This is a genomic window from Vibrio sp. Y58_MX_L22, from assembly GCF_024181865.1.
In the GTDB taxonomy this organism is placed as follows: domain Bacteria; phylum Pseudomonadota; class Gammaproteobacteria; order Enterobacterales; family Vibrionaceae; genus Vibrio; species Vibrio alginolyticus.
Genome location: NZ_JAMZAN010000003.1, coordinates 519,044 through 576,714, shown reverse-complemented (window position 1 = coordinate 576,714; position 57,671 = coordinate 519,044). Strand labels below are relative to the sequence as shown.

The window sequence follows — 57,671 nt, the reverse complement described above, 5'->3', positions numbered from 1 at the left end:
TAGCGGATCACTTTGATTCACTGGCTGAAATTATCATCAATACTGCGGGTGCGGCGGATTTAGTTGGGGCAACACCAATGGATCGACCAGAGTGGTGTACGGTTGATCCATTCACGGGTTCAGTATATTTAACATTGACGAACAATACGCGCCGTACAGATGAAACCAATCCTGCGAATCCACGTTTGAATAATAAGTTTGGTCATGTTATTCGTTGGGATGAAGGTGCTTCAGCAACTGACTTTAATTGGGATATCTTTGTGTTTGGTTCGCCAGCAAATGGTGATGCAGATACCAACCGTTCTGGCTTGAATGAGTTAAACCAGTTTGCGAGTCCAGACGGATTAGCGTTTGATGGCCGTGGTATTTTGTGGATTCAGACTGATAACGGCGCAGATGAAGTTACATCTTACACCAATGATCAAATGTTGGCTGTTGTGCCATCTAAGCTAACAGATGAGAATGGTGATCAAGCTGTGATTGGTGCGGATAATCAAGCTGAATTGAAACGCTTCTTTGTCGGACCAAATGGTTGTGAAGTAACAGGCTTTACCATCAGCCCTGATTACAAATCATTGTTTGTGAATATTCAGCACCCAGGCAACTGGCCATACAGTGAAGATGCAGCCGAAGAAACGCCTGCTGGTGTTTCTGTGCGCCCACGAGCGGCGACAGTGGTTATTCGCCGTGAAGACGGTGGAGAGATTGCAGTTTAATCTCTAAATGAATAAACACCTTAAAATTCAAGCCCTGCAATTGCAGGGCTTGATGGTTTAGGCGAATGCCTAGTTGCACTTTGTACCTAAACAACAGGCTTAGCTTTTCAATGAACCGCCTGAAGTACGAATCACGTCTTGATACCAGAAAAAGCTTTTCTTACGTTTACGTTCTAGCGTTCCTTGCCCATCATCATGACGATCGACATAGATAAAGCCGTAACGTTTGCTCATCTCAGCGGTTGAGTTCGCGACCAAATCGATTGGTCCCCAACTGGTGAAGCCCATCAGCTCAACGCCATCCAAAATTGCTTCATGTGCTTGTACAAGATGGTCGTTCAAGTAAGCGATGCGGTAATCATCTTGAATCTCACCGTTTTCATCGATTTCATCACGTGCACCTAAGCCGTTTTCTACGACGAACAGTGGCTTTTGGTAGCGATCGTGAAGGAAGTTCAGCAGAACGCGAAGGCCTTTTGGATCGATCAACCAACCCCACTGGCTCTTTTCAAGGTATGGGTTTGGTACGCTATCGACAATGTTACCCACTTCCTTCTGTTTCGGATCCGCACTTGCACAGCCACTTGCGTAGTAGCTGAATGAGATGAAATCGACACTTGCCGATGCAATTTCTTCTAAGTCGCCTGCTTCCATCTGAATTTCGATGCCGTTTTCACGGAAGTAACGCTTCATGTAGCCAGGGTACTGACCACGTGTTTGTACATCACCGAAGAACAACCACTTGTTGTTTTCATGCATTGCAGCAAGCACGTCATCAGGGTTACAGGTGTATGGGTAGTTGATTGCGCCAAGCAGCATGTTACCAATTTTGCCGTTAGGTACGATTTGCTGACACAGTTTTACCGCTTTTGCGTTTGCGACTAGCTGGTGGTGAATCGCTTGGTAAATCTCTTGTTCACTGGCGCCTTCTTGCAAACCAACACCAGTAAATGGTGCGTGTAGAGACATATTGATTTCGTTGAAGGTTAACCACAGCTTCACTTTGTCTTTGTAGCGTTCCAGCACTGTGCGAGCATAACGTTCGAAGAATTCGATGACGCGACGATCGCCCCAACCGCCATAGTTTTCAACCAGTGCGTAAGGCATTTCGTAGTGAGATAAGGTCACGAAAGGTTGGATGTTGTGCTCGGCAAGTTCGTCAAAAATTTTATCGTAGAACGCCAAACCTTCTTCGTTAGGTTCTAGTTCGTCCCCGTTCGGGAAGATGCGGCTCCAAGCTAAAGAGAGACGCAGACAGTTAAAGCCCATCTCTTTGAACAGCGCGATGTCTTCTGGGTAGCGATTGTAGAAGTCGATCGCCACGTCTTTGATACCCGGTGTACGCTCTTCACGGGTTTGATGCGGACTCAAAATACCGTTTGGCAGCATGTCTGATGTCGATAACCCTTTACCCCCAAGGTTGTACGCCCCTTCTACTTGGTTTGCAGCAATGGCACCACCCCAAAGAAAATGTTCAGGAAACTTAATCATGCTTCTCACTCTTTATATTTAGGAAATATTTGTGGATTTATTGCTTGAGAATAGTGTAGGAGACACCTCGATACTTGTATCGAGATCGTATTTTTATCAGTTCATCACCAAACGTCAGTAATGATAAACATTGATATATAGGATGGTTGTTAACAATGCCAACCTAAGTGAATTTAGATTGGCATTCATATTCAAAACGTAAATGCTAAATTCGCCGCCGCGCCAAACTGGTTATCGCCAGCGTAAGAGCCAGCGAGGTCTAAACTGATCACATCAAAAGGACTGATGCCAATGCCACCTGTCACTGAGTTATCGAGATTATTTTCTAGGTCAATTTCATAACCAGCGCGAAGTTGTGCCCACCCCCAAGCATTCCCCTCGATACCGACACGAATAAACTGAGTGTCATCGTCGAGCTCTTTAAAGCGCTTTTGTTTGGTGAGATCGGCGTCTAAGCTCAGAGCTACATAGTTCCCGACATAACCGATGCCAACTGTCGCTTGTGGTGTGAGTTCGTAGGTATAGTTGCCCAGTTTTGTTTCAATATCTTGCTCGAAGACGTCTTTTAATGAAAGGCCTGCTCTAAATGCGTTGTGATACCAAGCGACCCCAAGATCCATATTGAAAGTATTCTTTGATACTTCACTTTTGTCGTAATCCTCGATATCAAAGTCGTCTAGTGTTGTACGTTGTGTGTAGGTTTTAAGTTGTTGGTATTTTGGTGTAATACCAAATGCGAATTGTTGTTCGCCTATAGTGTAAGCACGAGATAGAGCAATACCATATTCCACATTACCGAAAGCAGCTAGGTTAACGGCAGAATTGAGGTATCGATCTGCGGTGTTTGTTGAATCTGAGATATCGGGTGCAGCAAGTATCTCCACATAACCAGTGCTAAACAGGTTTACAGACATGTAGCGCGTCGGAATAGCAATTGCGAGGCTTAGCCCTCCGTTAATGACAACTGGGACGCTCTTATCCAACTGATCGAGGAGGCGATTAAGCTCGGCCTCGTTCGCTGGAGTAGGAATGCCCTGAATACTATCATAAAGGTCTTGGGCGTCATCTACGGCTGACAACGCTTCATCCTCGTCGTGGATATTGACCCCGACAGCCGGAATGAGCAGACCGATATCATCATTTTCTCGATAGAGGGCCCCCAAGGCTGGGTTATGTAGGGGCGCGGTCAAATAGTCAGCAGAAACGACGCCTGTATTTCCCATACCATGACTTCGAGCGTCGGCAGCGTAAGGTGCAGAAAAAGCGTGAGGTGATAATACAAAAAGCGCTCCTGCTGCAGCTAAAGTTATTTTTATCATAACGCATCCATTCTTATTTTAAATAATCACTTATCATTAAATTAGACGGTGGGAGCTAAAACTGGTGTCAACCACCAAAAATTGTTCTGATGAATGGTATGTGGCGATTCATCAAGTTAAGCGTAGGTTAGGCAACTCGCTTTATAAAGTTGAACAGGGTTTATATTGCTCTCTTATTGAGAGAAAAGGATTGAGATATGGGAGAAGTTGGGTCAGCTTCGGTGAGGAGCGAGTTTAAATACTAAGATGAAGGACATTCCTTCAGTAGTGTTGAGCTGTGCGCTGACTTTCCCTTGCATATCACGCATATTGTTGGCCGTAATCGCTAAACCCAGCCCCAATCCTTCACCAATTTTCTTTGAGGTTTGGAAGGGTTCGAACATGGATTCAAGCATCTCATTCGACACGCCGCAGCCATTATCACTGACGATCAGTTCGACCTGATTGTCGGTTGGGTTGACGATCAAGCTGAGCTGCGGGTTGGTGGTATGGTTCATTGCGTCTAGCGCATTCGAGACAAGATTGCCGAGCACCTGAAGCAGTCGTTGTTCTTCACCCATGATATTAGGTAAGTCATGAGGAACACGAACACGCACATCCACTTTGTCTAATTGGGTTTGATAAACGCGTAGGGTTTCTTCGAGTGCGGAGGTAAGAGAAATTGCTTGTAGGCTTTCTGGTTTGTTATAGGCGAACGTCTTTAACTGGCTGGTCATGCTTGCCATGCGATCAATCAGCTTCTGCACCAATACGTTGTTGGCTTTCATCATCTCGGTTTCGCCACGTTCTGCTAACAGTTCATTTGTTGTGAGCAGGGTACGCAAGCCTGTCAGTGGCTGATTGAGCTCATGAGTAATCGCGCTCGACATGCGACCTAAGGCGGCCATTTTGCTCGATTCAATCAACTGGCTTTGCGCCTCTTTTAGTGCTTGAGTTCGCTCTTCTACTCGCTGCGCCAGTTCTTGGTTGACCTGTTGCAGTGATTGCTCGGCTTTTTTCCGCTTGCTGATGTCGATGATCGTCGCAAGGAAATACTGCTCGCCATGCCAAGGGAAACTGGTCAGTGAGAACAAGACAGGGAAGACGCTACCGTCACTGCGTCTGGCAATGGTTTCGACCGTGCTGATCTCTGCGAGCTCTTTATGTTTAGGTAAATCCTTAAGCAACTTGAGTGTGGTGGAATTGGGATTGCCTGCATCGAATAACTCCCAAGCAAAAGCATGTCGATTGACGCTTTCTGGCAAACAGAACAAGCGCTTTGCCATTGGGTTGAGATCGAACAGTTGCCCTTGTTCATCAATCAATAGCAAACCAACGTGAGTTTTATTGATCATCTGTTTCAAGCGGCGTTGGGACTCTTCCAACAGGGCTTGAATTCGCTGTTGATTGATGTGCTTTTGGCGACGTTGTAGACCAATGATGACGAGTAATACAACTAACAAGAGCAGCGCCGCTACGCTCCAACCAATCACGTTGATGGTTTGTTGAATCGGCTTAGAAGGGGTGAGGTAGCTGACGTACCAATTCAAATCATCCAATTTAACGGTGTGCGCAAAATAGCGTTGCTGATTGAGCGTCCACACACTGATATTGGTGTTGTCGTATAAGCGCTGCGTTTCTAACTGAACGGTGTTGCTTGGTTCGTTAAACCAGTCTGCGTTATAGAGCGAGCTGCTCGATAGGAAAAAGCGTTGCTGACGGTTCTGCAACGTAATGATGTCTTGGCTAGTAATGGTCTGTTCGGTCAATAGGCTAAGGTTGATTTGCACCACCACAATGCCAGCGATATCCAGACCATCGTAGATAGGGGCTGCAAGATAATACAATGGGCTCGAACCTTTGGTTTTGTTCACCAAGGAAACACCGCCGCCTTGGTTGTGAATTTGTTCCACAATGGCTTTTCGGTCAGACAGGCTAAAGCGCTCTTCGATCAAACTTGAGACCAATACTTCGCCAGAGTTAGACAGGATTAGCCAACCTTCCGTATTGGCGGCTTTATCTAGCTGAGTCAGTTGGGTTTGCAATGGCTCGTAATAAGTCCGGTTTCCTTTTACAAACGCGATGGTTTCCGGATTATTGGTGACAAGGTAAGGCAAGTGATAGAAGCGTTTGAGTGCACGGCGAACTTCACCGATATAGTCGAGCAGTTTTTGTTGAGCTTCGGTTTGAGTTTGTACGCTCAACCATTGACGAGCAACCTCTCTGCTGGCGCTATAACAAGACAACATCAGCACTGCTGCAATTACGACCACAAGCCACGTTTTGCCATTCCTTTTGCGCTGCATACTGACTCCGTTCAGCTAGTGCGTTCTCACCGAGAGTCATTAAAGAGTGCGCCTAACTGGTTGGATGTTAAAGACTTGTAAGCAAGAAGTGAGATCTAGCTCCTTTTCTCCTCAGTGGTTTTTGCTACCGTTAGCAAAGAGCGATTTCTATTCCACCTACGGTAGTAACTCATGGCTTTTGACGACACCCCTAAAATTGCACTTATCGAAGACGATGACATTGTTCGTCAGGCTACCAGTCAGTGGCTGCAACTGGCGGGGTTCGACGTGACCGCATTCAGTTTAGGAGAAGAGGGGAAAGCGGCCATTCTTAGCCAAGAATTTGATGCGATTGTCAGTGATGTTCGCCTGCCGGACACCGACGGCTTGTCGATACTAGAAAGCCTGATTGCTAATCACATCCCAACGCCAGTTATCTTGATCACCGGACATGGTGACGTCGATATGGCAGTAGGGGCGTTACAAAACGGTGCGTTCGATTTTATTGAGAAACCTTTCCAACCTGAGCGTTTATCCCAACGATTAACCGAAGCGGTCGAGAGCTATCGCGCACAAACGTCTACTCAAGATCGCCAAGAGTACCTATCTAGCGTTAGCGGCTTAGAAGAGGTGTTGATTGGGCGAAGCCGAGTGATGCAACAGCTTAGAGAACAAGTAGCCAAGTTAGCACGCATTGATACTAACGTGATCATTTACGGCGAAACAGGTTGTGGTAAAGAGCTGGTGGCGACCAGTTTGCATAATGAAAGCCAACGCAGATCCTATCATTTTGTGCCAATCAACTGTGGCGCTATTCCTGAGAACCTGTTTGAAAGTGAGCTGTTTGGGCATGAAGCAGGGGCATTTACCGGAGCGGGTAAAAAGCGCATTGGTAAGTTGGAATACGCGGATAAAGGCACTTTATTCTTTGATGAAATCGAGAGTATGCCGCTGTCCATGCAGGTGAAAGTGTTGCGTTCATTACAGGAACATACGGTAGAGCGCGTTGGGGGCAACCAACAGATCTCAGTTGATTTGAGAGTGATCGCCGCCGCGAAAGAAGATCTCAATGATCATGACGAGTTTCGTCAGGATTTGTACTATCGTCTTAATGTGGCGCAGATCTATTTGCCACCGCTACGTGAGCGAGAAGATGATGCGTTGATCTTGTTCGAACACTTTGCTCTGAAAAGTAACCCTGAGAGCCGCCCACTGAGTGAAGCCGATAGAAAGGCCATTCTTGCTTACTCTTGGCCTGGTAACGTACGTGAGCTTAGGAATGTAGCGATGCGTTTTGCATTGGATGAAACCGTCTCCGTAATGGAAATTCTCTCTAGTCGACCATCTTCTACGACCGAAGAGACGCATGCGGGCGTGCCGTTGGCGATTCAGCTACATAACTTTGAACGTAAGGTGCTACATGATTCTTTAGTCAGGCATCATGGACGCATCAATGAGGTGATGCAGGAGTTGGATTTACCACGTCGAACCCTTAACCAAAAGATGCAGAAGTTTGGTTTGAATCGCTCCGACTATACTTAGTGCGATTTCTAGCTAATTCGAAATCACTGGCATAACAAACACGTTATGCGCTTTTGGCTGGAGCTGGGACAAACTTATAATTTAGGTCTTTACCTTCTCCAAACAAGGTAACGAGGTTCCTTCCAGTATGTTTAGAGCTATATAGCGCTTCGTCTGCTTCAGCAAGCGCCTCTTGAAGTGATTGCCCTTCAGATAACTGACTGATACCAAAGCTCATGGTCACTTCAGTTTTAAATGATTGCAAAGCGGTTTCAGTTTCGACCGCAAGGCGAATTTGCTCTGCGACAATTTTGGCTTGCTGTGCTTTTTCGAGCAAAACAATCATGAACTCGTCACCACCAAATCGCACAATGCAGGCGGACTCAGGAAGATGCTTTTTAAAAATAGTGGAGATCGTTGCCATGACGGAGTCGCCAACCGTGTGACCATAGTGATCATTAATCGCTTTGAACTTGTCGACATCAGTCATAATAATGCTGATTGCTTGGCTTTTTTTATGTGCTTTACTAACCAAGTTTGGAACGATTTCTTCCATGGCTCGACGATTATATAGCCCTGTGAGTGCATCTAAATGAGAGAGATCATTAATGGATTGCACCAAGCGTCCGTTAATTAACCACAGCATACTAAAGCTCAAAGCAACGATCAGGCAGATGCTAAATAAGAAAGTCAGCTGATGGATAAGGCCTGCGACCATAAAGCTTGGTAACTCACCTGAAAAAGTACTCCAAAGCGCCCTAAATCCCATAAAAAAACTAAATCCAAAGAAAGAGTAAGCCATTGCTTTAACAGGGAGCTTTAAGTCCTTTTGGGTACCTTTAAGCATAGCGACACCACTAAAGAAGGTGACGATACAAATATACATGCTCAGATAAATAATGCGGCTTTTGATAGAAGGATCATGGAAGGTGAAATAGTAAAATGAACCACTGAAAACAGGTGTTAACAAGGTGAGACAGTGAGCCAATTTTAAAGGGTATTGACGAAAAATGCTTACGCTATATAGCGTAAGCAAGAAGCCGACTAATATGAGAGTGTTGGCTATGACGATGGTCAGCCAGTCTGGCGCAGAGCCCCTAAAGCCAAGTAAAAAAGGGCCTAAACCAATGAACAGTAGTGATATCGAGAAGGTTTTTAAGCCTTTGACTCTACCCTGAGTGTATTGATAACAAAGCAGACTAATAGAGTAAATGCAAGAGAACAGAATAACGATAAAGTTCAGTGTTCTGATGTCTAGATACTGATTATCCATAGGCGACCCATATCAATCTTTCATTCAGGCAACTCCTTTGCCTGATATCAATAAGCGAGCTACATAGTAACGCACTTATTGAGCGATGTCTTATGTTAAACGGCTATTCATTCACCAGCTCGAATTGTTCGGTTTGGTTGGTTTTCGTCGTAAACAGCAGACCAACAATCATCATAAATACGCTAGGCACAATCCAGCTAGCAAAGTCATTGTACAGAGGCATGTAATTACCCATCCACTCATCAGTGGAACTTGGCATGTAACCTAGGATGTGCAGCGCATCAACACAACCAAACATTAGAGCAGTGAACGCGGTTGCGACGACCATGATTTGCGACATCTTGTTACGCACTGGTGCCATGATCATCAACGCAATCGCTACTGGGTGAAGCGCCACAACCGCTGGTAATGTGATAGCCAATAGTTGCTCTAGACCTACGTTGGCGATCAAACCAGCCAATACCATGGTCGTGATAACGCAGCCTTTGTAGTTCACTTTGCTGAAAGTGTTGTCGTAGAACTCACTGCCTGCGGTGGTTACGCCGATAGCAGTAGTCAAACACGCCAATACCATCACGGCACCTAGTAATAGTGAACCAAATGCGCCGAAGTGGCTGAAGGTGAATGCCGTTAAAATGTCGCCACCATTGCTGAACTCAGAACCCAAGTATGAGCTTGTCGAGCCAATATAAGCCAATGAGATGTAAACAAATGCCATGGCAACCGCGTACATTAAAGCAGCAATTAGTGTGTATTTTGCAGTGGCTTTCGGACAATCCACACCCATGCTGCGAATCGCGCGAAAGATGATCCAACCAAAACCGATAGAACCTAGCGCATCCATGGTCATGTAGCCTTGGGTTAAGCCTTCAGCAAATGCACCAGATACGTATGGTCCTGTTGCGGTAGTTAGCTCACCTGCAGGAGAAATCAAAGCAGTCACAGACATTATGATCAAGATACCCATCAAGGCAGGCGTTAAGATCTTACCTAGGTTGTCTACCAACTTACCCGGATATAGGGCAAATAGAATGGTGATGGCACAGAAGGCAATAGTGAAAGGCACCAAAGCGGCATCACCAAACATTGGCGCAAAGCTAAATTGGTAAGCCACGGTAATTGCACGTGGGATCACGAACGCAGGGCCAATCACGATAAACACCATCACCCAAAAACTGGTCGCCAAAGGTTTAGGTAGGGCAGCGGTTAATTTGTCTGAACCGTTTACGATAGCCACCATCACCAGTGCCATCGCAGGCAGACCTACACCCGTCAAGAGGAAGCCAGACATCCCGCTCAGAAAGTTTTCACCTGCTTGGTAACCCAAAAATGGAGGGAAGATCAGGTTACCCGCGCCTAAGTACATGGCGAAAGTCATGAAGCCCAAAGCGGCGATATTGCGTGCGCTTAACATTGTTATTCCTCTTATGTTTCGCTTGGAAGAAACTGAAAGGAATGGGAGGAGTATGTGGTGTTCCCGTCAGCTTCTTCTCAAGCTGACAGAAAGTTTAGATATAGCCTGTCAGCTCTGAATCAGTTTCAGAGAGAGCAGGAGGATCGCAGCAGCAACGCCAGATGGGCGTTTTAAAGCGAATTGTAATTGCGCGGTTGCTGACATGGATGATCCTTAATGACGAAAAAATACCAAGGAATACGTTTGCCTTGGCGTGTTGTTACCCTAACGAACATAGGGCTATTGGCACAACCCCGAAGTAGAAAATAAGTTGATACGGTCAATGTTTGTTTCTGAACTGGTGGATCGAACTGCTTTTTAAATTCAAAATTAGAATAAATGACTTTTCATTTCTGTAACATGACTTGTTTTGCTGTATTTTTGTGCTATTTGTAGTCGTTTAGGCTATAAACCTCCGCTGATAAAGTGAGCAGTTTAGAATGATGCGCTTTTTCTTCTTATTGTTAAGATACTCATTAGTTGCAGTTCAATCCAAAATTGCATCGGCAAAATATTGCTTATTAGTGAATCGTGCATTTATTTTGTCTTGATCACATTTTATTAACCTTTTGCGATCTAGGCGTGCAACCTTCTTCTCTTCAATGAGCAAGATCTTGCTCATTACTTTGCTATCAAATCAGCATGATTTTGCTCATTTTTGATGTCTTTCAGTACTTAGTTTAATAAATACAAAGGGTTAAAAGTTGGCATTTCAATTGCTCTAGGGAAAGTGTTGTTAATAAAGATTTAACATGATGTAAATCCCCAATCGTGAAACGACTACACGGAGAGTAATAATGAAAATGAATAAGCTGGTAAAAGCTTTGGCTGTCGCTGTGACTTCTTTTGGTATTGCTGCTAACGCTGCGGCAGAAGATCGTAGCTACATTCTTGCAACGGCATCGACAGGTGGTACTTACTACCCTGTGGGCGTAGCACTGGCGACGTTAAGCAAAGTGAAATTGGCACCAAAGCACCACTTCTCCCTTTCTGCAATCAGCTCTGCGGGCTCTGGTGAAAACGTCAAACTGCTGAACGAAAACGAAGCACAGTTCGCGATTCTACAAGGTCTTTACGGTGCGTGGGCTTGGTCTGGTGAAGGTCCTTATGAGAAGAGCGGTCGCCAAGAACAGCTGCGTTCAGTCTCTATGCTGTGGCAAAACGTTGAGCACTTTATTGTTCGCTCTGACCTAGCAAAAACCGGCACAGTGACTGACCTGAACAACCTAGATGGCAAGAAGTTCTCTATCGGTAAGAAGAACTCAGGTACTGAGAACTCTGGTCGCCAAATCATGAAAGGTCTGAAGGTCGACCCTGATAAATTCAATCTTGCTTACATGGGTTACGGCGGCAGTGCGAGCGCACTTCAAAACGGCACCATTGACGGCATGAACACGCCTGCGGGTGTACCTGTTGGTGCGGTCACTCAAGCTTTTGCTGCGCTGGGTAAAGACATTTCGATTCTTTCGTTTACTGACGAACAAATCAAAGAAGCGAACGGCAATTACAACCTATGGACGAAGTACGAGATCCCTGCGAACACGTATCCAGGTCTAGATAAGCCGATCACCACCATTGCACAGCCAAACTTCTTGGCTGTTCGTGAAGATATCTCGGAAGAAGACGTTTACCAGCTAACCAAAGCGATCTACGAGAACCTGCCTTTCCTACAAGGTATTCATAAAGCAACCAAAGCAATGGCAATTGAGAAAGCAATTGCAGGCTTGCCAGTGCCTCTTCACCCAGGTGCGGTGCGTTACTACAAAGAAATGGGCATCGAAATCCCATCAGACCTAATGGCGAAATAACGCCAACTTCGCCCCGAGTTTCGGCTCGGGGCATTTTATCCCTACCGATTTCTAAGATGGAAAAAGCCGCCAGAGCTTGGAGTATGAGATGAGCGACTCAATAGAAAAGGAATTGCAGAAGTTTGAGCTGCCCACGCGCACTGATTTTCCGTGGGTAACCACCACAATCACAGTGTTTGGCGTGGTGTTGTCTGCTTTGCACATTTGGTTTAATACCTTATCGACGTTACCAGAGTTATGGATTTCCGCGACCCACTTTGCTGGCTTTGCGGTGATTTGTGCGCTTTGGTATCCGGCTCATATCTCTCTCAAGCAGAGTAAGCTTGCACTCGGCATCGATGTGTTAATTGCTATGGGCGCGGTCGCGTGTTTGCTCTACATTCCCTATGCCGAAGATGCGCTGTACGAACGTGGCGTGAAGTTCGTGACCAGCGATTGGGTCTTCGCCATCATGGCAATCCTGATTGTGATTGAGCTGATCCGACGCACCATGGGCTGGTTTATTCCTGTGCTGATTGTGGTGTGTCTGAGTTACGTTGTGCTTTGGGGTGAGTGGGCGACAGGTATTTTCCATTTCCCGGGTTTGAGCATGGAAACCTTGCTCTACCGCAGCTTCTATTCTTCTGAGGGCATGTTTGGCTCTATCTCGCGCATCAGTTGGACTTTCGTATTCATGTTCATTCTGTTTGGTGCGTTTCTTGTTCGCTCTGGTGTTGGTGATTACATCATCAATGTGGCACGAGCTGCGGCAGGCAAAATCATCGGCGGTCCGGGTTTTATTGCAGTGATTGGCTCGGGATTGATGGGCTCAGTATCTGGATCTAGTGTGGCAAATACGGTTTCAACCGGTGTTATCAGTATTCCTTTGATGCAAAAAGCAGGTTTTCCTTCGCGCTTCGCGGCGGGCGTTGAAGCTGCGGCGTCGACAGGTGGTCAGTTGATGCCACCAGTGATGGGGGCGGGTGCTTTCATCATGGCGTCTTACACGCAAATTCCGTATGTTGATATCATTGCGGTTTCTTTCATTCCTGCTCTTATCTATTTCTTGTCTGTTGCGTTCTTTGTGCGTATCGAAGCCAAACGCAGCGGCGTTCAAAAAATCACGACCAGCGATGAATCTCTATTAAAAGTGTTGATCAGCGGTTGGCACAACCTTATCCCGCTGGCGGTATTGGTTACTTTGTTGGTTCAAGGTTTTACACCGACTTACGCTGCGGGCTTGTCGATCATCTCAGTGGTGGTGGCTTCTTGGTTCTCGAAAGATCATAAGATGGGACCAAAAGCGATCATCGAAGCGCTCTCGCAAGGCGCGAAAAACATGGCGACAACCGCCGTATTGCTGGTGGGTATTGGTTTGGTGATCAACGTGATCAGCACAACGGGCATCGGCAACACGTTCTCATTGATGATCGACGGTTGGGCGAATGGCGATTTGTTCATCATGATCGTTCTGATTGCGCTCGCTTCTCTTGTTTTGGGGATGGGTTTACCCGTGACAGCGGCGTATATTGTATTGGGCACACTGTCTGCCCCTGCGCTTTACAAGTTGATTGCGGAAAACCAACTGCTTGAATTGATGGTGTCAGGTCAATTGCCTGAACAAGCAAAAGCGATCTTCATGTTGGCGGCGCCAGAAAAGCTGGAACTGCTTAATGCACCAATGGCGTTGGAAACCGCGAAAGAAATGGTGGCGCTAGTGCCTGCGGACTTTATGGAAACCCTACTAGAGCAAAGTTTGGGTATGGAAGCGGTAGGCTTGGCATTGCTGGCTGCTCACCTCATCATCTTCTGGTTATCGCAAGACAGTAACGTTACACCCCCAGTGTGTTTGACCGCATTCGCTGCGGCAACCATTGCGAAAACACCGCCAATGCGTACCGGTTTGATGGCATGGAAAATCGCTAAAGGTTTGTATCTTGTACCGCTGCTGATTGCTTACACAGGCTTGGTAAGTTGGGATGTAACGTCGGTAATTACCGTGGGCTTCTTCGCCATCATCGGAACCTATGCATTGATTGGTGCGATTGAAGGTTACTTGGAAGGTCCTCTAAACATTCTGACGCGTCTCTTGTTGGTTGTGGTGGGTACTTTGCTGGTTTGGCACGACATCCCAATGTTGGTTCGTGTGGCAAGCTGCGCGGTATTTGTCGCGGTGTTCATTTACAGTGGTCGCAAGTTCAAATTGCAACAATCTCAACTATCGGTTTTATAAGAGGTCGTATGAAATCAGTCTATGACTACATCATTGTTGGTGGTGGTATCGTTGGTGTGTCGACAGCATGGCAACTGCAACAACGTCATCCAGACAAATCCATTTTATTGGTTGAGAAAGAGTCCGGTTTTGCCAAGCATCAAACCGGACACAATAGCGGCGTGATTCATGCTGGAGTGTACTACGCACCGGGTAGCTTAAAAGCCGACTTTTGTAAGCGTGGGGTAGAGCGAACCATTTCGTTCTGTGCTCAGCACGATATTCCGGTGGAGAACTGTGGCAAGTTACTGGTTGCGACCAATGAGCAAGAAGTCGAACGCATGAATGCCCTCTATGAGCGCTGCCATGTCAACGGCATCGACGTAAAGCTACTCGATGAAGTTCAACTCAAGCTGGCTGAGCCAAACATCACGGGCTTGGGCGCGATTTATGTCAAAACCACCAGTATTGTCGATTATCGTTTGGTCACTGAGCAGATGGCGGAAGAGTTCAAAAAGCTCGGCGGTCAAATCAGTCTGAGAACCAAAGTGGTGGCTGCCGAAGAGAAGGACGAAGAAGTTCAATTGACCTGCATTTCAGACGGGCAAACCATGCAGCTCAATGCCAAATTCTTGGTCACTTGCAGCGGCTTGATGGCGGATCGTATGACTAAGATGATGGGTATTCCAACCGATTTCCAAATTATCCCTTATCGTGGTGAATACTACCGCTTAGATAGCAAACACGACCAAGTGGTGAATCATCTTATTTACCCAATTCCCGACCCTGATTTGCCATTCTTAGGTGTCCACCTGACTCGCATGATTGATGGCAGTGTGACCGTTGGTCCAAACGCGGTGCAAGGCTGGAAGCGAGAAGGGTACGACAAGGTTAACTTTAGCCTGCAAGATACCATGCAAATGCTCAGTTTCTCCGGCTTTTGGAAGGTGACACAAAAGCATCTAAAAACCGGACTGGATGAGTTTAAGAACTCGTGGTGGAAGCCGGGCTATCTCAAGCTGGTCAATAAGTACTGCCCAAGCATCAAGGTCGAAGACCTCAAACCATATCCTGCGGGTATTCGCGCGCAAGCGGTGTTATCCGATGGCTCTTTGGTTCATGACTTCCTGTTTGCCGAGAGCGCAAGAAGCCTACACGTTTGCAACGCGCCCTCTCCCGCAGCGACATCTGCAATGCCTATTGGAGAGTACATTTGCGATAAAGTGAATGAGAAGATAGAGGCGAAAACCGAGACGGTTTAACAGTAAAAAGCCATGTTAAAATATATGAGCGAAAAGAATGCTTTTCTAGAATATTGACTGGTATGTTATTTGCCGCACAATAATGTAATTAGTATGTAAGAAATGGTTTTAAAGTGTCGTAATACAATGTCAACTTCAAATTTTATAGGTGATTTTTTGTTCTTTCAGTTTTAATCTTCATCAGATGGAGGGACTATGATTACAAAACAGCACCTTAGAAAAGTATGGAAGAATGAAACTAAAGTTTCAGAAGACTATTTAGTGATTATAAGCAAAGAACTTTCTATGAAGATCTCTGAATGTAAGTTAGATAGTGAACTGAGACTGTCACACTTTGTCGCTCAATTAGCAAAAGAGGTTGGTCCTGGAATGAGAATGGAGGAAAACCTGAATTATTCAGTTCAAGGATTGAAAAGCACTTTCAGAGTCTATCGGAATAGGCCGGCGTTAGCTGAAAAGCACGGGAGAAAAAATGCCATCAATCAAAAAGCAAACCAAGAAGCGATAGCAAATAATGCCTATGCCATGAAAATAGGCAATGGTGATGCAAGTACCGGAGATGGATGGAAATATCGCGGTAGAGGAATGATACAGTTAACAGGGAAAGGAAACTATTTAGCGACAGAAAGCATACACGCAAATATTTGGAACGAAAATACGAGTTTCTCTTCTTCGCCCCAGTTAGTTGCTCAACCTAAATATGCCATCAGGACTGCTATGATTTTTTGGCTGAAGAATAAACTATATTTAAAAGCCGATAAGGGAGCATCTAGAACGGTGACTGATAGTATTACTAGGGTTATTAATAAAAATACAGATTCATATGGACAACGACATGAGATATTTACCGAACTGTATAAGAAAGGTATTTTCAAAGAAATTTTTAAGTAGGGCTTTTGGAGCTTGTTTGATAGTACATTACCCTGCATTTTCCTTTCAGTTAACTAGTGTCGACGATGGTTATTTGCTGACTGATAATAAGTTTGAATCGGATTATATGGTATATACTCCGGGCGCGAAGGAAGCGGAAATTACTGATGCATATGACTTCACTTGTGTTGGTAGCAAAATCGAAGTGGTTAAAATTAGAAGTGAAATTAACAATGCCGTGACTCATGGAGAGCAGCTCCAATATTACTTTTTTCTTGTTACTGAGAATAAAGCTTACTGGCCACTTAGAATTGTTGAATCTTTCCAGACCGTGGACAAAGATTCCCAGGAATTAGTGTCAGAACATTTACCTTTCACAAAAAATGATGACCTTGGGTTAGCTTGTGATTTAGTTAGGCCTCAGGTTGAAAGCTATTACTTTTCCCAAGCTTTTGAAGCGATACCTAAACATACCAACAATAAAGGCGACTGAATCAGTCGACTTTATTGTGTCGGCTGTAAAGTTGTAGTGTCTATTGCTATTTAGGGCAGAGTTCCCCTTTCTTTGCGTGTCTTTCTATCATGTAATCGCCTCGGGCACTGTGCAATACAATCGCATTCCAGACTTGACCATCTTGCAACTCGAACTCAAACGCATAATGGGTGCCGCCGACCATTTTCGTTCTCACCTCATGAATTGCTTTCAATTTATCATCGGCATTCATTTGATAAAGCACCATGTTGAGTGAGCGTCTGGCGTCAGGAGTTGCCTCAGCAAGTTGCCAACGGCCCTGCTCGTTTGTTGCGGAGCAAATAGACCGCATTTTACTTTTCATGGCGGATGACATCTGCTTGTCTACGGCCAATGCATTTGGTGAAAACAGTGGAACCGTCAAAGGAATCAAAGTTACCAGAAACCGCTTTAAGGTCATAAAAACACTCCGTTGTTTTACTCTTGCTTGAGTATAGACCTCAATGGCTTCAGATGTGGTGCAGTCGACTCTGGACCTACAATATCGCAGTTCGTATCAACGAACTGATGATAAACAAGGCGACCACGCTTACCAGCCAAATGCCAATGCACCACAAAATGGGTTTTAGTTTCATCAGTGATATCCTTCTCCACGTTTCATCTTGCCGCGGAAAACCCAGTACGAATAAGCCGTGTAGGCTATGATCAGAGGAAGTAATACCACCGCACCGGCAAGTAAAAATGCCAAACTCTTATCTGGCGCGGCGACGTCTTGATAAGTGAGTGCGAATGGGACCAAGTAAGGGAATGTACTGACACCGAAACCCATCGCGGACACAAGAAACAGGCCGATCGCAAGAACGTAGGCTCGGACGGCTTTGTGGTCGAGTAAGGCTTTGAATAACTGCCAAATAAGTGCCGCTGCAATAATTGGTAAAATGAAAAACAGTAGCGAGTTTGGTAATGAGAACCAACGTTCAAATACGATATTTTGGCTCAATGGCAGCCACAAACTGGCGATGAATATACAGGCTACCATCGCTAGTCCCCATCGTCGCGCGACCACGTAATAGCGCCCCATCAGTTCTTCTGGAAGCTTGATTAATAACCAGCATGAACCGAGCAGAATATAAGCACAAACAAGCGCCAGGCCACAAAATACGCTAAATGGTGAAAGCCAATCAAACCATCCACCTGCGTATGCTCGTTCACTAACCTCTATACCTTGGAGCAGGGTTCCGAGCATAATGCCTTGCATCAATGCCGCGGTGAGTGAACCAATGAAAAAAGCGCTATCCCATAAAAACTTTCCGCGTTGTGTTCGGAAGCGATACTCAAAAGAAACCCCGCGCAGAATTAACCCGATCAGCATTAAAATCAGGGGAGCATAGAGTGCTGGCATAATGACCGCGTAAGCGAGGGGGAACACGGCAAAAAGCCCACCTCCGCCAAGAACTAGCCAAGTTTCATTCCCATCCCAAACAGGAGCGATGCTGTTCATCATCATGTCGCGCTCTTCATCGTCATTAGCGCTGAGAAATAGGATACCAATACCGAGATCAAAGCCATCTAACACGACATAAATCAGAACAGCGAGCCCAATCAAAGCGTACCAAATTAATGCGTAATCCATGAGTTAGTTCCTAGGTTAGATGGTTAGAATGTGTTATGGCATCGGTTTTCGTGCCATCAGGAAGTCGGCTGTCTAAGCCTTCTTCATATCGAGTTGGAGACTTGCGCATCAAACGTAGGAGATAGAAGAAACCAGCTCCAAAAACCACAAAGTAAACCACGATGAACGCCGTCAGGGAGACGCTCACCGCGGCGGCATCAATAGGCGATGCCGAATTGGCTGTGGTTAAAAGACCGTATACGGTGTAAGGCTGTCGACCGACTTCGGTGGTTATCCAGCCTGCTAAAACCGCAATGAACCCCGCAGGGGCAAACAGGACACAAATACGTTGAAGTGCCCTTGAATCAAAAAGTTTGCGACGTTTTCTTAGCCATAGGCTCCACAAACCAATAACAAGCATGCCAAAACCAAGCGCGACCATTACTCGGAAAGACCAGAAAACGATAGAGACAGGAGGGTGTTCCTCCTCTGGAAAAGCATCTAATCCCTTCACTTCACCGTTGAGGTCATGAGTTAAAATCAAACTACCGAGTTTGGGGATTTCCAGTGCGTATTCCATACGTTTTTCTTCATCGTTAGGGATACCGAAGAGGATCAATGGCGCGCCTTGGTGAGACTCATAGTGCCCTTCCATCGCGGCGACTTTGGCGGGTTGATGTTCAAGGGTGTTTAATCCATGCATGTCTCCAGCAACGATTTGAATTGGTGTCACGATGGCAGCCATCCACATTGCCATCGAGAACATAATTCTGGCTAGAGGGTTATGGTTTGCTTTTAGTAAGTGATAAGCGGCAACGCCAGCTACAACAAAGGCAGTAGTAAGGTAAGCAGCGAGCAACATATGAACGAGCCGGTAAGGAAAAGAAGGGTTGAAGACAATCGCCCACCAGTCTTCTGGGACAAACTGTCCGGCTTCGTTGATACTATAGCCCGCTGGTGTTTGCATCCAACTATTAACCGAAAGTATCCAAAACGCAGACAAAAACGTCCCGAATGCGACAATACAAGTCGCGGCGAAGTGAAGCTTCTTACCCACCTTATCCATACCGAAAAGCATCACGCCTAAAAACCCAGCTTCGAGGAAAAACGCAGTAAAAACTTCATAACCCATTAGCGGGCCTAGGATTGGGCCTGTTTTGTCGGCAAACACGCTCCAGTTAGTACCGAATTGATAGCTCAACACGATGCCACTCACCACACCCATACCAAAACTGATGGCAAAGATTTTGAGCCAGTACTTATAGATTTGCATGTACTGTTTGTTGCCCGTTTTTAAGTACAAGCCCTCTAATACAGCGAGATAACTTGCCAAACCGATCGTAAAAGCTGGAAAAATAATGTGGAAAGAGACAGTAAAGGCAAATTGGAATCTAGCTAGGTCAATGGCGAGTGTGTCCATGAGCGGTCCCTTTTTCGTTGGATAAACTGTTCGCCGGATTTAAAGAGGAGACAGAAGAGTGGCGAACAAGGTGAAGTACGAAGAAGGAAGACGAAGAGATTAAAAAACGATCGCTTTTTACACATGTGCGTACCATCTTTTAGATAAAGGAGGAGCGTTATGAGCCTTAAACATTACTTTGAGAAAGCGACACCTAAGTTTGGTCCAGGTGGGAAGTATCACAAGTTCTACCCACTTTTCGAAGCTGTCGAAACCATTTTTTACACGCCTGGTAAGGTAAACCAGGGCATGACTCACGTTCGAGATAGCATCGATTTAAAACGTATTATGATCATGGTGTGGCTGGCGGTCTTCCCTGCTATGTTCTGGGGTATGTACAACATAGGCCAGCAAGCGAGTGATGCCTTGTTGTATGGAATGGATCAAGCCTCAGCTCAGCAAGCGCTTGTTTCTTCATGGCAACTGAGTTGGGTATGGGGCTCGTTAGATGCGGTTTCACAAGCGGGGTGGGGAAGTAAAATGTGGCTTGGTGCTACTTACTTTCTTCCAGTTTATGCGACGGTGTTTATCGTTGGTGGTTTCTGGGAAGTTCTGTTTGCTATTGTGCGAAAGCATGAGGTAAATGAAGGCTTTTTTGTCAGCTCTATACTCTTTGCGCTGATCCTTCCTCCGACAATTCCACTATGGCAAGCGGCTTTAGGTATCACTTTCGGTATTGTTGTGGCGAAGGAGATTTTTGGTGGTACTGGACGAAACTTCCTAAATCCAGCTTTAGCAGGGCGCGCGTTCTTATACTTTGCCTATCCTGCCAACATGTCCGGTGGTGCTGTGTGGGTCGCGGCTGATGGTTACTCTGGCGCTACTCCACTTAGTCAATGGTATGAAGGCGGGCAAAGTGCTTTGATAAATAATATGACAGGACAAACAATTTCATGGGGAGATGCTTTTGTTGGTAATTTACCAGGCTCGATGGGTGAAGTCTCCACGTTGTTGATCGCACTAACAGGCTTGGTTCTCATCTTTATGAAGATTGCATCGTGGAGAATTGTTGCGGGCGTGTTGGTCGGTTTAATCGGAGCTTCATTACTATTGAATGCGATCGGTTCAGACTCTAACCCCATGTTCTCCATGCCGTTCTACTGGCACTTCGTGATTGGTGGGGTTGCGTTTGGTACCTTCTTTATGGCGACAGACCCTGTCTCGGCAGCTTTTACCAATAACGGGAAATGGGCATACGGACTATTAATCGGTGTGATGACGATTTTTATCCGAGTGCTGAACCCGGCTTATCCAGAAGGCATCATGTTAGCGATTCTATTTGCTAACTTATTCGCGCCACTTTTCGATTACCTAGTCAAAGAAAGTAATATCAAACGCAGAATGAAAAGGGCGAGACCTTCTTAAAATGAGGGTGACCTCACTGAAAATTGATTGAAAACTGCACTATATTGAAAAGGTCAGACACATGGGGTTTCTGACTTTTTATTTTTATCAGGAGGACGAAGACGATGAGAATAAAGGATATTCTCGATAGCCGTTTGGTGCTGTCGTTCTGGTATAACCTAGACTACTGCTTGTCTCTTCTTAGTAAAATCTCTTCTCGTTGATTTCCTCAATGCAATCGCATTGAAAAGCATTCTATCTATTTTTTTTTAGTCTTACGTGAAACTGCGTAGGGCAATGCGTATAAGGAAATTAACAATGAAACGTATTCCAGAACCTTTCCGTATCAAAATGGTAGAGCCAATCAAAATGACGACTTTGTCAGACCGTGAAGTCGCGTTAAAAGAAGCGGGCTATAATCCATTTCTTCTTCGTAGTGATGATGTTTATATCGATTTGCTGACTGACTCTGGCACTGGTGCCATGAGTGATAACCAGTGGGCTGGCATCATGATGGGGGATGAATCCTATGCGGGGAGTCGAAATTACTACAACCTGTGTGATGCAGTGGAGCACTTCTTCGGTTATAAGCTCACCGTGCCTGCACACCAAGGGCGTGGTGCCGAGCAAATTTTGTTCCCCGCTTTGATTGAGCGTATGCGTCAGGTGCGTGGTGGTGAAACGCCAGTATTTATCTCGAACTACCATTTTGATACCACAGCGGGTCACATTGAACTCAATGGCGGTAAAGCGATTAACGTGGTAACGGAAGAAGCATTCGACACCACTACGCCTTATGATTGGAAGGGCAATTTTGATATCGATAAGCTGGTGGCAACAATTGAAGCGCACGGTTCGCATAACATTTGTGCAATTATCACCACGATTACTTGTAATAGCTCCGGTGGTCAGCCTGTGTCGATGGAAAACATGCGCAGTGTGTACGAGATTGCAACCAAGTACGATATTCCAGTGGTGATTGACTCGGCTCGTTACTGTGAGAACGCCTACTTTATCAAGCAGCGTGAAGCGGGTTACGAGAATAAATCGATTCTGGAAATCATCCGTGAGATGTACCAGTACGGTGATATGCTCACCATGTCAGCTAAGAAAGACCCGATGGTAAACATTGGTGGCATGTGTTGTATTCGTGATCATAAGGAGTTGTTCCAGGCGGTGCAGACGCGCTGCGTACCCATGGAAGGATTTGTAACATACGGCGGCATGGCTGGGCGTGATATGGAAGCGCTCGCTCGCGGTTTGTATGAAGCCGCGGATGAGGATTTTCTTCACTATAGAATTAGCCAAGTTCAATACTTAGGTGAGCGCTTACGTGAAGGCGGTATTCCGATTCAATACCCAACGGGTGGTCATGCGGTGTTTGTGGATGCCGCTAAGATTTTGCCACATATTCCAGCTGATCAGTTTCCTGCGCAGGTATTGTGTAATGCTTTGTACTTGGAAGCGGGTATTCGAGCAGTAGAGATAGGATCGTTGCTGCTTGGTCGAGATCCGGAAACGGGTAAACAAAAAGCGTCAGAGCTTGAGTTGATGCGTTTGACCATTCCACGTCGTGTCTACACAAACGATCATATGGATTACATTGCGGATGCGATTATCGAACTGAAAAATCGTGCACATGAGTTAAAAGGGCTCACTTTCGAGTACGAGCCACCAGTGCTGCGCCACTTTACTGCTCGATTTAAAGAGATCGATTAACTCAAGTTTAAATCTAGATAAGCAAAAGGCCGCGAGTTTCGCGGCCTTTTTCGATTCGTTTATTTCTTAGCGTTACACTTACGCCAACTCTAATGTGATGCGAACGAACTGGTCGTCTTGATACTGCACTTCATAATTGAAGGTACCACTGGCGTAAATGCTGCCAAGGAAAAGTGAGCGTTGACTCATTGGTCCGCGGAACAGCATCGAAATAGGAGCGATTAGGGCGTTATTATCATCGAAGTGCTGATTTAAGTTCTCAGAAAGCACACACAGCAAACAGCCGTGTTGGTCGTGAGATAAGTCGACGTCTTCCGGTCGCGATAATAACACGGTAGTCCCCAGTTTCTTCTCAATCTCGTTGATCAGCAGCAAGTAGCTATCTAGATCGGGTTGAGGGTTGCTGGGTTTGTCTGCACCGACGCAGCGCTCGAGTAATACTTCCAGATTTCCGTTCTCACCTTTTGCCTGCTGAGTCAAAGATTTTAACGGCTTTTTAATCAGCTTATAGCGATTACTCTTCAGTTTTGGTTTCAGCCATTTCTGAAGTAAGTCATTACGTTCTTTAAGGGAGAGGCCATGCGAGGACGCGTGAATTTTAAAGTGCAGGTGTAATAAAGCGTGAACCGCAAGCTCACTCAGAAGTTGGTTAGCATCTGTAGACTGTCTTGCCTGCTTAGAACTTTGCATTACACTCGAACAAAATTAGGGAAGAAGGATAATGGTGCCGAGAGAGGGACTCGAACCCTCACACCAAAGGCACTAGCACCTCATGCTAGCGTGTCTACCAATTTCACCATCTCGGCATCATGATGCTCTGAATACTCAGAGGCCTCGAAAGAAGCAACGCGAATTGTATAACCAAAATCCACCTGTTGGCGAGAGCAAAATGACGAATTTTGGCTCTTTCGAGTTTGATTGCATATTTATTGGTCACTTTTATGTTTTTTACCATCAACGCCTATCCTTATGCCCTTACTTTTATTAATAGTATGACGACAAAAGAGTGCTTTTGCCTAAATTTTGAACGCTTGAACGTTTGCGTAAATAAATGTGATGAATATCTCTTTTTGTTGGCTATACTTGCGTCCCGTTTAAGCGGGAATTAGGGTTTAGTTGTTCAGGACCCTTACCCATACAAGCCGTCACATGGATCAGGCCAAGCAACATGCTCGCCAGCAGTGAATGACCCCACGGACCGGACCAGCTACGTTCAATTGCTTGTATAAGGTAAAAATAAGATGTCGAACTATTCGTTCTGTCTACATTCTGGATCTAAAAGTGAGTTATCACTCACTGCGTTGTCCCTTTCTTCTGCCAATTCCTTTGGCTCTTTTTTCTTTTTCAACGTTTAGTAGGTCCAGCTCATGAGTGTTCTATTTAGTCTATTTGGTATTGTTGCACTGCTAGGTTGTGCTTTCCTACTTTCTGAGGGGCGTTCTTCCATCAATTGGAAAACTGTATCTCGCGCCTTGATGCTACAAATGGGGTTTGCTGCTTTGGTGCTCTATTTCCCGTTGGGTCAAGCGGCGCTGGCGAGTTTAAGTAATGGTGTCGCGGGGCTACTCAGCTTTGCTGATGAGGGGATTAAATTCCTCTTTGGTGACCTCGCTTCTTCTGGCTTTATCTTCGCTATTCGTGTCCTCCCTATCATCATCTTCTTCAGTGCTCTTATCTCCGCCCTTTACTATTTGGGCATTATGCAAAAAGTGATTCAATTTATTGGCGGCGCTATCCAGAAGTTCTTGGGTACGAGTAAAGCAGAGTCTTTGGTTGCAACAGGGAACATTTTCTTATCTCAAGGCGAGTCACCACTTCTTATTCGTCCATTTCTTTCTAACATGACTCGCTCTGAACTGTTTGCTGTGATGGCTGGTGGTATGGCTTCAGTGGCGGGCAGTGTGCTTGGTGGTTATGCTGGTTTGGGGGTCGACCTCAAATACTTGATCGCGGCAAGCTTTATGGCAGCACCAGGTAGTTTGATGATGGCAAAAATCATCGTTCCTGAGCGTCAAACGCCAAGCGATTACAACAATATTGAGCTAGATAAATCAGAAGAAAGCAACGTAATTGATGCGCTAGCAAGCGGTGCCATGGGCGGTATGAAAGTTGCCGTTGCTGTTGGTACCATGCTTATCGCTTTCGTGAGTGTTATCGCGATGGTGAACACGGGGCTAGAAAACTTGGGTGAGATACTTGGTTTCTCTGGCGTAACGCTACAAGCGATTTTTGGTTATTTGTTTGCACCTCTAGCGTGGTTGATTGGTGTGCCAAGCCACGAAATCCTAGCTGCGGGTTCATACATTGGTCAGAAAGTGGTGATGAATGAGTTTGTTGCGTTTATCGATTTTGTGCAGCACAAAGCGACACTGTCTGAGCATACTCAAATTATTATCACTTTTGCGTTGTGTGGTTTTGCGAACATTGGCTCAATTGCGATTCAGTTGGGCTCTATCGGCGTGATGGCACCTGAGCGCCGCAAAGATGTTGCAAGTCTAGGCCTAAAAGCGGTTGCTGCTGGTACACTCGCTAACCTGATGAGTGCGTGTTTAGCGGGCATTTTCATCTCGCTCTAATTTAGATTGAAGATCCACACTAAAAACCCGCCTAAATGGCGGGTTTTTTTATTTCTAAGGCTTGGGCATTAAGCCGTAAGGTATCGATTTAAAAGCCTCTGGGTGCTCTTGATAAGTTGGCGCTTTATGTACCCCTTTCCAATCGAGCAGCATGATGGCTAGCACGTTACGGTGTTCGCCGTACTTGAGATCAAAGTTACCGTCGACAGACGGAATCATCCCTTTTTCTGCGTTGATTGCGTGACGAATGGCTTGGCGGGTTTTCTTTACGACCGGATCATGGTCCAAGCCTGCTAACAAAAACGAAATGCCGACTTCCGCAATCACGTCTTCTTTGGCGCGCAGTAGGATAGTGTCGATATTGTTGCGAAAGTAATCATAAATCCATTGGTGTTTCTTCTCGCTTACTCGCTCCTGATAATACTGTGAATCGGCAAAGATGATGTGCGTCATACCATAGAGTTTGTTCCAATACTGCTGAGCTGAAAGCATCTTATCTTTATCGTCGGGGTAGGTGTCACGGAAGGTTTGAGTGAATTCCTCGACCACATCTTGCTCTCCTAGCTGACGAAGCCAGTAGACTTGGTTTGCAAGCTGAGCTGCCCATGCCTCTATCATCTCTTTGTCCGTAACGTAACGCGAGAAATCGTAGCGCCTAATAATTTTTCTCAGCGTTTTGTCTTGTTTATGCTTTAGGCCATATTCGTTTGCTCTTGCCATTGCGCCAAGCAAATCCACACCAAGATAAAGGTACTCAGGATGGTGTTTAGTCACGGTATAGCGTCGCTGACCTCGTTCGGTTTCTTTCTCTTGATACGTGGTCAGCCTTTGAGATGAATAGAGAATGATGTCTTCTGGTTCAACGACTTCATTAGCAAATTGGTTTAACCGGCTGGCTACTTGTGCCATGTCGGTCCAAATGGCAGCGTGATATTTCTCATCTAATGTTTGGCGGTACATGCGTAAGCCAAAATGGCCCTCTTTAAACGCCGGGAAAGTGAACAGTTCTTGTTCGTAGGTACTACGAATCAACTGCGCTGATTGAGTATTATCGAGAAGCGGTACCTCTTCCTGTGATGCCTGAGCAGCAAAGGTAAGTGAGCAAGAGAGTAAGACCGCTAAGCTAAGAGGTTTAATACGCATAAATCCATTCCCTATGAAGTCCTGAACCTAAACCTACCATCAATATTAATTGAGAATGTAAAAGCTGAGTCAATAGTTAAAAATTTGCCTAAAAGTCAGGTTGATACGTTCATCTTTGGTTTTCGCGGTTTTTGGTACGCAGTGCTTCCAGTGATGCTGAAGCTCGCCAGCCATAATCAGTAAGGAGCCATGAGAAAGCTCGTATTCAATCTCAGTTTTACAATGTAAATTTCTAAGCAAAAATCGACGTGTTTCACCTAAGTTCAAAGATGCGATAACAGGGTTTCTACCTAACTCTGGTTCATTATCTTGGTGCCAGCCCATTGAGTCTTGGCCGTGTCGATATAAGTTAGCGAGAACAGAATTAAAAGTGACATCAGCAACTGATTCACAACGCACTTTCAGCTGAGTTAACTCAGGAGTCCAAGGGTGAGGCTGCATGGTTAAGCCTGAGTAAGTATATGCTGTATCACCGTGCCACGCTTGTAAGCGAGGTTGAAGTACTGACTTGCCGAACATAGTAATGTGTTCTTGGTGCCATGGCAGTGTCTTTCGAAGTTGGTCAAAGTAATTATCCGCCTCAAGATGGTTAAGAAAATGAGGATCATAATAAAGTTCTCCTCTTTCTACTTCTTGCCATAGATCGCCGCCAAATAAATCGCCTTGTTGATGCATCATCTCACACCTAAAACATAAAAGTTGTCAATCACTGTTACCTTTCTGATTATGATTGGTTATTCTTGTGATAATAAGAATTTTAACAATAAATAAAAAATCTCGTAGTTGTATACGAGTTGTGGGGAGAAAATGCGTTATTTACCCAGAAAACGATGCTATTTTGCATTGTTCTTCCTCACCTTTTTCGCTTTGTGTATTGGGGTTATCGAGCTGTTAAATCGAAACCAGCAAGAGCTTCACAAAGAGCGAGTTCAAGTTGAGGCCAAAGAACAACTTTCCATTCTCCGTTCCAATTTGGAAGCGGTACTTATGGCGGATATCTACAAAGCCAGTACTTTAGCGACACTCATTACGTTACTTCCTAAAAACCAAGAAGAAGAATTGAGTATCGCCGCTCACCGAATCCTAAATAAAAGTAAACATATTACAATCATCGGTATCGCGAAAAATGATGTAATTAGTCATGTATTTCCACGCCAAGGTAATGAGCGCCTAATCGGCCTTGATTACCGCGCAGTGCCACAGCAGTGGGTACAGGTGCAAAAAGCCAAGGATGTACAAGAAATTTTCATCGCAGGGCCAGTGACTTTGATTCAAGGTGGCCGAGGTTTGATCGTGCGTGTGCCTGTTTTTCTTGATCCTCCAATGAATCAGGACTACTGGGGAGTGATCAGTGCGGTGATTGATTTCGATGCTCTGATGAGAGAAACCGGCGTAATTGATTTCTCGTATCGTTACCCTTTAATGATCCGTGGTTACGATAGCGGTGGCTCATTTGGTGATGCTTTCTTTGGCGCGCAAAGTGTAAATAGCATGGCATATGCAAAAGAGATGGTTCATTTTCCTTATGGTGGGTGGAGTATGGTGGTTTTCTCTGGAGGCAAAGCTGATCGCCAAATCTCTTGGCATCAGTTGCATTTAGCTAGAGTAATCGGCTATCCCATTATATTCGCACTTAGCCTCGCGCTGTTCGCCATTTATCGACTGTATACCATTGCAGATGACAGAGCTTTACACGATGAACTCACGAATTTACCAAACCGTCGCTATTTTATGAAGTTTTACAAGCAGCAGTTCGAAATAGCGAAACGTTATAAAAAGCGTTATAGCTTCGCCTTAATTAATATTGACCTAGATAGGTTTAAACACATTAACGATACCTATGGTCACGACGCAGGTGACAAAGTTTTAATCGCTACGGCTGAAAGGGTAAAAAGCTCTCTGCGTAAATCAGACATCGTGGCCAGAATGGGCGGTGATGAGTTTTTAGTTGTAGTCCATCACCCTGGAACGGAAGAAAATGTTCAGTCCCTTCTACAAAAACTTCGATTAGCGCTATGCTCGACGCCCGTCATCTACGATGAAACGCTTATCTATTTGAAAGCCAGTATTGGGTACGCGATATTTGACCCGAAAATGTCATCTCCTGAGCAAATGATGAAAATAGCCGATGAGAGAATGTATCAACAAAAGCATGGCGGATGAGCCTGAACCCAGTTTCAATAAGGGGTTAGAAGAATGGTAAAGTTGGGAGCCCGAAATCTCATCATCATTGAGGTGCAAGAATATGTGACTTCATATGTTCACAGACACTTTGCTGAGAGAGTCGTTATTAGCAGTGCATTAAGTGGCATATTTGCATAATATTGCATTTTGCAAATGCAGTTTGCGAAATTAATGGTTAATAAAGCAACGATATGCATCTGGATCTACTAAAAAACGGCTTTTTAAAAGTTGGCACGCATCGTGCTTTACTTAGAGTGACCCTTATTAAGCCGAGGGTCACCTAGCCAACTGACGTTGTTAGTGAATACAAATTGTTCACAAGTATATACCGCCAATCACGTATATTGTGATTGGCGTTTTTTCTTTCTAAAGACCGATGATATTCACGTCGTTGCCCGTCTCATCAGCTTCTCCGCACTTGCTGTAACAACTAGGTTGTCTTGGACAAACCGCCCCTCTGGAGCAGATCAACCTTGCTTGGGTTTGAATCCCGCGCTCTATCCAGTTGATGTTTAATATCTTAGCGATAGTCGTTAAGTCTTTTTTGATGTGGGGAGGAATAACACTACTTCCGCCGGAAGCGACACAAAGGGACTTAAGTTCTTCCGCTATGGAAACGGCATCGCCACCTTGTGCAGAAATGGCAGGGTTAAGATCAATACCGGCACATAGCACGCGATTATTCCCCGCAGGATCAAATACGTTGACCGATTCGCAGCAGTAGATACGTGGCTCGTCACCAACATTTAAAATCGAAATTTGCGCTGAACTTGTATCCAAAGGCTGGGAAAGGCGTCGGAATACCGCCCAGTGCTGGCAAGGGTCGTTTACTTTGCGCATGTTGCCCCAAGGCAATGGAATACCATTTCCTCGATACACTGCTTTTAACTTGCCGGGGCCATAGGCATCAAAATAGTGCCAATGCGGGTAAGGCGAGACCACCGTCATGCGACGCATTGCAACGGAAGGAGAAACCCCCGCCTTTTTGTGAACATCAATCTCGTAACCAGAACGGTCAAGCAACTGACGAAAGGGTACTTTGGGGCAGAGTAGGGCACCGGCAAAGAAGCTGGACTCAAAATCACGCCAAGCTTGCAGGATATCTTGCGAATTGAGTTCAGAGTTCGACACAGGGCTGTCCATTTGCTCCCAATTGTTTTGATGCCCGATAGATAAAACGTTATTCATTGCATCGCTGCTATGGAGCACTCGATGACCAATATATACCGCCAAGTCATACTTCAATCGGGTTGGATAGTCACGCATTCGTTTATTGAGATAAATAGTCCCAGGTGGCTCCATGAAAGACGTAATCAACTGTTTGGCGCTGACGCCCAGTTCATCAATCACATCTTGTGGCGCTCGATCTACCCAGCGGATATCCAATCCCATACTCTTTGCAATGTCTACGAGATCTTCTACAGATAGATTCAGCCGCTTCAAGCCGACCTCTTCGGCGGCGCGCTCTAAATCAGGAAAATGGTTTTGATGGTTTTCTTGGTGTGCTCGAATCAAGAGATGAGCAAACTGACGCCCCGTGATACCTGTTTGGGAGAGCATTTCTGGTATCGCGATTTGAAGAATATCATTGGAGAACAGAAAGCTCGGCTCCAACGCCATGCCACTAATCCCGCCACGATTTCCTTTGTTGGGTGTGATGGCTTCTAATTCGGGTTCATCATCTAAAAACCAAGCAGGATCTTTTTGAAAAACTTCCGCGATCACTTCGAGCATATCGATACTCGGTACGCGTTTTCCGCGCTCAATCATTGAAAGGTAAGAAACCGACGGAGCGTACTCTGGATTAATTCTTACACAACGGGCAGACAAATCTTCCATCGTTAAATGGTTGTTTTTTCTTAGGTTACGAATTTTCGTACCAAGAAAATGAGACTGACGAATAAGGCTTTTTGACACAGACATTTTGTAAAATTCACATTGTAAAATTTTTGTTGTGAAATTGTAGTCAATATTTCGCTAGTCTACATAATGAGCAGGCAAGGAAATTAACCATCCACTTCACAGAATTGCCTGAAACTTAAATAAAGGATTTAAGTTTTTACTCTAGGACGAGTTTTTAAGTGCGAGGATATGACGATGAATATGCTGAACTTCGATAAAAAAGAGATGCAACAACAACAACGCCCATTTATCGCTGAAGCCGTATTTGCCGTCGAAGCGGTAAGTGCCGAGCAGCAGAGTGAGAAACAAGTAAAAGCGAAGCAACTGCTTGACCGCATGTTCCCATTGGAGAACGGGTCGCACCAAGACGTATCAAGTTACGTAATTGATTATCGCCATGTATTGGCTTACTTCAAAGACGGTACGCATAGCGGCCTGAAAAGCCCGAAACATTTTGTGGCGTACACTGGTGAAAAGGAAGATCCAAAGTCGATTTTGTTTAAAGATGATTCGGGCAATCATGTAGAAGTGCTGTTTGGCTGTCACAAAGGCACTGGTTGCGTGGAATTAGTGGACATTGACGATATTCAATTGGAAACTCGCACGACGTTTCATCCTGAACTAACTGGCAATGCACCAACCGCGATGCGCCATTGGATAAGCCTAATCAAAGGCGACAAAAAAGGTAAGCCGATGGCATGCAGTGAAGATAAAGAATATACCGCAAAAAATGGTGACGACTACATTCTAAGTTACTGTTACAGCGTCGATTAAGATACTCATGATTGGATACAAAAACCCCGCACTTTACAGCGCGGGGTTTTCTTTTTCATCATAAAAGTCGTTTTCGCTTAGCCAGTTTATTTAAATTGGCATCACGCGGTTACGACCGAGTTGTTTTGCTTCATAAAGCTGTTTATCGGCTTTATTGATTAAGGCTTCAGGCGTATCACCAGGCTCAAACTCTGCCACCCCAAAAGAAGCGGTAATGCTGTGAACTTGTGTGCCTGAGCGCTTATCTCTGATACGCAGTTTTTCTATCATGCGGCGTAGTGTGTCTGCATATTGGCGAGCAATTCGCAGAGATTTGTTCGGTACAATTAACGCGAATTCTTCACCACCAAAACGGTACGCACATATCCCATCTCGACAGCTTTGTTGTAGCCGGCGGGCAATGGCTTTTAATACTGTATCGCCAAAAAGGTGCCCGTAATTGTCGTTAAATGATTTGAAATGATCGATATCAAGCATGATCAAGGTCATTGCCTGATTTGATGCGATAAGTGAAGAGAGATCTTTGTCAAATGCTCGGCGGTTGTATAGGTTTGACAAACCATCGAACAACGCATCTTGCTGTACTTCAGCCAGTTGGTTTTTGAGGCGAGAAATTTCTTCACTCGCGTTAGTCAATTGGCTATTCAAAAACTTTGTTGAGTGACGAATTTCGTGTGACTCTGCGACAAGTTGACGAATCACCACCATCACTTCTTCGATGCTTAGGCTATTGTCCTCAACTTTTTCCAGTTTATTAAAGCTTTTGTCTACCATCTCAGAAAAGGAGGAAGTATCTGAAATCGTATCGCTCATTGAACTGGATACTTCGTGTAGCAGAACTTCTACATTGGTTCTAAGATCTTCAAGGCTGGTTTCTGCTTTGCTGGCCACATAGTTGTTGTAAAGCTGTTTATTGGTTGCTGGCGGGCAAATACCGTAGTTTTCTAACACCATGTCTAACTCAAAGTTGAGTTCTGGAATGGTCTTGTCAACGTAGGTATACCAAAGCGCGTAGTTGGCTGGCGTGGCAGCAACATGGTTTTTGATCATCAGTGGGACCGCTTTTTTTAAATTAGCGGTTGATTTCTTAAACTCGTCGGTCATTTCTGCGATGGTACTAGCAAAATGGGATTGGGCTTAGATTAACGGATATTAACTAATGTCGCTTTAATTTTTATCACTTTTGCATGGTTTATATAGAAAATGAGTGATTAAGATCGTGATCAATACCGTTGGATTCAAATTTTATAAAATATCAGTATGAAACATGTACAGGCATTTGGTGGTATTGCGTGTTTTGAGATATCCAGCAAATGGATTCCGTGTGAACGTTAGTAACCTAATGATCGTCAAACTCTCGTTTTCGTATAAAAGCAAGTAAATCAAAAGGCTTAACGTCAGGGTCTCCGTGAAAAGAACTCGTAGACGAAGAATTAACATCTGAGGGTGCGAATTGAAAAAGAAAATAGGACTTTATTGGTTCACGAACGACTTGCGATTGCACGACAACCCACTGTTGAAAAGCGCCAGTGTAGAAATGGACGAGTTAATTTGCTTGTATTGCTACCCTTCAATGACGCCTTACTTGCATCACTTTGCGCAGGAAGCCTCTTTCGGGCGTGCGAAATTGCAGTTTCTCGACGCATCGCTTAGTGAACTCAATCAATCTTTGAATCACCTTGGTCAGCGATTGTGGGCAGTTGAACTGACGCCCGATCAAGCAATCAAGTATGCTGTTAATCGCTTCGGCGTCACACATATATATGCTGAAGCCTTTCCCGGTTCGGATGAGCAACAAGCGTTAGATCTAGCAGTTGAAGGCGCTTCTCATGTAAAAATAAAACAGCAAACAATCCGGACCCTGTTAAGGGAAGAACAACTGCCATTTGACTTGAGCAAACTGCCTACGACTTTCACGCAGTTTAGAAAGCAAGTTGAAAGTTTAGACATCTCTCGGCCCCACGAGAGTATCCGTTCGTTACCTCCAATTCCTTTAGGTGTGAATCTGCCTTCCGTTACTGCATATTACTTTGACACAAAAGCTACGTTTCATGGTGGAGAAAGCCGCGGGCTTGAACATTGTCGCCAGTATTTTGCTTCCACACTAGCCAGTGAATACAAACAAACACGCAACGGTTTAGATGGCATGGATTACTCCACCAAGTTCTCTCCTTGGCTAGCTCATGGGTGCGTTTCTCCGAAAACTATTTATGCCATGTTGAAACGTTATGAAGCGGAGAATGGTGCAAATGATTCAACCTACTGGATTTACTTCGAACTGCTTTGGCGTGAATACTTTTATTGGTATGCCCGTCGACACAAGCGACAGCTGTTCCGATTCGGTGGCATCCAAAATCAAGCACCACTCACCAGCTTTTATGCGCACCGTTTTCAACAATGGAAGAAAGGTGAAACGCCATTTCCTATCGTGAACGCGTGTATGCACCAGCTTAATGAAACCGGTTATATGTCGAATCGTGGCAGACAGTTAGTCGCCAGTTGTTTAGTGCATGAGCTTGGCCTCGATTGGCGTTATGGCGCGGCGTACTTTGAGTCACAACTGGTTGATTACGATGTGGCATCGAACTGGGGAAACTGGCAATACTTAGCAGGCGTTGGTGCTGATCCGCGTGGTTCACGACAATTCAACCTCGAAAAGCAAACCGAAATGTACGATCCGCACATGGAGTTCATTGATAGGTGGCAAGGTCGTTGTGCTGGCGCGCATTTGGATAGTGTAGACATGGTCGATTGGCCTATCGTAATGGGCAGCAGTGACAAAGCTTCGTCACCGGAGAAACCGTAATGCAATTTGAAACCGTACGATTGATCTTGGGCGATCAACTTAACAGTGAGCACTCTTGGTTTCAGCAACCGGATGAGCAAGTGCTTTATTTGATTGCAGAGCTCAAGCAAGAGAATACTTACGTCACGCATCATATTCAGAAAGTGTGTGCGTTCTTTTCTGCAATGGAACAGTTTGCGAAAGAGCGTCAGAGTGAAGGTCACCAAGTTCTGCACCTCACGTTGGATGACACACAATCCTTCGACGATCTTGAGCAAGTTTTGCAACATTATGTGAGCGAAGGTGGTGCAAGCAAGTTTGAATATCAACGCCCCGATGAATACCGTTTACTAGAACAGTTAGCCAAACTAAAGCTTGATGGGGTCGTGACACGTTGTGTCGATTCGGAACACTTTTTGTTGCCGTTTGAGGAAATAGAATCGCAGTTTCCTCAAGGCAAACACATCATGATGGAGCACTTCTACCGCCGGATGCGAAAGCGCTTCGACATCTTGATGCAAGACGGAAAACCCGTCGGCGGAAAATGGAATTACGATGCCAACAACCGTAACAAGCTCAAAGCCAAAGACATTGAACAACTGCCACAACCGTTGATGTTCAGTACCGACGTGCGCGATATTACTGAGCGGTTGGCAAAACATGACATCGAAACCATCGGAAATCTTGAAGGAGATTTGTTGTGGCCGATCAATCGCGCGCAGAGCTTGTCTTTACTCGCGCATTTCTGCCAAGTCTGTCTGCCGTTGTTCGGCCGTTTTCAAGACGCCATGACAGGCCAGCACGATGCTAAGTGGAGCTTGTATCACAGCCGAATTTCCTTCTCGCTCAACAGCAAATTGCTGCACCCGAGAGAAGTCATTGATGCATCACTCAAGGCATTTCATTCCAACGCAGGCATCGACATTTCTCAAGTCGAAGGGTTTATTCGCCAAATCTTGGGATGGCGAGAATACATCCGAGGCGTCTACTGGGCGAATATGCCTAATTACCCGAACAAGAACGAGTTGGGCGCAGAAAGAAAGCTGCCAGACTTCTTTTGGAATGGCGAAACCAAAATGGCCTGTATGCGCAATGCGATTGAGCAGTCTCTCGATTATGCCTATGCACACCACATTCAACGTTTAATGGTGACTGGTAATTTTTGTTTGCTAACCGAAATAGATCCAGATCAAGTGGATGAGTGGTATCTCGGTATCTATGTGGATGCAATTGAGTGGGTAGAAATGCCAAACACTCGTGGCATGGCATTGTTTGCGGATGGCGGTATTGTTGGTACCAAGCCTTACGCGGCGAGTGGCTCTTACATCAACAAGATGAGCGACTACTGTAAGGGCTGCCATTACGACAATAAGGCGAGGAGCGGGGAAGGATCGTGTCCGTTTAACAGTCTTTATTGGCGCTTTATGAACAAGCACGACAAACGTCTCGCAACCAATCCACGAATCGGGATGATTTTCCGCTCTTGGGACAACATGGAAGAACAGCAACGCCAAGCAATACTCGATACCGCAGAGCATTACATAGAAAACGTGGAGAACTTGTGATGGAAATACTCATCGTCGGTGGCAATGGTGGAATTGGTTTGGCGATGGTTCAAGAAGCCGCAGCTCGGTTCCCTCAAGCGCACTTGCATGCCACTTATCGTAAGCAGCAACCAGATTGGCAACATCCAAATGTCGTTTGGCATCAAGTGGATGTATCGCAAGACGAGCAGGTAAAAGCGTTCAGTGAGCAGATTGAACATGTCGATTGGTTAGTGAACTGTGTTGGTATGTTGCACACCCAAGAGAAAGGCCCTGAGAAGAATCTTAATTCGCTCGACGCTGACTTTTTTCAGCAAACCATCATGGTTAATACTTTGCCAAGTTTACTGTTGGCGAAATACTTCACGCCCAAGCTAAAACGCAGTACTGCACCTAAGTTTGCGACCATTTCGGCCAAAGTTGGCAGCATTAGCGATAATCAGTTAGGCGGTTGGTACAGCTATCGCGCATCGAAAGCCGCATTAAACATGTTTCTTAAAACCATGTCGATCGAATGGCAAAGAATGGTCAAGCATGGCACGGTGCTGTCACTTCACCCAGGTACCACAGATACAGTTTTGTCGGCACCTTTTCAAACCAATGTGCCAGAGGGAAAGCTGTTAACACCAGAGCGAGTCGCAAAGGATTTATTAGGTTTGATAGAAAAAGCAACCCCGCAAGATAGCGGGGCGTTTTGGGCTTATGATGGGACGTTATTACCTTGGTAATAGAACGCGTACAAACGCTAATACAAAGGAAATAACATACTCCAGAGAGGGTCGGAGTGACCTACGTTTTCGTTGATTTATTTCTTCGGCAACGCTCAGAACAGTAAACGATTTCCTCCCAATTTCGCGCCCACTTCTTTCTCCAAGAAAATGGGCGCTGACAGACCGGACAGACTTTCATGGGAAGGTTGGATTTAAAACCTTTCATCGCGCTGAATGTTCACTCCTAATTTGGTTAAAACTACTTATCAAATAGGTACAGGTAATCGCCGTAGCCTAAACTCGCCATCTTGTTCACAGGTACAAATTTCATCGCAGCAGAGTTCATGCAATAGCGTAATCCCGTCGGCTTCGGACCATCTTTAAACACATGACCTAGGTGTGAATCACCAAACTTACTGCGGATCTCCGTTCTAGGGTAGAGTAGTTTATAATCGGTTTTCTCCACGATGTAACCCGGGTTAATTGGTCGAGTAAAGCTTGGCCAACCTGTGCCAGATTTGTATTTATCAGTAGAAGAAAATAGCGGTTCACCGGTCACAATATCAACATAAATTCCCGCTTCTTTGTTGTCCCAGTATTCATTATCAAACGGACGCTCCGTGCCTTCTTCTTGCGTCACGTAATACTGTAGCTCTGTTAAGTTTGATTTGATTTCAGACTGAGCAGGCTTACTGTACGCTTTCACTTTCGAAAGCAGCTTTTTTTCTTCAATCAACTGTCGAAGTGTTTTAGGACTTTCTTTTCGATCTTCACCAAACACTTCGTCGAGGTATTTATCGCGACCTGATGCGTAGCGGTAGTATTTGTACTTTAGGCTACTCTTCTTGTAGTAATCCTGATGGTACGACTCCGCAGGGTAAAACTTTTCAAACTCGATCAGCTCTGTTTTCAACGGCTTTGGATAGATCATCGCCTTGTCGATTTCCATCATAAACTGCTTAGCAATCTGTTTTTGCTCCGCATTATGGTAGAAGATCGCTGGACGGTATTGAGGGCCACGGTCAACAAATGAACCTTTATCGTCGGTAGGGTCGATATGACGGAAGAAGTAGTCCAGCACTTGTTCGTAGTTCACGACAGCAGGATCGTACTCCACCTCAATCACTTCAATATGACCAGATTTACCAGAAGAGACTTGGCGGTAAGTCGGGTTTTCAATATGACCACCTGAATAACCTGATACAACATCGATTACGCCGGGCAGTTGCTCTAAATCCGATTCTGTACACCAGAAACAACCGCCAGCTAGCGTTGCGATTCTTGTATTCTCTGAAGCCTTCAGCTTATCCATCGTATCGGCGGTACCTGTTTTACTCAATAGTAGAAACAAGACTGGAAGTGCGAAGGAGAAACCGGCCAATAACTTAGACATATTCTTCATAGCTACCTCATCGTTATTTTTGTAGAAAGTGTTACTTAAATAAAAAGTGTTACGTATAGAGAAAGGTAACCGAGCGAAAAAATTACAGTAATGTTGAAAATTCCGTTGCCCTTTTATGCGATAGAGCTAAAGTATCGACAAGAAACACACCGCTAGTAAGGGCAACGATGCCTTGAATAAGCGATGCTAAATGAGGTAAATCATGCAAGCTGAAGTTAAATGGATAGAAGATTTTAAATTCCTTGGGCAATCTCAGTCGGGCCACTCCGTAGTGATGGATGGCAATGGTGGTGCAACCGCACCAAGCCCAATGGAAATGGTACTAATGGCTGCTGGTGGCTGTAGCTCTGTCGATGTTGTTGATGGTTTGAAAACAGCAGGCCAAAAGGTTTCGTCAGTTAATGCCAAGCTAACCACAGAGCGTCGTGAAACCGCACCGCGTATCTTTACGCAAGTGAATATCCACTTTGAAGTGTCAGGTGACGAGCTTGACCCAGCAGTCGTAGCAAAAGTGGCGGCTGACTCGCTAGAAAAATACTGCTCGGTTTGCTTAATGCTAGGTGAAGGTGTTGAGATGACCCACAGCTGGGAAATTGTGTAAGCCGACAGACTCCACAAAATATAAAAACAGGAAAGAGAAAAGTCCGGGCTTTTCTCTTTTTTTATTTCGCAATTCACGTACCTTGTGAAGAATCTGAAAGCAGTAATTGCAGGTTGTAGGAGTCTTCCAGTGACAGAACTAGAAAAAATGATGTCTGGCCAGGTCTTTGATGGCATGGACAAAGAAATTGACGCCATTAGAAGCCATGCTCTTCAAGCACTTAGAGCACTTAATAATAACACCGACGAAAGTCAGCGCGACGAATTGCAAAAGCAGCTATTTGGCAAGGTAGGCCGTTGTATTGTCCAGTCCCCTTTTCATTGTGAATTTGGTAAGACCATCGAAATAGGTGAAGAAACCTTTATCAACATGAACGTGGTCATGCTCGATGGTGCCAAAATTACCATCGGGAACCACGTGCTCATTGGACCGAGCGTGCAATTTTATACCGCTTCTCATTCTGTTGATTACCGAAGTCGTCGACGTTGGGAAACGTTTTGTAAACCTATCACGATTGAAGATGATGTGTGGATTGGCGGAAATTCCGTCATCAACCAAGGTGTAACAGTTGGCGCTCGCTCGGTGATTGCGGCGAACTCGGTCGTTAACCATGATGTGCCGCCAGATTGTCTATACGGAGGCACGCCAGCTAAGTTGATTCGTCGTCTCAACGAAGAAGAGTAAGAATCGATAGTGATGGCATGATGACTCGCTTTACAGGCGTAAGAGAATCATGCCAGCAGAAAGGGATAATTCATCAAGGAGTCTAAGATGTCGAACAAGACAGAAGTCCTCATGTGCCCTACATGTGGGGTAGAAACGCATCATGTCGTGGTGTTAGTTAGAAAAAAAAGTGGTTTTGAAGGTGATAAAAATCGCAAAAAGAAAGAGTTCATCGCTGGCTTTCTCAAAAGTGTAGTATTCGGCGCCTTCCTTGCCTCTATGGATGAATTTGAACGTCATTTGATCTGCGAAAACTGTGGTCATAAAACCATTCAATAGTAACTGATAGTCCTTCTTTCTCTGCATAAGTTCATAAGTGCGGTTTGAAGCACTGGTTATTCAAGTCGCATCATCCTCTTTTAGTGCTTTTGCTCTTCTTGTGTTCCTCTCTCAAATATGAGTCACATCAGTACGCATTTTAACCGCTTGGATACAGATAACTCACTGCTATATATAATAAATTTTGGTGGGAAATACGTGTTTCAGCTCGATGTTTAAACTCTGTTCTATCGACACGTTTTGGGTCAGTAAACACTTAAATTTCGTTTGCTTTATGTTGTATGTAGCGCAATTGTGTGAAATTGGTCACATTAACGTTTAATTTATAAAAAAATAATTAATGAATAGTAATTCACAAATATGCTGACCGTATGTGCTATTTAGTTTTGATTTATCTTTTGTGTATTCACTTGGTGAATGTTTTTTTGTTTTTAGATTGACTAAAGGTTTGATTTTCTATTCAAACTTGTGAAAGGTTGAATGGATATATTAGAAAACATGAATTTGATCTTGTTTCTATCTTTTGTTTTAAATGCGAAATTCATTATTAACAACGGATGGTTTTGATGATTTCTCTTATGTGTATCCCACCAATTTTAGAAATTGAAAATTAAACTCTCTCAATACAATAACGACTAAAATTAAACGGAATGATGTTCTTGTATTTTTATTGTATTTTAACTTATACATTTTTACTCATTCATTTTAACTGTTTTTGTTGATTTTAAGTTGTTGATAATAATTGTCTTTTAACTTTTGTTTTAATGACGTTGCTTTGCTGCTTCTTTAATGTTGTGGTGTGTGGCTTTATTTATAAAAAGTCATTTTAAAGTACGTTTTTAAGCAAAGTAGAACGCAACAATACTCAGATAAATAGTATTAAAAAGTTAAATAAGGATTTAACCATAAGAGTAATTTTATGGTTGATAGGTTTATTGGGGTTGATTATCTGAATTTTTATGGAATTTCATCCCAATAATCTGTTTGTCTTTAAGTTTATTCAAATGAACTTAATTCTCATGGAAGTTTCAAAACATGCAGCACACAACAAAGTGGATGATGACGCCGCTTGCAATGTTGTTGGGTACGCTGTTTTCAGCGCCATCATTCGCGGTGGAAACGAGTGTAATTGATAGCACTAGCACGCCTGAATCTACACAAAATGAAGGAGATACGTCCTGTATTGTTTGTAAGTTTAGTGGGGCCGTTTACCTATCTTACGATACAAACATTTACGATAAAGACGACTACCGTTCTGTCCGCAATTTCTCGTGGGGAGGCGATCTCGTTTATTCCTTTTCGAGCGACACAAAAGCCTATTTTTCTACGGGGGGCTATCGTGCCCTAGAAGATGAAGTCGGCACCTACGCGACAGATTCGGTGTTGGGCTTGCAATACACGAACCTATATCGCTTTGGAGATACAGGGAAAATCGGCGTTGCGGGTCAGCTCACCATTCCAACTTCAGAAACATCTCGTAAAGATGAACTGCACACCGCGGTTCGTTTAGATGTGCCGATCTCTTTTTCAGCTTGGAGCGTCGATTTTTCGGTTTCGCCAAGACTGAGAAAAAATTTCCACGAATACAAAACCATGGGTGGACGCTCGCTGACTGAGTGGACTTACTCGTTGTTTGCTGTTGCGGAAAAGTCGTGGGAATCGTTCGCAGTGGGGATTACGGCGTTAGGTGGTAACAGCATCAGTTATCAAGGTACGCGCAGAAGCAGTTGGCAGTATGAGGGGGCGTTGTACGGCACATACGAGTTTGATGAAAGCTGGTCATTGCTACTCGCGGCATCATCAACGGGTTTCTATCAAGATGCAGAGCGAGGCACCTTGGGCAACATCGATTTGTTGGACCAAGAGAAAGCGTCTTACATCGTGACAGTGACTTACTCCTTCTAGGAAAACTACAACAATTAAGGATATCCAAATAATGTTTAAAAAATTGACTCTGGTGTCAGCAATAACGGCCGCACTTGCAGGCTGTGGCGCAGATGATCAGGCGTATGACTATGTCGAAAGAGATGCAAAAGAAGTCGCAGTAAAAGATCTTAAAGACGGTCGTTGGTTTTACGTTCCGACGACTGGTGCCGCTCCACGCTTTGCTCTTAACCAATTCCCATTCTTACAAGGTTCACCTCGTTACGTTGAGCTTTGTTTTACCAAAGAAGGTCTGGAAGTTCGCAGTTACGATAAAAACTACCCAGACGCGCATCTAAGCAAAGATGCTAATAACTACTGCGGTGAAGAGAAATTTGTCGCAGACGACGACGGCGTTAACTTCGCGCAAGTGCTGACGATTCCGGGTGACTTTGCGGCGTATCGCTGTCAAGAAGACGCGCATGGTGATTGCACCAACAAAGAAGAAACCAACGAAGACGCAAGCCTAAACTACAAGAAGAAAACCCACTTCACTCCTCGCCCTGAAGATCTCGAAATTGCAGAATTCAATATGGAAGATCTGTATGGCATTACCGAGGGCATTGATGAAATTGGCGCACCACGATTGATCTCGTGGGACTTTGACCCTAAAAACGGTCTTCTCAATTTCGAACTAGAGCGCACGTTCCGTATCGATTTAGATAATATTTCTGACTACATCAACTTTGCAACGAAAGCGAGCTTGGATGAAGCGCTTGTGGATGGCGCGTTTAAATCTCGTTTCTACTACTCGTTAGTGCACGAAAGTGAAGTGGCAACCGAAGGTTACCAACCGATCTTGTACCCAGTGGGTGATGAGAACGACATTGGTTTCTTCACCACATCGACGAAAAAGCTTAACCCAGTCACGAATAAATACGACCGTGATGTGGTTTACCTCAATCGTTTCAACCCAGATCAAGGCTCTATCAAATATTACTTGAGCGACAATTTCTTTGAAGAGAAGAACAAGTTGTTCTTGGATGCAACGCTGCAATCGATCGACAAGATGAACCAAGCGCTGAATGTATTTGGGGCGGATGCAGGCAAGCCTGAAATCGAGATTGTGAACAAAACCAAAGCGGCTGGTATTCACCCAGGAGATCTGCGTTACAACGTGATTAACCTGATTGACGAGCCTTTAGCTAACGGTCTGCTTGGCTATGGCCCGTCGGTTTCTAACCCGATGACGGGGGAAATCATCAAAGGCCACGTGAACCAATACGCAGGCGTTGCAAGAACGGGTGTGCCTTTCTATTGGGATAACTTGGCGCGTTTCTATAATCGTAATCAACTGGACTTAGATGGCTTAGATCCATTGCCAACCAGCAGCGAATCAGTGAAAACAGGAGTTGCGGATAGAATTGAAGCGCTTTCTACAATGGCGGCGATGGCGAGCCTGAAATCGGATGAAAACATTCATGCGCCGCTCGTTTCAAAAGAAGACATCGTTTCTGGAAAAGCAGCGACGAAGAGCCCAACTCAGCTAATGAAAAACTTCAATGATGACATGGAGTTTGAAAAGGTGGTTGAAGCTGAAGAGAACCGTTTGTCTTTCTGGGCAGAGAACAACGTCTATCCAATCGAAGCGTCGTGGGTTTCTTCAACCAACAAGGCCATGTTGGACAACTTGAAGTTGGATGACGAGCGTTACTTTGAGATCAAACTTGATGACGCAGGTAACGAAGTATCGCGTCAGCTTAAGCGTTGGAAATACCTGCCAAAAGAGTTGCAAGTGAAAGCCGCAGATGCGATTACGGTTGCGACTTACAGCAATACGCTTGTTCACGAGCTTGGTCATAACATGGGTCTGCGCCATAACTTTAAAGGCTCAAATGACAAAGCGAACTACTACACGCTAGAGCAAGCGCATCAACTCGGCTTGAACAACATTCCTGCTTACAGTTCGACAATGGACTACGCACCAAGCATGTTGGATGAAACGCCAACTTGGGGTCTGTACGACATTGCGGCGTTTAAGTTCGGCTACGGCCGTAAAGTCGAGACGATTCAAGATTCTTCAGGTTCAGCTCCTGCACCTGTTGCGAAACCGGCAGACAGTGCGAGCGATGAAGACAAAGTGGCATATGCTCGTTACCTCGCTGATCAGCAAGCCTACCAACAAAGCTTTGCATACAAGTTTGGCAACAATCCAGACAACACATCGCTGATGGTGTGTTCTGAAGTGAAGGCGCTAACGGGGAGCGAGAAAGGCAAATCACTCTACAACTGTGACTTTAGCCGATTCGATATCGCTGCGTTGTCTGATGATCCTGAACTGAATGCGAAAACTCGTTATGGCGCACTTTACTACCTAGATAAAGTGAATGAAATTGAGCGTAAGTCTTACGATTTCTGTACCGATGGGAACGTTTCTCTAAACAGCGACTGTAACCGTTTTGACGAAGGTACAAACCTAGAAGAAATTGTTTCTTACGAGTGGCAGAACTATCTCGATAGCTATGATCGACGCAACTTGGAGTTATATGGGACCACAGGATTATTCTCGTCCGATTATCCTGGTTACTTAGTGCGCCGTTACATGGAAATGAGCGCTATCCGTGACAAGATGGAAGATCTTGAGCGCATCGATAACCTGTACACCAATTTAGGTTACACTTCGTCAACGGATAAGCCGGGTGATTTCTTATTGCGCCTTGCTTCAAACCCTCAATACTGTAGCGAAGGCAAAGCCGATAACTCATGGTTCTGTGATTATGCGAATGGGGCGAAAAAATCCGCGGCGTTCTTCCTTGATATCTTGCGCACACCAGAGCATCAATGTGTGATAGAAAATGCGGCAGGCAACCAAAAAGTGATTTCTTTTGGTCAACTGTTAGACAACAACTCACACCAAATTCCGGCTGATTACGATCTTTCAACAGCCAGCTGTTTTGATGATTTGGCAGCACGCTTTATCGAAGATTCAGATGAGGGCTATATAGCTGTTGCGGAAACTGCGAATGGACGCTTCCTAAACTCAATTGGTAGCTTTGACCCGGATTACCCTTGGTCAAATGCGGTGTCTGTGTTGGGTAACTGGCCAGACAAAGCGCTTGCGAGCCACTTCTTAGCACGTCGATTCTCGAACCGTTTTACCGATGAGGTGAGCTTTGCATCGCTGCTTGATATCCCTGGGGTGCAAGCTGAATACGAAGACATCATGGGCAACATCGTGGCAAATGATGCGTTAAATACGCCAGTTAAATTGGTGGGTAAAGACGGTAAGGAATACACCAATCTAAAAGGTGTTACCGTGAACCTACACATCACTGAGCAAATGGAGTCCCTACCACCAATGCCTCGTGGTATTGCAAGGTTCCTTGATATTGGCGCAGAAGGTCGCGGACGTGTTGGCGATGTCATCTTGAGAATGGGTGTGCGCCAAATGAAGTCTTACGACTACACAGTGAAGACTCGTGGTCAATCTCAGTTTGATACGTTTACGAAGCAACAAGACCGCTACGGTATTATCGCGGGTGACAAGGTTGAGTTTGTTATCGACGGCGAGAAGTTTGTGGCAACAAAAGCAAACAAGCTGGCTTACGACTACGCAAATCAACTGGTGACGTCCAAAGGTTACGATCTAAAAACGTACCTAGATAGCTATGAGCATGCAACACTAAACAAGGTTGCAGAGAGCATCGATAGCGCTTGGGGGCCATTCCGAACAGCGATTGTCCCAGCGTTCCACGATCCTGTATTGCTGCTGGATGCGCCAATGGTCAACGCAATGAAGCGAACCATTGATGCGGATATCGCGGCAGGTGTGCTGTCGTTCAGCCAGTCTTTCATCAACTTTACGACAGCGAATGTGACTTCGGGTGATTTGGTCATCGATGCAACTTCGGGCACATTGAGCTACAAAGGTGGTAAAGCGCACGATGAGCTGAAAGCGTTCGAAGCTTACACTGATGCGATGCTTTTGATTTACAACGATCACGCCGAAGACATGATGTTCGCGGTCGACAATGTGTACGCAGGGTACATGGCGTCTTCAGATGCTGACAAAGAACTTTGGCTGAAAGATCTCAATATGATTCAAGCGTATTTGCGTGGTGATATTGGCGCTGTAGCTGGTGATTACTACAAGATGCTTGATCGCCTACCAACGGCAGTGAGTTTCCAGTAAATAACTCTTAATTCACTCATACAAAGGCCTGCAGCAATGCAGGCCTTTTTCGTCATAGGATTGATGGAATTTAGGAGTGAAAGATGATCTGTCCGTCTTCTGTCATCACAAGTGTCGCTTTGCTTTGTTCGATAAGTTGGGCAGCATAAGAAGGGGTAACGGCCTGCATATCACCTTTAGATCGAAGAGTTAAAGACTCCCACGCTTGATCTCGATATTTCCCTGCTTGGGTGTATTGAATCAGTACTTTCATAGCTTCACGCTCCGGTGTGGTTGACGTGCTACTTAAGTTAACGATCTTAGGTTGGTTGCGCATCTGTTAAAAATGAAACATTAGTTTAACTAAATGTGCCTTTCCAAATATCTCGCATTGAGCAGAGCAATTTAGAATCCTTGTGATGGAAGGATGAAGAACACTCAATCTTTCGATTCATACTGCGCAATATAATGTTTGAGAGATTTGGTTTCCGCACTCTGAAACTCTTCATCGTGCATACGCAGTGCTTGGATACGGTCGAGGCGGAACTGGCGGTAGTCATCGCGCAATTCGCACCAGGCGACCAGCGTCCAGACTTTGCCCCAAAAGAACTGGCCTAACGGTTGGATTTTTCTTTCGGTCACTTGTCCGCTTTCATCTTGGTAATCCAAACTGACCTTAAACTGATGATCAATCGCGTGGCGCAGAAGCTGCCCTCGTTTGGCAGTCTCGGATTGGGTGTGATAATCGGGCACAATCAGCGGACAATCTTCCACTTGTTGTTTGAGCTTATCGGGCAATACCGAAAGTATTTTGGTGGACGCAGAGTGAGACGCTTCGGCGAGTTCAACATCCGACCAGGCTCGAACCATCCGCATACCCAGTTCAAGCGCCATCATCTCTTTTTCTGAGAACATCAAAGGCGGCAGATGAGAGCCAGCTTGCAACAGGTAGCCAACACCTGCTTCACCTTGAATCGGAACACCAGAACTGAGCAACGACTGAATATCGCGATAAATCGTACGTTCGCTGACTTCCATTCTTTCTGCGAGCTCTTTCGCTGTCACGGCGTAACGCTTTGCGCGCAGAAGCGTCAGTAGCTCAAACAGTCGTTCTGATTTGCTCATGATGTTCCTTATCTAGACCTACTGGTTGTTAGTGGTAGTGTGGCTGATTACTTCTCTAGCTCACTGCACATTTTTAAGTTGTGATGTTTAAGCTCGAAGCTTTTGCAGTCAATCATTGATAACAAAGGCTGAAATTCAGCGGCTTGCTTAATCTGTTTTCCCGCCTGTTTTGCATCGTCCATTGAACGCCAGTAAATGATGTCTGTCCACAGATCGTCCGTCGCTTCGTGACTGAGCGACCGGTACAAAAAGCCCGGCAGATTCTTCGCAAACGTTTGTGACTGTTTGGCAGCGGCGATCACGTCTTGCTCTGTTGTGCCTGCGGTTAGACGAAATTGCACAGTTTCGATAACGGTTTCCATATTGTGATTCCTTATTGGTTTTGGCGGATTGCCTGTTGAGTTCCAAATAAGGTTACGCGGATGGAATGTCAGAACATGTCAGTAGTGAAATCTCACTCACTTATCATCAATATGGTTATTTTTCTGGGCTGTTGTAACGATCCCAGTAAGGTAAATCTGTGCCGAGTTTTTCGCTGATAAAATCGATAAAGGCTCTTACTTTCAACGGCATGTGTTTGCGCTCAGGGAACACCGCATAAATGGCGTGTTCTGGTAGAGAATACTCTTCCATCACCGGTTTTAGATTTCCTGCGGCAAAGTCTCTTCCTGCAATAAATGTTGGCAGTTGCGCAATGCCCGAACCTCTTAACAGCAACTGGCGAATGGCTTCGCTGTTATTGACGATAAAGTTTCCTTTTGGAAGCACCTTGTATTCGCTGCCGTTGTTGATGAACATCCATTCGACGCCGCCACGGAAATAGGAATAGCGCAGGCAGTTGTGACTGACTAAATCACTTGGTTTTTGTGGTGTGCCGAACTCCGCTAAGTAATCTGGCGAGGCACAAAGCACACTTTTACAAGGGGCGAGGCGTTTTGCGATTAGATTGGAAGAGGTGAGTTCACCAATACGGATCCCCAAATCAAAACCGTCTTTAACCAAATCGACCATTTTGTCTTCGAGGTTTAAATCCACTTCAATTTTCGGGTAACGAGCGAGAAACTCGCTGATCAAAGGCGCGATATGCAGCACACCGAAAGACATCGGCACGGTAATTTTGAGCCGACCTTGTGGAGAGCCTTGCAGCTCCGATACCGCGTCCACGCCTTGTTGGGCTAGGTTGAGCGCTTGAGAGGCGTACTCAAAATAGCGTTCTCCCGCTTCGGTCAGGCTCAGCTTACGTGTGGTTCGGTTAAGGAGACGAATGCCCAAATCGTCTTCTAGTTGGTTGATGCGTTTGCTGATCGCCGATTTCGTCAGATTCAGCTGTTTGGCCGCAAGGGAAAAGCTGCCGCATTCGACAACAGCAACAAAAACGGGCAGGGAGGCAATCGCGTTCACATCAATCTCCTATTATCGTGAAGCATTTATTGTTGAGCACAAGGATACAATTAATTTCCAATTATAGAGATTATCTTCAAGAAGAAAACAATCTAGACTATGCACCAATATTACGACCTTGATTTTGGGAAGAAGAAAATGAAGTACGATTGGATCCTGTTTGACGCTGACGAAACCTTATTCCACTTTGATGCTTTCAAAGGTTTGCAGCTTATGTTTTCTCGCAAAGGCGTAGATTTTACTGAACAAGATTTCGCTCATTACCAAACCGTAAACAAACCGCTTTGGGTGGATTACCAAGATGGCAAAGTAACGGCAGATGAGCTAAAACATAAGCGTTTTACCGAGTGGGCTGAGAAGTTGAATACTACAACAGCAGATCTCAACAGCGCATTTTTAGAAGCGATGGCCGATATTTGCAGCTTGTTGCCAGGTGCAAAAGAGCTGATGGAAGCGCTGCAAGGCAAAGCTAAAATGGGCATTATCACCAACGGTTTTACAGAGTTGCAAGCAATTCGCCTTGAGCGCACAGGGATGACTGAGTACTTCGATAAAGTGGTGATCTCTGAACAAGTGGGCGTAGCAAAACCGGACTTAGGTATTTTTGAATACGCGATGCAGCAAATGGGCAACCCATGCAAAACGCGCGTACTGATGGTGGGTGACAACCTGCATTCCGATATTCTGGGTGGTAATAATTTTGGTATTGAAACTTGCTGGTTAAATACCACAGGCGCAAGCGTCGATGAGCGTATCGCACCAAATTACACCGTTGAGTCTTTGAGTGAACTAAAGAACATTTTGGTGGCGTAACCGAATCGGGTATTATTCCGTAGTAACCCTCAGAAAAATCAAGGAATAATCATGTCAGATATCAAACAGCTAGACAGCAAAGTCGTTTACCAGAATAAGTGGATGACGGTGCGTGAGGACAAAATTTTACGTCCGAGCGGCGCAGAGGGCATCTATGGTGTGGTCGACAAACCTGATTGTGCTGCGATTCTGGCTATCGATAACGGGATGATTCACTTGGTTCAGCAGTACCGTTACACCGTAGGTCAACGTTGTTGGGAGATCCCACAAGGGGCGTGGGAATCAAACCCAGATGCGGATCATCTTGAGCTTGCCAAAGGCGAACTGCGTGAAGAAACGGGTATGCAGGCGAGCGCCATGGCGTATGTCGGCGCGCAGTTTATCGCATACGGCTTTTTGAATCAGACATGTCACGTCTATTTCGCCACTGATTTAACGGACGTGGGCAATCAACTCGACAGTGAAGAAGAGGATTTGATCGCTCGTGCTTTTTCGGTAGAGGAGTTCGAACAGATGATGATCGACGGTACGATCAAAGATTGTGTCACCATCGCTGCTTATGGTTTGGCGAAGCTGAAGAAATTCATTTAGTTATTCATTACGATTTTTTAATGAAAACAGCGGCCTAGTGCCGCTGTTTTTAGTTTGGGTGAGCTCGTTGAGCCATCGCTTACTCGTCGATTTTCTTACCTAAGATTTCCACTTGCGCTTTTTTGGTCACCCCCGCGACTTGCAGCGTAGTGCTGCCAACCGATTCATAGTTCAACTCGATTTTGTCTAACTTCGCGTTATCTTTTGTTGGTAGGCTTAAGCTTCTTGATGACATGCCTTTAGTCAGAACCCCTAAACTGTCGAACGTCTTTTCCTGACCATCTTTCATGATTACTTTAACGCTTTTCAGATCGACCGTACCTTGCGTACATTTGATTTTTATGTGGCTGAAACGAGCGTTAGCAAATGGTGACAGTGGATTGACTGTGTCGGTTTCCGATTTAAAACTGACGGTCTTATCTGCAATCTTATCCCAATCGTTGTCTCCTGCAACCGATTGGAAAGAGGCTACAGCCGCTAAAAGACAGAGTGCGATGGTGTTGAACAGTTTCATAGCTTTTCCTTACCTTAGGTTTAGATATTCTGTTTAATCAGTTCGATGACGTGCGTGACTTCGTCTTGAGTTAAAGCCCCTTCTTTCACGAATAAAATTTCGCCTTGTTTATTTTGTACGATAATCGCAGAACTTTCTTGCTGTAGATCCCAAGTTGTTGCTAATACGCCATTTTTGTCTAACACCATGGAAGACCAAGAGAATGTCTTTTTGCTGTCCTCTGCCGACGATTTAACAAATGTACCGGTTCCCCATATGGCGTCTTCTTGGTTGATCACGGTTGTGGTCTGATACTGATCTTCAGGAAAGTGAGCGGCAGTGATTGCTGACATCAGCGGCGCGTTCATCTCTTTGGCTTTACTACGACCTGCAATGGCTTGTATCACACGGACTTTGCCTAACATCTGCTGAGTTGCCCAAGGTTGATAAGCCACATCGTCTCCTTGCAGCGTCATTTCGCCATAGGTATCAATGCTGACGGAAGGGGTGGTTTGACCGACAGAAAGGTTATGAGAGAAGGCGAATGTCGGGGCGAGTGCGAGTAAGAGTGACAGAACAGATGGAGTTTTCATTGGGGGTTCCTGTAACGAAGTGAGGTTAGATCGAATCAAAATAAGGGGCGAATACGATGCCCCTTATCGGATGTGGCGTTTAGTTAGAAAGTACAACGCGCGCATTTAGCGGTTGCAGCGGACGATTGTTTTGTCCCATGACTTCCATCAGTTTCGCGGCTTGATCTTTGGATAAGGTTTGAGTGTCTTTAAGCACAAACCAGCGCACACCTTCTGAACATGGCGGTGTGGTTAAAGAGCCGTTAAATCGATAGTAGTTTGCAGTTTTTGGCAGTAAGTCATTAATCTCAAAAGTATCTTTAAAGAACGTGGTTTGATTCTCTTGTGGGATTGCGTTGATCAGTTTAGACAGCGCTGCGTTTTGATCGCCAGCATCAAACATCACCGAAATTACCGCCAACTCGCCGTCTGCGTTGGCGTGTACAAAGTGCGCTTCAAGTGGATATTGGCGGCCTTTGATTTGGTTTTCTGAAGGTGTGTGGAAATGGAACTGTTGCAGCTCGAACGTCTCGCCATCGATGGTGAAGCTGTTACGTCCGTTCACTTGCGCTTGCAGCGTATGACCATTGTTGGTTAAACCAATGACCTGACCAGTGTACGAAAGGTTCAGTGCTTCCAGTTTTGCATCGGCTGGGTTGTCGATGTTGATTGGGCTTTGGTTTTTCGTGGTTGCGCAGTCTTTGGCGATTTCTCCCCAGTGTTCTGGCCTGTGTTTGTCATTGCCATAGCCCCATTCTGAAGCCTGAGCCGCGCCTAGAGTGAGAAGTGAGAGTGAAAAAGCAAGTAGTGTTTTGTTCATAATAATGTCTCTGTTCGGTCGCTTTGATAAGCGTTGTTACAAGGCAATGACCTAGAGGTTTGATCACTGCCTGACGAATTAGAAACGGTGGCTGAGTTGGGCACCAATTAGGAACGCATTTGAATGGGTAACGCCCGTCACCATCGGTGCAGGAACACCTTCATACGCGTACTCTTCTACGTTGACATCTTCACCAATCAAGTACGTCATGCCGATGTCAACCGTGGTATCTGATGACCATTGGTAAGAGGCCCCCGCAGATAACCAGTGACGGTTCGAATCTGGGATAGAAAGCGAAGTCAGCTCATCGACAGGTGTTTTGTCGAACATGTAACCCGTGCGTAGTGTCCAACGTTCATTGGCGTACCAAGTCGCACCGATGGAGTAGTGCGCGGAGTCTTGCCACTGAAAATCTTTTAGCAACTGATCATCAGCTTTCAAGCTGTCAAATGCTGACCAACCAATCCACTGCACAGAATAGTGCAGGGCAAATTTAGGTAAGACGCGGTGATAACCGGAAAACTCCGCAATATCCGGTAGCGGCATAGCAAGCGAGTCGTACGATTCGCCAGCAAAGTGGATGTCACCCTTGGCATCAATGTTAGGGCTGTGCTTGTAGCTTAAACCTAAGCGATGACGTTCGTTAAACTCGTACATCATGCCAATGTTCGCGCCAAGCCCAATGCCGCCAGCTTCCACATCAAGTGCGTTGCCTTTTACGGATCCACAGCGTTGTTCTAGTTCGTTTCCAAGTATGTTCCCACCAACGCAAACACCCACGTCCATATCGCGGTACAGCTCACCAGAGCCGTAAATCACATCAATACCACCACCGATACTAAAACGATCGTTCACCTTGTATGCCAAGCTTGCGCCAAGGTTGACACTCGCTACGCTGGTGACACCGCCAAAAACAGGTGCGCCATAGTTTGGTTTAAACTCCATGTCGGTTCCGAAGTTGGAATATGCCGATAAGCCTAGATACCAGTCGTCGTTGATAGGGTGAATAAAGTAAAAATTGGGTACAACGGCTGGTTGACCAACGCCATCGACGTCATCAATGTCGGTCACGGTTTGAGAGAAGGACGGGGTAATGTCAACTTGAGGGGACGGAGGAAAACCGCCCATACCAACATTGACATCCGCATTAATGTTAGCTCGATGATATTGCGCATTTTTAACGGTAACGTCAGGTTTGACGTAAGTGACACCGAACGATAAGGCATTTTGTTTAAACAGCGTCATCGCTGCGGCGTTACGGCTGACTACAGACGCATTATCACCAATGACGGCATCACCAGCAAAAGCACGACCAAGACCCGTCGCCGAATGTTCGTTAATTTGAAAACCACCGGCATACGCCGTCGATGAGGCTAACCCGATTAATAAATAAATCGGTGAAAGAGTGAATTGTCGCTGCATGTTTTTTCTCATGAATTAATTAGAGGTTGTATTGCAACGAAAAGCAGTAAAATAAACAAATCTGACCAGTATATTTAGGAGTAAAACTAACAGTATGTTGACAATAAATAAATTTAACTTAATAAATATTTATTGATGAATTTATTAATGGTTCATGTCGTGAATGTGGTGATTATTTTACGTGTAAATTAAACTCAGAGCCCCTATTTTTATTTTTGCGGTATTACTTCTCTATTTTTATTGTGCTGACTGTTCCCTAACAAACAGAGGAAAATCCAGCGATAAAGTGTCCGTGATGGAAACTCTGAGTCATTTGTATTTCCATTGCATCCCAACGTTGGTAGTTCGAATCAGCAAGAGAACTATCGTTTTAAACCCACATGACACACTCCTCTCGGTCTTACCTGTGTTATGTGGGTATTTTTTATTTAACTTGTCACTTAACTCCTCTTTAAATTCAATCATCAAAATGACCATAATGAAATTTAAATGGATGGCATATTGAATAAGCTTAGATTTTACTGGTTTGTTGGTATTTAAAAGTTTTGTTTATAATACTTATAACTTGAATTTCTATATTAAAAATGATCTTTTTTATATTTATTGAATGATAAAGTTTTGAAGTGACTATAATATCTCGGATTTTTCACGTTAGTGAAGTTATTCCTTCAGTATCTTGACGTTAATTTACCTATCTTTACGTCTCGTACCCTGTACGGCTAAGACAAATAGCAGTATAAAATCAAAACGATTATTTACTTCACTCCTGCTATGAAACTCAATAAAAAATGGCTCGTTTTGTGTGGCCTACTTGCTATTGGTGCTGGTGGTTATCATTATCTGCAACGTCCAGAACCCATTTCTCCTTACGCGACAGAAGTCGTTCGCAAAGGCAATATCGAAAAGGCGGTATTAGCCAACGGCATGTTGCAAGCGTCCAAATTGGTGAATGTAGGTGCGCAAGTATCTGGGCAAATTCAACGCCTCGCTGTGAACTTAGGGGATGAGATCAAACAGGGGGACTTGATTGCACAGATTGACAGCCTGACTCAGCAAAACAGCCTCAAAGAAGCCCAAGCGTCTCTTAATAGTCTCAACGCTCAGTACCAGGCTAAGCAAGCGCAAATTAAACAAGCAAACTATGAATACGTGCGCCAAAAAGGCATGTTGGCAGCGAAAGCGAGCTCACGAGCTGATTACGAGAATGCCGAAGCGACGCTCGCCATCTACAAAGCCGAGTTAGCGCAACTGGATGCCGAAATCGAGAAAGCCAAAATCAACGTCGACAATGCGCAGTTAGATCTCGGTTACACCACCATCAACGCACCGATGGATGGCACGGTGGTCTACACCGCGGTGGAAGAAGGACAAACCGTAAACGCCAATCAAACCACGCCAACTATTATCGAGTTAGCTAAGTTAGATACGATGACAGTGAAAGCCGAAATTTCGGAAGCCGATGTGATTTTTGTTCACCCCGGCCAAACGGCGCTGTTCACCATTTTAGGCAAACCGAATCAGCAGTTTAAAGGCACATTGCGCGCCATTGAGCCGGGGCCAACAATCATGGATGGCGATGACAGCGATTTGAGCATTTCAGATAGCGACGCCATTTACTACAACGCTGTATTTGATGTGAAGAACCCGCAAGGTATTTTGCGCATCGGCATGACTGCGCAAGTTTCGATTGTCCTTGAGCAATCGGAAAATACCTTGATTGTCCCTTCACAAGTGCTGCAAAAATCTGGCGGCAAAGGCAACTATACCGTGCCAGTGCTTGAACAGGGCCAAGTGGTGCAAAAGCCCGTGACAGTGGGTATTAACAACAAAGTGAACGCAGAAATTCTCTCAGGTTTGAAGGAGGGCGACCAAGTTGTTCTTGGCAATGCTATGGATGGAGAATCATCAAGCCGAGGTGATCGTCGTCGACCTCCAATGAGGTTCTAAGATGAGTGACGTGCTTTTAAAAGTTGAGGATTTAACTCGACGATTTGTCTCTGGCGACGAGTCGCTTACCGTGTTGAACCACATTAATTTAGAGATAAAACGCGGTGAAATGGTCGCGATCGTGGGTGCATCGGGCTCAGGTAAATCGACGCTGATGAATGTGCTCGGCTGCTTGGATAAACCGTCCAGCGGTCGATACTTCATTAATGGGCAAGATGTCTCGACGTTGGAATCCGACCAATTGGCGGAACTGCGCCGCGAGTATTTTGGCTTTATATTCCAGCGTTACCATCTGCTGGGGGATTTAACCGCGGTGGCAAATGTGGAAGTACCTGCGGTTTATGCGGGAGTTCCTCATCGTCAAAGAGCGGAGCGAGCGCAGTCACTGTTGGCTCGCTTGGGGCTGGAAGATCGTTTGACTCACAAGCCCAGCCAACTGAGTGGTGGCCAGCAACAGCGCGTGAGTGTTGCTCGTGCACTGATGAACGGTGGTGAGGTGATTCTCGCTGATGAGCCCACTGGCGCATTAGACAGTCACAGTGGGCAAGAGATGATGGCACTGCTTAAAGAGTTGCATCAACTTGGGCATACTATCATCTTAGTGACTCATGATATGAACGTGGCGAACTTTGCGGATCGCATCATTGAAATCAAAGATGGTGAAATCATTGCAGATACGCCAAATGCACAAGTTGTAATCAATGAGCAAGCAGCAAAGACACCGAGCGCGTCTTTTCATCGCCCAGCGCAAGCCGCCAGTAAGTGGTGGAAGTGGGACAGTTTTATTGACGCGCTAAAAATGGCGCTGCTGGCGATGTCTAGCCACAGGATGCGTACGTTTTTGACCATGCTCGGCATCATTATTGGTATAGCCTCGGTGGTTTCCGTGGTGGCACTAGGTAATGGTTCACAACAGCAAATTTTGTCGAATATTTCATCCATGGGAACAAACACCATTGATGTCAGGCCGGGCAAAGGGTTTGGTGACCGCCGCTCCGGACGAGTGAAAACGCTAACCGCCGACGATGCTAAATCGTTGGAGAGTCTACCTTTTGTTGACAGTGTCACGCCGTCTTTATCCAACAGCATAACCGTGCGTTACGCCAATCAGGATGCAACTGCGTCTGTGGAAGGCGTTGGGGAAGACTATTTCCGTGTGCGCGGTTATGGGATCGCCAAAGGTCAGTTTTGGGATGAAGAGAGCGTGAACTCACTCGCCCAAGAAGCAGTGATTGATGACAACACCAGAAAGGAAATGTTTGCGGATAGAAATCCGATTGGTGAAGTGATTTTTCTTGGTTCATTGCCAGTGCGTATTGTGGGTGTCACGCAGAAAAAAGAAGACGCGTTTGGCAACAGCGACGCGCTGAAAATTTGGGTGCCATACACCACTATGTCGGGACGCATGATGGGACAACGCTACCTCAACGGCATTACTGTACGGATTGATGAGAACGCCCCAAGTGCGGCGGTAGAGCAGAGCATCATCAACTTGTTAAAAATGCGCCACGGTACAGAAGATTTCTTCACGATTAACACTGACACCATTCGTCAGAGCATCGAGAAAACCACCGCAACCATGACGTTACTGATCTCAGCGATTGCGGTGATCTCCCTAATTGTCGGGGGAATTGGCGTAATGAACATCATGTTGGTGTCGGTGACAGAGCGCACGAAAGAGATCGGTGTGCGAATGGCTGTGGGTGCGCGGCAAGCGGATATTTTGCGTCAGTTTTTGATTGAAGCGGTACTAGTGTGTTTGTGTGGTGGCATTGCTGGTATTGGCTTGGCGTTTTTGATTGGTTTTGCATTCAGTACGTCTGGTAGCAGCTTCCAAATGATTTACTCGATGAACTCGATCATCTGGGCGTTTATTTGCTCAACGTTGATTGGCATCGCTTTCGGCTTTTTACCCGCTCGCAATGCCGCCAAACTCGATCCGATAGAAGCGCTAGCGAGAGACTAAAAATGAGTAACACAATGAAATTCAAAACTCGATTGGTCGCGGCTGCCTTAAGCGCAGTGTGGTTGTCAGGTTGTGGTTCGCTTATGCGTAGCGACTATCAAGCTCCTGAGGTGCAAGTGCCTGCAAATTGGCAACAGATGCATGTTGCGGGTGATGTCAGTATGGATCCTTGGTGGTTGGCGTTTAACGACCCAACTCTTAATCAATACATTACTCAGGTGTTGGCTCAAAATAACGATTTGACGCTGGCAACGCTAACGCTAAAGAAAGCGCGTTTACAGCTGGGTTTAGCGCAAGATGACCTTTTCCCTACGTTGAGTTCTTCCACATCAGGACAAGTTCAAAAATCTCTTGATAGCGGGGAATCGGCAGATAGTTACAGCACTAACTTATCCGTCAATTACGAGTTGGATTTATGGGGAAAAATCTCGGCAGACGTTGACCAAGCCAAGTGGTCGGCGATGGCAAGTCAACAAGATCGCGAGGCGACCGCACAAAGTTTGGTAGCAACGACGGCATCGCTATATTGGCAAATCGGCTATCTGCAACAGCGCTTAAACCTCAGCCAGCGTAATGTGGTAGACGCAGCTCAAACGCTACAATTGATTGAAAAACAGTACCAACTTGGCGCTGTGGATCAGTTAGATGTGCTTGAAGCCAAACGTACGTTGGCAAGCTTACAAGCGCAGCAAAGTGAGTTTGAACAGAGTTTACTTGAGGCAAACAACGCCTTTGCGATTTTGTTCAATCAACCGCCGAAGAGCATCAGTGCAAACATCCAAATGCTGCCTGAAGGCGATATGCCATCGTTGAGTGTTGGTGCTCCGTCTGATTTATTGATTCGCAGACCCGACATTAAAGCCGCGATTTATGACGTCAAAGCCGCGCTAGCAAATAAAGACGCAGCAGATTTGGACTACTTGCCTAAGCTGACGCTCACTGGGGCTTTGGGGGGATCGTCACAAGCGCTCAAAGACCTGCTTTCCAACCCTATAGGCAGTTTAGGTGCGGATATGACGCTACCGTTTTTGCAGTGGAATGAGATGAAAAACAGCCAAGCCATTGCCGATTTAGACTATCAATCGGCCAT

General features: G+C 45.3%; 48 protein-coding genes and 1 tRNA gene (2 of these 49 running past the window's edge). 25 read left to right on the top strand and 24 right to left on the bottom strand.

Translation table 11 applies throughout. The annotated features are described in order from the left end of the window. Positions 1-716, top strand: partial view of a PhoX family phosphatase gene (locus tag NL626_RS10345; RefSeq protein ID WP_248486024.1) — the 3' end only. It extends 1,321 nt beyond the left edge of the window; the window shows 716 of its 2,037 coding nt (coding positions 1,322-2,037); its start codon lies beyond the left edge, outside the window; the stop codon is at positions 714-716. Between the two features lie 99 nt (positions 717-815). Here NL626_RS10345 and NL626_RS10340 read toward each other — a convergent pair whose 3' ends face one another. The 3 genes from NL626_RS10340 to NL626_RS10330 all read right to left on the bottom strand — a co-directional run bounded on the left by NL626_RS10340 (position 816) and on the right by NL626_RS10330 (position 5,811). After that, on the bottom strand, positions 816-2,207 hold the full coding sequence (locus tag NL626_RS10340; protein WP_213971483.1) for a glycoside hydrolase family 1 protein: 1,392 nt from the start codon (positions 2,205-2,207) through the stop codon (positions 816-818). A gap of 191 nt (positions 2,208-2,398) precedes the next feature. Beyond that, entirely contained in the window at positions 2,399-3,526 is a 1,128-nt protein-coding gene (locus NL626_RS10335) for a conjugal transfer protein TraF (RefSeq protein ID WP_253657309.1), read from the bottom strand. Between the two features lie 212 nt (positions 3,527-3,738). Continuing rightward, positions 3,739-5,811, bottom strand: coding sequence for a sensor histidine kinase (locus tag NL626_RS10330; protein ID WP_253657308.1), 2,073 nt, complete (start codon positions 5,809-5,811; stop codon positions 3,739-3,741). A gap of 171 nt (positions 5,812-5,982) precedes the next feature. Here NL626_RS10330 and NL626_RS10325 point away from each other — a divergent pair, with 171 nt between their 5' ends. Then, on the top strand, positions 5,983-7,332 hold the full coding sequence (locus NL626_RS10325; protein WP_253657307.1) for a sigma-54 dependent transcriptional regulator: 1,350 nt from the start codon (positions 5,983-5,985) through the stop codon (positions 7,330-7,332). Between the two features lie 43 nt (positions 7,333-7,375). Here the strand turns inward: NL626_RS10325 and NL626_RS10320 are convergent, their stop codons facing one another. Both NL626_RS10320 and brnQ read right to left on the bottom strand, forming a co-directional pair. Beyond that, on the bottom strand, positions 7,376-8,584 hold the full coding sequence (locus NL626_RS10320) for a GGDEF domain-containing protein (RefSeq protein ID WP_005374203.1): 1,209 nt from the start codon (positions 8,582-8,584) through the stop codon (positions 7,376-7,378). 103 nt (positions 8,585-8,687) lie between these two features. After that, positions 8,688-9,998 carry a branched-chain amino acid transport system II carrier protein gene (gene brnQ, locus NL626_RS10315; RefSeq protein WP_213867532.1) on the bottom strand — a complete coding sequence of 437 codons (1,311 nt, stop codon included), beginning with the start codon at positions 9,996-9,998 and terminating at the stop codon, positions 8,688-8,690. A gap of 836 nt (positions 9,999-10,834) precedes the next feature. Here brnQ and NL626_RS10310 point away from each other — a divergent pair. From NL626_RS10310 to NL626_RS10290, 5 genes are all read left to right on the top strand, one after another. Further along, on the top strand, positions 10,835-11,845 hold the full coding sequence (locus NL626_RS10310) for a TAXI family TRAP transporter solute-binding subunit (protein WP_017635521.1): 1,011 nt from the start codon (positions 10,835-10,837) through the stop codon (positions 11,843-11,845). Positions 11,846-11,933: 88 nt separating this feature from the next. Beyond that, positions 11,934-14,057: a TRAP transporter permease gene (locus NL626_RS10305; RefSeq protein ID WP_226083315.1), complete on the top strand. Its 2,124-nt coding sequence runs from the start codon at positions 11,934-11,936 to the stop codon at positions 14,055-14,057. Positions 14,058-14,065: 8 nt separating this feature from the next. Beyond that, the gene (gene lhgO, locus NL626_RS10300; protein ID WP_253657306.1) at positions 14,066-15,298 is read left to right on the top strand and encodes an L-2-hydroxyglutarate oxidase; all 1,233 of its coding nucleotides are present in this window, start codon (positions 14,066-14,068) and stop codon (positions 15,296-15,298) included. Between the two features lie 195 nt (positions 15,299-15,493). Then, entirely contained in the window at positions 15,494-16,189 is a 696-nt protein-coding gene (locus NL626_RS10295) for an EF hand domain protein (protein WP_005374179.1), read from the top strand. After that, a complete protein-coding gene (locus NL626_RS10290) occupies positions 16,134-16,661 on the top strand; it encodes a hypothetical protein (RefSeq protein ID WP_253657305.1) in 528 nt (175 codons plus the stop codon). Before NL626_RS10295 ends, NL626_RS10290 begins: the two co-directional genes overlap by 56 nt. Positions 16,662-16,707: 46 nt before the next feature. On the opposite strand, the gene NL626_RS10285 is transcribed toward NL626_RS10290, so the two are convergent. The 3 genes from NL626_RS10285 to NL626_RS10275 all read right to left on the bottom strand — a co-directional run bounded on the left by NL626_RS10285 (position 16,708) and on the right by NL626_RS10275 (position 19,672). After that, complete coding sequence (locus tag NL626_RS10285) at positions 16,708-17,100, bottom strand: hypothetical protein (protein WP_054728604.1); 393 nt, start codon at positions 17,098-17,100, stop codon at positions 16,708-16,710. A 174-nt stretch (positions 17,101-17,274) separates the two neighbouring features. Beyond that, positions 17,275-18,273, bottom strand: a complete 999-nt coding sequence (cydB, locus tag NL626_RS10280) for a cytochrome d ubiquinol oxidase subunit II (protein ID WP_253657304.1) — start codon at positions 18,271-18,273, stop codon at positions 17,275-17,277. A gap of 10 nt (positions 18,274-18,283) precedes the next feature. Next, a complete protein-coding gene (locus tag NL626_RS10275) occupies positions 18,284-19,672 on the bottom strand; it encodes a cytochrome ubiquinol oxidase subunit I (RefSeq protein ID WP_154204158.1) in 1,389 nt (462 codons plus the stop codon). 159 nt (positions 19,673-19,831) lie between these two features. On the opposite strand from NL626_RS10275, the gene NL626_RS10270 reads away from it, so the two are divergent. After that, positions 19,832-21,076, top strand: coding sequence for an NADH:ubiquinone reductase (Na(+)-transporting) subunit B (locus NL626_RS10270; protein WP_005374169.1), 1,245 nt, complete (start codon positions 19,832-19,834; stop codon positions 21,074-21,076). 297 nt (positions 21,077-21,373) lie between these two features. Beyond that, positions 21,374-22,774, top strand: coding sequence for a tryptophanase (locus NL626_RS10265; protein ID WP_104976313.1), 1,401 nt, complete (start codon positions 21,374-21,376; stop codon positions 22,772-22,774). A 78-nt stretch (positions 22,775-22,852) separates the two neighbouring features. On the opposite strand, the gene NL626_RS10260 is transcribed toward NL626_RS10265, so the two are convergent. After that, positions 22,853-23,464 (bottom strand): DUF2913 family protein, encoded by a 612-nt coding sequence (locus NL626_RS10260; protein ID WP_017819727.1) that lies wholly within the window; start codon positions 23,462-23,464, stop codon positions 22,853-22,855. A 32-nt stretch (positions 23,465-23,496) separates the two neighbouring features. Next, a tRNA-Leu gene (locus NL626_RS10255) sits at positions 23,497-23,580 on the bottom strand. 561 nt (positions 23,581-24,141) lie between these two features. Here NL626_RS10255 and NL626_RS10250 point away from each other — a divergent pair. Further along, on the top strand, positions 24,142-25,350 hold the full coding sequence (locus tag NL626_RS10250; protein ID WP_017635515.1) for a NupC/NupG family nucleoside CNT transporter: 1,209 nt from the start codon (positions 24,142-24,144) through the stop codon (positions 25,348-25,350). A 54-nt stretch (positions 25,351-25,404) separates the two neighbouring features. Here NL626_RS10250 and NL626_RS10245 read toward each other — a convergent pair whose 3' ends face one another. Then, positions 25,405-26,493, bottom strand: a complete 1,089-nt coding sequence (locus tag NL626_RS10245; protein WP_005384167.1) for a DUF3541 domain-containing protein — start codon at positions 26,491-26,493, stop codon at positions 25,405-25,407. Between the two features lie 69 nt (positions 26,494-26,562). Next, entirely contained in the window at positions 26,563-27,168 is a 606-nt protein-coding gene (locus NL626_RS10240; protein WP_104976310.1) for an alpha-ketoglutarate-dependent dioxygenase AlkB, read from the bottom strand. A gap of 132 nt (positions 27,169-27,300) precedes the next feature. Between NL626_RS10240 and NL626_RS10235 the strand changes: the two genes are divergently transcribed. Then, on the top strand, positions 27,301-28,656 hold the full coding sequence (locus NL626_RS10235) for a diguanylate cyclase (protein WP_054865439.1): 1,356 nt from the start codon (positions 27,301-27,303) through the stop codon (positions 28,654-28,656). Positions 28,657-29,043: 387 nt separating this feature from the next. Here the strand turns inward: NL626_RS10235 and NL626_RS10230 are convergent, their stop codons facing one another. After that, positions 29,044-30,600 carry a DUF3612 domain-containing protein gene (locus tag NL626_RS10230; protein ID WP_005384164.1) on the bottom strand — a complete coding sequence of 519 codons (1,557 nt, stop codon included), beginning with the start codon at positions 30,598-30,600 and terminating at the stop codon, positions 29,044-29,046. Between the two features lie 174 nt (positions 30,601-30,774). Here NL626_RS10230 and NL626_RS10225 point away from each other — a divergent pair, with 174 nt between their 5' ends. Then, positions 30,775-31,353, top strand: coding sequence for a malate synthase (locus tag NL626_RS10225; protein WP_005374156.1), 579 nt, complete (start codon positions 30,775-30,777; stop codon positions 31,351-31,353). Positions 31,354-31,443: 90 nt separating this feature from the next. On the opposite strand, the gene NL626_RS10220 is transcribed toward NL626_RS10225, so the two are convergent. Then, positions 31,444-32,457, bottom strand: a complete 1,014-nt coding sequence (locus NL626_RS10220; protein ID WP_047102820.1) for a GGDEF domain-containing protein — start codon at positions 32,455-32,457, stop codon at positions 31,444-31,446. 349 nt (positions 32,458-32,806) lie between these two features. Here NL626_RS10220 and NL626_RS10215 point away from each other — a divergent pair, with 349 nt between their 5' ends. From NL626_RS10215 to NL626_RS10205, 3 genes are read left to right on the top strand one after another with little or no spacing between them, the layout of a single operon-like run. Continuing rightward, the gene (locus NL626_RS10215) at positions 32,807-34,159 is read left to right on the top strand and encodes a DASH family cryptochrome (protein WP_033906257.1); all 1,353 of its coding nucleotides are present in this window, start codon (positions 32,807-32,809) and stop codon (positions 34,157-34,159) included. Next, the gene (locus NL626_RS10210; RefSeq protein ID WP_213911832.1) at positions 34,159-35,703 is read left to right on the top strand and encodes a cryptochrome/photolyase family protein; all 1,545 of its coding nucleotides are present in this window, start codon (positions 34,159-34,161) and stop codon (positions 35,701-35,703) included. Before NL626_RS10215 ends, NL626_RS10210 begins: the two co-directional genes overlap by 1 nt. Next, positions 35,703-36,410, top strand: a complete 708-nt coding sequence (locus NL626_RS10205) for an SDR family oxidoreductase (RefSeq protein ID WP_253657303.1) — start codon at positions 35,703-35,705, stop codon at positions 36,408-36,410. The genes NL626_RS10210 and NL626_RS10205 overlap by 1 nt, the downstream gene beginning before the upstream one ends. 61 nt (positions 36,411-36,471) lie before the next feature. Here NL626_RS10205 and NL626_RS10200 read toward each other — a convergent pair whose 3' ends face one another. Both NL626_RS10200 and msrB read right to left on the bottom strand, forming a co-directional pair. Next, positions 36,472-36,618, bottom strand: coding sequence for a DUF2256 domain-containing protein (locus tag NL626_RS10200; RefSeq protein WP_005374142.1), 147 nt, complete (start codon positions 36,616-36,618; stop codon positions 36,472-36,474). A 33-nt stretch (positions 36,619-36,651) separates the two neighbouring features. Next, positions 36,652-37,794: a peptide-methionine (R)-S-oxide reductase MsrB gene (msrB, locus tag NL626_RS10195; protein ID WP_033906259.1), complete on the bottom strand. Its 1,143-nt coding sequence runs from the start codon at positions 37,792-37,794 to the stop codon at positions 36,652-36,654. A 202-nt stretch (positions 37,795-37,996) separates the two neighbouring features. Between msrB and NL626_RS10190 the strand changes: the two genes are divergently transcribed. The 5 genes from NL626_RS10190 (at position 37,997) to NL626_RS10170 (ending at position 45,452) form a co-directional block, all read left to right on the top strand. Continuing rightward, a complete protein-coding gene (locus NL626_RS10190; RefSeq protein ID WP_172563698.1) occupies positions 37,997-38,395 on the top strand; it encodes an OsmC family protein in 399 nt (132 codons plus the stop codon). Positions 38,396-38,524: 129 nt separating this feature from the next. Next, entirely contained in the window at positions 38,525-39,079 is a 555-nt protein-coding gene (locus tag NL626_RS10185; protein WP_031780875.1) for a sugar O-acetyltransferase, read from the top strand. An 87-nt stretch (positions 39,080-39,166) separates the two neighbouring features. Continuing rightward, positions 39,167-39,397: a hypothetical protein gene (locus NL626_RS10180; RefSeq protein ID WP_085569221.1), complete on the top strand. Its 231-nt coding sequence runs from the start codon at positions 39,167-39,169 to the stop codon at positions 39,395-39,397. 1,035 nt (positions 39,398-40,432) lie between these two features. Then, positions 40,433-41,302, top strand: a complete 870-nt coding sequence (locus tag NL626_RS10175) for a hypothetical protein (protein WP_005384146.1) — start codon at positions 40,433-40,435, stop codon at positions 41,300-41,302. A gap of 31 nt (positions 41,303-41,333) precedes the next feature. Beyond that, a complete protein-coding gene (locus NL626_RS10170; protein WP_253657302.1) occupies positions 41,334-45,452 on the top strand; it encodes a M66 family metalloprotease in 4,119 nt (1,372 codons plus the stop codon). Positions 45,453-45,522: 70 nt separating this feature from the next. Here the strand turns inward: NL626_RS10170 and NL626_RS10165 are convergent, their stop codons facing one another. From NL626_RS10165 to NL626_RS10150, 4 genes are all read right to left on the bottom strand, one after another. Further along, the gene (locus NL626_RS10165; RefSeq protein WP_005393690.1) at positions 45,523-45,705 is read right to left on the bottom strand and encodes a hypothetical protein; all 183 of its coding nucleotides are present in this window, start codon (positions 45,703-45,705) and stop codon (positions 45,523-45,525) included. A 164-nt stretch (positions 45,706-45,869) separates the two neighbouring features. Further along, positions 45,870-46,556: a YafY family protein gene (locus tag NL626_RS10160; protein WP_005374113.1), complete on the bottom strand. Its 687-nt coding sequence runs from the start codon at positions 46,554-46,556 to the stop codon at positions 45,870-45,872. A gap of 47 nt (positions 46,557-46,603) precedes the next feature. Continuing rightward, on the bottom strand, positions 46,604-46,918 hold the full coding sequence (locus tag NL626_RS10155) for a hypothetical protein (protein ID WP_167415756.1): 315 nt from the start codon (positions 46,916-46,918) through the stop codon (positions 46,604-46,606). 115 nt (positions 46,919-47,033) lie between these two features. Continuing rightward, positions 47,034-47,957, bottom strand: a complete 924-nt coding sequence (locus NL626_RS10150; protein WP_005384329.1) for a LysR family transcriptional regulator — start codon at positions 47,955-47,957, stop codon at positions 47,034-47,036. 138 nt (positions 47,958-48,095) lie between these two features. Here NL626_RS10150 and yjjG point away from each other — a divergent pair, with 138 nt between their 5' ends. Beyond that, on the top strand, positions 48,096-48,770 hold the full coding sequence (gene yjjG, locus NL626_RS10145; RefSeq protein WP_005374109.1) for a pyrimidine 5'-nucleotidase: 675 nt from the start codon (positions 48,096-48,098) through the stop codon (positions 48,768-48,770). A 51-nt stretch (positions 48,771-48,821) separates the two neighbouring features. Next, entirely contained in the window at positions 48,822-49,361 is a 540-nt protein-coding gene (locus NL626_RS10140) for an NUDIX hydrolase (protein WP_253657301.1), read from the top strand. Between the two features lie 79 nt (positions 49,362-49,440). Here NL626_RS10140 and NL626_RS10135 read toward each other — a convergent pair whose 3' ends face one another. From NL626_RS10135 to NL626_RS10120, 4 genes are all read right to left on the bottom strand, one after another. Continuing rightward, a complete protein-coding gene (locus NL626_RS10135; RefSeq protein ID WP_182039682.1) occupies positions 49,441-49,875 on the bottom strand; it encodes a hypothetical protein in 435 nt (144 codons plus the stop codon). Positions 49,876-49,895: 20 nt separating this feature from the next. Further along, positions 49,896-50,447: a YtfJ family protein gene (locus tag NL626_RS10130; RefSeq protein WP_005480925.1), complete on the bottom strand. Its 552-nt coding sequence runs from the start codon at positions 50,445-50,447 to the stop codon at positions 49,896-49,898. 79 nt (positions 50,448-50,526) lie between these two features. Next, the gene (locus NL626_RS10125; protein ID WP_182039683.1) at positions 50,527-51,246 is read right to left on the bottom strand and encodes a carbonic anhydrase; all 720 of its coding nucleotides are present in this window, start codon (positions 51,244-51,246) and stop codon (positions 50,527-50,529) included. A 78-nt stretch (positions 51,247-51,324) separates the two neighbouring features. After that, positions 51,325-52,668: an OmpP1/FadL family transporter gene (locus NL626_RS10120; RefSeq protein ID WP_017819742.1), complete on the bottom strand. Its 1,344-nt coding sequence runs from the start codon at positions 52,666-52,668 to the stop codon at positions 51,325-51,327. A gap of 771 nt (positions 52,669-53,439) precedes the next feature. Between NL626_RS10120 and NL626_RS10115 the strand changes: the two genes are divergently transcribed. The 3 genes in view from NL626_RS10115 to NL626_RS10105 are tightly spaced (at most 14 nt apart) and all read left to right on the top strand, a layout consistent with a single transcriptional unit that may run on beyond the window. Then, positions 53,440-54,615 carry an efflux RND transporter periplasmic adaptor subunit gene (locus NL626_RS10115; protein WP_005384341.1) on the top strand — a complete coding sequence of 392 codons (1,176 nt, stop codon included), beginning with the start codon at positions 53,440-53,442 and terminating at the stop codon, positions 54,613-54,615. Between the two features lies 1 nt (position 54,616). Continuing rightward, positions 54,617-56,581, top strand: a complete 1,965-nt coding sequence (locus tag NL626_RS10110; protein WP_253657300.1) for a MacB family efflux pump subunit — start codon at positions 54,617-54,619, stop codon at positions 56,579-56,581. A 14-nt stretch (positions 56,582-56,595) separates the two neighbouring features. Continuing rightward, on the top strand, positions 56,596-57,671 hold the 5' portion of the coding sequence (locus tag NL626_RS10105) for an efflux transporter outer membrane subunit (protein WP_171344276.1). Its footprint extends 301 nt past the window's final position; the window shows 1,076 of its 1,377 coding nt (coding positions 1-1,076); it begins with the start codon at positions 56,596-56,598; its stop codon lies off the right edge, out of view.

Bases quoted from the DNA above. Each gene is read 5' to 3' on its own strand.
- NL626_RS10335 (WP_253657309.1), bottom strand. From the start codon at position 3,526: ATGATAAAAATAACTTTAGCTGCAGCAGGAGCGCTTTTTGTATTATCA.
- NL626_RS10340 (WP_213971483.1), bottom strand. From the start codon at position 2,207: ATGATTAAGTTTCCTGAACATTTTCTTTGGGGTGGTGCCATTGCTGCA.
- NL626_RS10220 (WP_047102820.1), bottom strand. From the start codon at position 32,457: ATGACCGACGAGTTTAAGAAATCAACCGCTAATTTAAAAAAAGCGGTC.
- NL626_RS10250 (WP_017635515.1), top strand. From the start codon at position 24,142: ATGAGTGTTCTATTTAGTCTATTTGGTATTGTTGCACTGCTAGGTTGT.
- NL626_RS10165 (WP_005393690.1), bottom strand. From the start codon at position 45,705: ATGAAAGTACTGATTCAATACACCCAAGCAGGGAAATATCGAGATCAA.
- NL626_RS10305 (WP_226083315.1), top strand. From the start codon at position 11,934: ATGAGCGACTCAATAGAAAAGGAATTGCAGAAGTTTGAGCTGCCCACG.
- NL626_RS10200 (WP_005374142.1), bottom strand. From the start codon at position 36,618: ATGAAAGGTTTTAAATCCAACCTTCCCATGAAAGTCTGTCCGGTCTGT.
- NL626_RS10240 (WP_104976310.1), bottom strand. From the start codon at position 27,168: ATGCATCAACAAGGCGATTTATTTGGCGGCGATCTATGGCAAGAAGTA.
- NL626_RS10180 (WP_085569221.1), top strand. From the start codon at position 39,167: ATGTCGAACAAGACAGAAGTCCTCATGTGCCCTACATGTGGGGTAGAA.
- NL626_RS10115 (WP_005384341.1), top strand. From the start codon at position 53,440: ATGAAACTCAATAAAAAATGGCTCGTTTTGTGTGGCCTACTTGCTATT.
- NL626_RS10270 (WP_005374169.1), top strand. From the start codon at position 19,832: ATGAGCCTTAAACATTACTTTGAGAAAGCGACACCTAAGTTTGGTCCA.
- NL626_RS10285 (WP_054728604.1), bottom strand. From the start codon at position 17,100: ATGACCTTAAAGCGGTTTCTGGTAACTTTGATTCCTTTGACGGTTCCA.
- NL626_RS10135 (WP_182039682.1), bottom strand. From the start codon at position 49,875: ATGAAACTGTTCAACACCATCGCACTCTGTCTTTTAGCGGCTGTAGCC.
- NL626_RS10290 (WP_253657305.1), top strand. From the start codon at position 16,134: ATGAGATATTTACCGAACTGTATAAGAAAGGTATTTTCAAAGAAATTT.
- NL626_RS10130 (WP_005480925.1), bottom strand. From the start codon at position 50,447: ATGAAAACTCCATCTGTTCTGTCACTCTTACTCGCACTCGCCCCGACA.
- NL626_RS10190 (WP_172563698.1), top strand. From the start codon at position 37,997: ATGCAAGCTGAAGTTAAATGGATAGAAGATTTTAAATTCCTTGGGCAA.
- NL626_RS10320 (WP_005374203.1), bottom strand. From the start codon at position 8,584: ATGGATAATCAGTATCTAGACATCAGAACACTGAACTTTATCGTTATT.
- NL626_RS10265 (WP_104976313.1), top strand. From the start codon at position 21,374: ATGAAACGTATTCCAGAACCTTTCCGTATCAAAATGGTAGAGCCAATC.
- NL626_RS10330 (WP_253657308.1), bottom strand. From the start codon at position 5,811: ATGCAGCGCAAAAGGAATGGCAAAACGTGGCTTGTGGTCGTAATTGCA.
- NL626_RS10295 (WP_005374179.1), top strand. From the start codon at position 15,494: ATGATTACAAAACAGCACCTTAGAAAAGTATGGAAGAATGAAACTAAA.
- NL626_RS10170 (WP_253657302.1), top strand. From the start codon at position 41,334: ATGTTTAAAAAATTGACTCTGGTGTCAGCAATAACGGCCGCACTTGCA.
- NL626_RS10110 (WP_253657300.1), top strand. From the start codon at position 54,617: ATGAGTGACGTGCTTTTAAAAGTTGAGGATTTAACTCGACGATTTGTC.
- msrB (WP_033906259.1), bottom strand. From the start codon at position 37,794: ATGAAGAATATGTCTAAGTTATTGGCCGGTTTCTCCTTCGCACTTCCA.
- NL626_RS10205 (WP_253657303.1), top strand. From the start codon at position 35,703: ATGGAAATACTCATCGTCGGTGGCAATGGTGGAATTGGTTTGGCGATG.
- NL626_RS10235 (WP_054865439.1), top strand. From the start codon at position 27,301: ATGCGTTATTTACCCAGAAAACGATGCTATTTTGCATTGTTCTTCCTC.
- NL626_RS10210 (WP_213911832.1), top strand. From the start codon at position 34,159: ATGCAATTTGAAACCGTACGATTGATCTTGGGCGATCAACTTAACAGT.
- yjjG (WP_005374109.1), top strand. From the start codon at position 48,096: ATGAAGTACGATTGGATCCTGTTTGACGCTGACGAAACCTTATTCCAC.
- cydB (WP_253657304.1), bottom strand. From the start codon at position 18,273: ATGGATTACGCATTAATTTGGTACGCTTTGATTGGGCTCGCTGTTCTG.
- lhgO (WP_253657306.1), top strand. From the start codon at position 14,066: ATGAAATCAGTCTATGACTACATCATTGTTGGTGGTGGTATCGTTGGT.
- NL626_RS10225 (WP_005374156.1), top strand. From the start codon at position 30,775: ATGAATATGCTGAACTTCGATAAAAAAGAGATGCAACAACAACAACGC.
- NL626_RS10245 (WP_005384167.1), bottom strand. From the start codon at position 26,493: ATGCGTATTAAACCTCTTAGCTTAGCGGTCTTACTCTCTTGCTCACTT.
- NL626_RS10310 (WP_017635521.1), top strand. From the start codon at position 10,835: ATGAAAATGAATAAGCTGGTAAAAGCTTTGGCTGTCGCTGTGACTTCT.
- NL626_RS10275 (WP_154204158.1), bottom strand. From the start codon at position 19,672: ATGGACACACTCGCCATTGACCTAGCTAGATTCCAATTTGCCTTTACT.
- NL626_RS10140 (WP_253657301.1), top strand. From the start codon at position 48,822: ATGTCAGATATCAAACAGCTAGACAGCAAAGTCGTTTACCAGAATAAG.
- NL626_RS10125 (WP_182039683.1), bottom strand. From the start codon at position 51,246: ATGAACAAAACACTACTTGCTTTTTCACTCTCACTTCTCACTCTAGGC.
- NL626_RS10160 (WP_005374113.1), bottom strand. From the start codon at position 46,556: ATGAGCAAATCAGAACGACTGTTTGAGCTACTGACGCTTCTGCGCGCA.
- NL626_RS10260 (WP_017819727.1), bottom strand. From the start codon at position 23,464: ATGCAAAGTTCTAAGCAGGCAAGACAGTCTACAGATGCTAACCAACTT.
- brnQ (WP_213867532.1), bottom strand. From the start codon at position 9,998: ATGTTAAGCGCACGCAATATCGCCGCTTTGGGCTTCATGACTTTCGCC.
- NL626_RS10120 (WP_017819742.1), bottom strand. From the start codon at position 52,668: ATGCAGCGACAATTCACTCTTTCACCGATTTATTTATTAATCGGGTTA.
- NL626_RS10155 (WP_167415756.1), bottom strand. From the start codon at position 46,918: ATGGAAACCGTTATCGAAACTGTGCAATTTCGTCTAACCGCAGGCACA.
- NL626_RS10325 (WP_253657307.1), top strand. From the start codon at position 5,983: ATGGCTTTTGACGACACCCCTAAAATTGCACTTATCGAAGACGATGAC.
- NL626_RS10230 (WP_005384164.1), bottom strand. From the start codon at position 30,600: ATGTCTGTGTCAAAAAGCCTTATTCGTCAGTCTCATTTTCTTGGTACG.
- NL626_RS10175 (WP_005384146.1), top strand. From the start codon at position 40,433: ATGCAGCACACAACAAAGTGGATGATGACGCCGCTTGCAATGTTGTTG.